53 protein-coding genes and 1 tRNA gene (1 of these 54 only partly in view) are annotated in these 56205 nt (G+C 71.2%); 33 read left to right on the top strand and 21 right to left on the bottom strand.

Annotated features, from left to right (window positions below):
* Both ACVKXF_RS14040 and ACVKXF_RS14035 read right to left on the bottom strand, forming a co-directional pair.
* Positions 1–378, bottom strand: the 5' portion of a protein-coding gene (locus ACVKXF_RS14040) for a VOC family protein (RefSeq protein WP_456796083.1). 9 nt of this gene lie to the left of the window's left edge; only the first 378 of its 387 coding nucleotides appear in the window; it begins with the start codon at positions 376–378; its stop codon lies off the left edge, out of view.
* Positions 379–448: 70 nt separating this feature from the next.
* Positions 449–1456: a LacI family DNA-binding transcriptional regulator gene (locus ACVKXF_RS14035; RefSeq protein ID WP_456796082.1), complete on the bottom strand. Its 1008-nt coding sequence runs from the start codon at positions 1454–1456 to the stop codon at positions 449–451.
* A gap of 164 nt (positions 1457–1620) precedes the next feature.
* Between ACVKXF_RS14035 and ACVKXF_RS14030 the strand changes: the two genes are divergently transcribed.
* From ACVKXF_RS14030 to ACVKXF_RS14020, 3 genes are read left to right on the top strand one after another with little or no spacing between them, the layout of a single operon-like run.
* Positions 1621–2610, top strand: a complete 990-nt coding sequence (locus tag ACVKXF_RS14030; protein WP_260233158.1) for an ABC transporter permease — start codon at positions 1621–1623, stop codon at positions 2608–2610.
* Entirely contained in the window at positions 2607–3533 is a 927-nt protein-coding gene (locus ACVKXF_RS14025; RefSeq protein WP_123314250.1) for a carbohydrate ABC transporter permease, read from the top strand. Before ACVKXF_RS14030 ends, ACVKXF_RS14025 begins: the two co-directional genes overlap by 4 nt.
* 4 nt (positions 3534–3537) lie before the next feature.
* Positions 3538–5172, top strand: a complete 1635-nt coding sequence (locus ACVKXF_RS14020) for a hypothetical protein (protein WP_456796081.1) — start codon at positions 3538–3540, stop codon at positions 5170–5172.
* 108 nt (positions 5173–5280) lie between these two features.
* Here ACVKXF_RS14020 and ACVKXF_RS14015 read toward each other — a convergent pair whose 3' ends face one another.
* From ACVKXF_RS14015 to ACVKXF_RS13980, 8 genes are all read right to left on the bottom strand, one after another.
* Positions 5281–5934, bottom strand: coding sequence for a CatA-like O-acetyltransferase (locus ACVKXF_RS14015; RefSeq protein WP_456796080.1), 654 nt, complete (start codon positions 5932–5934; stop codon positions 5281–5283).
* A gap of 61 nt (positions 5935–5995) precedes the next feature.
* Positions 5996–6364: a VOC family protein gene (locus tag ACVKXF_RS14010; RefSeq protein WP_456796079.1), complete on the bottom strand. Its 369-nt coding sequence runs from the start codon at positions 6362–6364 to the stop codon at positions 5996–5998.
* A gap of 19 nt (positions 6365–6383) precedes the next feature.
* Positions 6384–10241 (bottom strand): ATP-dependent RNA helicase HrpA, encoded by a 3858-nt coding sequence (gene hrpA, locus ACVKXF_RS14005; protein WP_456796078.1) that lies wholly within the window; start codon positions 10239–10241, stop codon positions 6384–6386.
* Between the two features lie 18 nt (positions 10242–10259).
* A complete protein-coding gene (locus tag ACVKXF_RS14000; protein WP_456796077.1) occupies positions 10260–12104 on the bottom strand; it encodes a thioredoxin domain-containing protein in 1845 nt (614 codons plus the stop codon).
* 91 nt (positions 12105–12195) lie between these two features.
* Positions 12196–12735 (bottom strand): ATPase, encoded by a 540-nt coding sequence (locus tag ACVKXF_RS13995; RefSeq protein WP_456796076.1) that lies wholly within the window; start codon positions 12733–12735, stop codon positions 12196–12198.
* A gap of 2 nt (positions 12736–12737) precedes the next feature.
* The gene (locus ACVKXF_RS13990; RefSeq protein ID WP_456796075.1) at positions 12738–13805 is read right to left on the bottom strand and encodes an NAD-dependent epimerase/dehydratase family protein; all 1068 of its coding nucleotides are present in this window, start codon (positions 13803–13805) and stop codon (positions 12738–12740) included.
* 58 nt (positions 13806–13863) lie between these two features.
* A complete protein-coding gene (locus tag ACVKXF_RS13985; protein ID WP_456796074.1) occupies positions 13864–14736 on the bottom strand; it encodes a sulfurtransferase in 873 nt (290 codons plus the stop codon).
* A gap of 159 nt (positions 14737–14895) precedes the next feature.
* On the bottom strand, positions 14896–16437 hold the full coding sequence (locus tag ACVKXF_RS13980; RefSeq protein WP_340197042.1) for an MFS transporter: 1542 nt from the start codon (positions 16435–16437) through the stop codon (positions 14896–14898).
* Positions 16438–16606: 169 nt separating this feature from the next.
* Between ACVKXF_RS13980 and ACVKXF_RS13975 the strand changes: the two genes are divergently transcribed.
* Entirely contained in the window at positions 16607–17275 is a 669-nt protein-coding gene (locus tag ACVKXF_RS13975) for a TetR/AcrR family transcriptional regulator (RefSeq protein WP_456796073.1), read from the top strand.
* Between the two features lie 132 nt (positions 17276–17407).
* On the opposite strand, the gene ACVKXF_RS13970 is transcribed toward ACVKXF_RS13975, so the two are convergent.
* Positions 17408–19039: a dolichyl-phosphate-mannose--protein mannosyltransferase gene (locus ACVKXF_RS13970; protein ID WP_456796072.1), complete on the bottom strand. Its 1632-nt coding sequence runs from the start codon at positions 19037–19039 to the stop codon at positions 17408–17410.
* Between the two features lie 65 nt (positions 19040–19104).
* On the opposite strand from ACVKXF_RS13970, the gene rsmI reads away from it, so the two are divergent.
* The 5 genes from rsmI (at position 19105) to ACVKXF_RS13945 (ending at position 23908) form a co-directional block, all read left to right on the top strand.
* Positions 19105–19926, top strand: a complete 822-nt coding sequence (rsmI, locus tag ACVKXF_RS13965; protein ID WP_123292295.1) for a 16S rRNA (cytidine(1402)-2'-O)-methyltransferase — start codon at positions 19105–19107, stop codon at positions 19924–19926.
* A 122-nt stretch (positions 19927–20048) separates the two neighbouring features.
* Entirely contained in the window at positions 20049–21626 is a 1578-nt protein-coding gene (gene metG, locus ACVKXF_RS13960) for a methionine--tRNA ligase (protein WP_456796071.1), read from the top strand.
* Positions 21623–22531: a TatD family hydrolase gene (locus tag ACVKXF_RS13955; RefSeq protein WP_396289190.1), complete on the top strand. Its 909-nt coding sequence runs from the start codon at positions 21623–21625 to the stop codon at positions 22529–22531. The genes metG and ACVKXF_RS13955 overlap by 4 nt, the downstream gene beginning before the upstream one ends.
* Positions 22531–23382, top strand: a complete 852-nt coding sequence (gene rsmA, locus ACVKXF_RS13950) for a 16S rRNA (adenine(1518)-N(6)/adenine(1519)-N(6))-dimethyltransferase RsmA (RefSeq protein ID WP_123314240.1) — start codon at positions 22531–22533, stop codon at positions 23380–23382. Before ACVKXF_RS13955 ends, rsmA begins: the two co-directional genes overlap by 1 nt.
* A 91-nt stretch (positions 23383–23473) precedes the next feature.
* Positions 23474–23908: a hypothetical protein gene (locus ACVKXF_RS13945; RefSeq protein ID WP_456796070.1), complete on the top strand. Its 435-nt coding sequence runs from the start codon at positions 23474–23476 to the stop codon at positions 23906–23908.
* Positions 23909–23941: 33 nt separating this feature from the next.
* Here ACVKXF_RS13945 and ACVKXF_RS13940 read toward each other — a convergent pair whose 3' ends face one another.
* Positions 23942–24682 carry an SDR family oxidoreductase gene (locus tag ACVKXF_RS13940; RefSeq protein ID WP_456796069.1) on the bottom strand — a complete coding sequence of 247 codons (741 nt, stop codon included), beginning with the start codon at positions 24680–24682 and terminating at the stop codon, positions 23942–23944.
* 101 nt (positions 24683–24783) lie between these two features.
* On the opposite strand from ACVKXF_RS13940, the gene ACVKXF_RS13935 reads away from it, so the two are divergent.
* The 5 genes from ACVKXF_RS13935 (at position 24784) to ACVKXF_RS13915 (ending at position 30295) form a co-directional block, all read left to right on the top strand.
* Entirely contained in the window at positions 24784–25626 is an 843-nt protein-coding gene (locus tag ACVKXF_RS13935; protein ID WP_456796068.1) for a helix-turn-helix transcriptional regulator, read from the top strand.
* A gap of 257 nt (positions 25627–25883) precedes the next feature.
* Positions 25884–26873 carry an ATP-grasp domain-containing protein gene (locus tag ACVKXF_RS13930; protein WP_456796067.1) on the top strand — a complete coding sequence of 330 codons (990 nt, stop codon included), beginning with the start codon at positions 25884–25886 and terminating at the stop codon, positions 26871–26873.
* Between the two features lie 108 nt (positions 26874–26981).
* Positions 26982–28034, top strand: a complete 1053-nt coding sequence (locus ACVKXF_RS13925; RefSeq protein ID WP_456796066.1) for an LLM class flavin-dependent oxidoreductase — start codon at positions 26982–26984, stop codon at positions 28032–28034.
* A complete protein-coding gene (locus tag ACVKXF_RS13920; RefSeq protein WP_456796065.1) occupies positions 28034–29353 on the top strand; it encodes an O-acetylhomoserine aminocarboxypropyltransferase/cysteine synthase family protein in 1320 nt (439 codons plus the stop codon). The genes ACVKXF_RS13925 and ACVKXF_RS13920 overlap by 1 nt, the downstream gene beginning before the upstream one ends.
* A gap of 9 nt (positions 29354–29362) precedes the next feature.
* Positions 29363–30295 carry a 4-(cytidine 5'-diphospho)-2-C-methyl-D-erythritol kinase gene (locus tag ACVKXF_RS13915; RefSeq protein WP_123314233.1) on the top strand — a complete coding sequence of 311 codons (933 nt, stop codon included), beginning with the start codon at positions 29363–29365 and terminating at the stop codon, positions 30293–30295.
* A 12-nt stretch (positions 30296–30307) separates the two neighbouring features.
* On the opposite strand, the gene ACVKXF_RS13910 is transcribed toward ACVKXF_RS13915, so the two are convergent.
* On the bottom strand, positions 30308–31966 hold the full coding sequence (locus ACVKXF_RS13910; RefSeq protein ID WP_456796064.1) for a glycosyltransferase family 39 protein: 1659 nt from the start codon (positions 31964–31966) through the stop codon (positions 30308–30310).
* A 95-nt stretch (positions 31967–32061) separates the two neighbouring features.
* On the opposite strand from ACVKXF_RS13910, the gene ACVKXF_RS13905 reads away from it, so the two are divergent.
* The 6 genes from ACVKXF_RS13905 to ACVKXF_RS13880 are packed head-to-tail and all read left to right on the top strand — an operon-like array spanning position 32062 to position 37347.
* Positions 32062–33132: a ThiF family adenylyltransferase gene (locus ACVKXF_RS13905; protein ID WP_456796063.1), complete on the top strand. Its 1071-nt coding sequence runs from the start codon at positions 32062–32064 to the stop codon at positions 33130–33132.
* A 53-nt stretch (positions 33133–33185) separates the two neighbouring features.
* Positions 33186–33602: a TOBE domain-containing protein gene (locus ACVKXF_RS13900; RefSeq protein ID WP_340196726.1), complete on the top strand. Its 417-nt coding sequence runs from the start codon at positions 33186–33188 to the stop codon at positions 33600–33602.
* Positions 33599–34408: a molybdate ABC transporter substrate-binding protein gene (modA, locus tag ACVKXF_RS13895; RefSeq protein WP_456796062.1), complete on the top strand. Its 810-nt coding sequence runs from the start codon at positions 33599–33601 to the stop codon at positions 34406–34408. Before ACVKXF_RS13900 ends, modA begins: the two co-directional genes overlap by 4 nt.
* Before the next feature lie 3 nt (positions 34409–34411).
* A complete protein-coding gene (locus tag ACVKXF_RS13890) occupies positions 34412–35212 on the top strand; it encodes an ABC transporter permease (RefSeq protein ID WP_456796061.1) in 801 nt (266 codons plus the stop codon).
* Positions 35209–36234, top strand: coding sequence for a sulfate/molybdate ABC transporter ATP-binding protein (locus tag ACVKXF_RS13885; protein WP_456796060.1), 1026 nt, complete (start codon positions 35209–35211; stop codon positions 36232–36234). The genes ACVKXF_RS13890 and ACVKXF_RS13885 overlap by 4 nt, the downstream gene beginning before the upstream one ends.
* A gap of 12 nt (positions 36235–36246) precedes the next feature.
* Complete coding sequence (locus tag ACVKXF_RS13880; RefSeq protein WP_456796059.1) at positions 36247–37347, top strand: calcium:proton antiporter; 1101 nt, start codon at positions 36247–36249, stop codon at positions 37345–37347.
* A 122-nt stretch (positions 37348–37469) separates the two neighbouring features.
* On the opposite strand, the gene ACVKXF_RS13875 is transcribed toward ACVKXF_RS13880, so the two are convergent.
* Genes ACVKXF_RS13875 through ACVKXF_RS13865 form a run of 3 tightly spaced genes read right to left on the bottom strand, consistent with a single transcriptional unit; the run spans position 37470 to position 40204 of the window.
* Complete coding sequence (locus ACVKXF_RS13875) at positions 37470–37709, bottom strand: MoaD/ThiS family protein (RefSeq protein WP_396289174.1); 240 nt, start codon at positions 37707–37709, stop codon at positions 37470–37472.
* A gap of 3 nt (positions 37710–37712) precedes the next feature.
* Positions 37713–38759 carry a GTP 3',8-cyclase MoaA gene (gene moaA / locus ACVKXF_RS13870; protein WP_456796058.1) on the bottom strand — a complete coding sequence of 349 codons (1047 nt, stop codon included), beginning with the start codon at positions 38757–38759 and terminating at the stop codon, positions 37713–37715.
* A 5-nt stretch (positions 38760–38764) separates the two neighbouring features.
* Positions 38765–40204, bottom strand: a complete 1440-nt coding sequence (locus ACVKXF_RS13865; RefSeq protein ID WP_456796057.1) for a glycosyltransferase 87 family protein — start codon at positions 40202–40204, stop codon at positions 38765–38767.
* Between the two features lie 87 nt (positions 40205–40291).
* Between ACVKXF_RS13865 and ACVKXF_RS13860 the strand changes: the two genes are divergently transcribed.
* The 4 genes from ACVKXF_RS13860 (at position 40292) to pheA (ending at position 43650) form a co-directional block, all read left to right on the top strand.
* Positions 40292–41599: a molybdopterin-dependent oxidoreductase gene (locus ACVKXF_RS13860; protein ID WP_456796056.1), complete on the top strand. Its 1308-nt coding sequence runs from the start codon at positions 40292–40294 to the stop codon at positions 41597–41599.
* A complete protein-coding gene (locus ACVKXF_RS13855; protein ID WP_456796055.1) occupies positions 41596–42045 on the top strand; it encodes a hypothetical protein in 450 nt (149 codons plus the stop codon). Before ACVKXF_RS13860 ends, ACVKXF_RS13855 begins: the two co-directional genes overlap by 4 nt.
* Before the next feature lie 28 nt (positions 42046–42073).
* Complete coding sequence (locus tag ACVKXF_RS13850) at positions 42074–42619, top strand: MarR family winged helix-turn-helix transcriptional regulator (protein WP_396289169.1); 546 nt, start codon at positions 42074–42076, stop codon at positions 42617–42619.
* A gap of 74 nt (positions 42620–42693) precedes the next feature.
* Complete coding sequence (gene pheA, locus ACVKXF_RS13845; protein WP_456796054.1) at positions 42694–43650, top strand: prephenate dehydratase; 957 nt, start codon at positions 42694–42696, stop codon at positions 43648–43650.
* Positions 43651–43919: 269 nt separating this feature from the next.
* Here pheA and ACVKXF_RS13840 read toward each other — a convergent pair whose 3' ends face one another.
* Positions 43920–44996 carry a diacylglycerol/lipid kinase family protein gene (locus ACVKXF_RS13840; RefSeq protein WP_123314218.1) on the bottom strand — a complete coding sequence of 359 codons (1077 nt, stop codon included), beginning with the start codon at positions 44994–44996 and terminating at the stop codon, positions 43920–43922.
* Between the two features lie 86 nt (positions 44997–45082).
* Between ACVKXF_RS13840 and serS the strand changes: the two genes are divergently transcribed.
* The 5 genes from serS (at position 45083) to ACVKXF_RS13815 (ending at position 48477) form a co-directional block, all read left to right on the top strand.
* Positions 45083–46345: a serine--tRNA ligase gene (gene serS, locus ACVKXF_RS13835; RefSeq protein ID WP_123314217.1), complete on the top strand. Its 1263-nt coding sequence runs from the start codon at positions 45083–45085 to the stop codon at positions 46343–46345.
* The gene (locus tag ACVKXF_RS13830) at positions 46342–47205 is read left to right on the top strand and encodes an HAD-IIB family hydrolase (RefSeq protein ID WP_456796053.1); all 864 of its coding nucleotides are present in this window, start codon (positions 46342–46344) and stop codon (positions 47203–47205) included. Before serS ends, ACVKXF_RS13830 begins: the two co-directional genes overlap by 4 nt.
* Positions 47206–47287: 82 nt before the next feature.
* Positions 47288–47375: transfer RNA gene (locus ACVKXF_RS13825), tRNA-Ser, on the top strand.
* A complete protein-coding gene (locus ACVKXF_RS13820) occupies positions 47375–47917 on the top strand; it encodes a GNAT family N-acetyltransferase (protein ID WP_456796052.1) in 543 nt (180 codons plus the stop codon). Before ACVKXF_RS13825 ends, ACVKXF_RS13820 begins: the two co-directional genes overlap by 1 nt.
* Complete coding sequence (locus ACVKXF_RS13815; RefSeq protein WP_456796051.1) at positions 47914–48477, top strand: GrpB family protein; 564 nt, start codon at positions 47914–47916, stop codon at positions 48475–48477. The genes ACVKXF_RS13820 and ACVKXF_RS13815 overlap by 4 nt, the downstream gene beginning before the upstream one ends.
* A 10-nt stretch (positions 48478–48487) precedes the next feature.
* Here ACVKXF_RS13815 and ACVKXF_RS13810 read toward each other — a convergent pair whose 3' ends face one another.
* Positions 48488–48889 (bottom strand): hypothetical protein, encoded by a 402-nt coding sequence (locus ACVKXF_RS13810; RefSeq protein WP_456796050.1) that lies wholly within the window; start codon positions 48887–48889, stop codon positions 48488–48490.
* Between the two features lie 43 nt (positions 48890–48932).
* A complete protein-coding gene (locus tag ACVKXF_RS13805) occupies positions 48933–49628 on the bottom strand; it encodes an SDR family oxidoreductase (protein WP_340196748.1) in 696 nt (231 codons plus the stop codon).
* Positions 49629–49712: 84 nt separating this feature from the next.
* On the opposite strand from ACVKXF_RS13805, the gene ACVKXF_RS13800 reads away from it, so the two are divergent.
* Positions 49713–50168 (top strand): winged helix-turn-helix transcriptional regulator, encoded by a 456-nt coding sequence (locus tag ACVKXF_RS13800; RefSeq protein WP_456796049.1) that lies wholly within the window; start codon positions 49713–49715, stop codon positions 50166–50168.
* A 56-nt stretch (positions 50169–50224) separates the two neighbouring features.
* Here ACVKXF_RS13800 and ACVKXF_RS13795 read toward each other — a convergent pair whose 3' ends face one another.
* Positions 50225–51238: a LacI family DNA-binding transcriptional regulator gene (locus ACVKXF_RS13795; protein ID WP_260233157.1), complete on the bottom strand. Its 1014-nt coding sequence runs from the start codon at positions 51236–51238 to the stop codon at positions 50225–50227.
* 74 nt (positions 51239–51312) lie between these two features.
* On the bottom strand, positions 51313–52545 hold the full coding sequence (locus ACVKXF_RS13790) for a Gfo/Idh/MocA family protein (protein WP_425340811.1): 1233 nt from the start codon (positions 52543–52545) through the stop codon (positions 51313–51315).
* A 231-nt stretch (positions 52546–52776) separates the two neighbouring features.
* Here ACVKXF_RS13790 and ACVKXF_RS13785 point away from each other — a divergent pair, with 231 nt between their 5' ends.
* From ACVKXF_RS13785 to ACVKXF_RS13775, 3 genes are read left to right on the top strand one after another with little or no spacing between them, the layout of a single operon-like run.
* The gene (locus ACVKXF_RS13785; RefSeq protein WP_123314369.1) at positions 52777–53724 is read left to right on the top strand and encodes a carbohydrate ABC transporter permease; all 948 of its coding nucleotides are present in this window, start codon (positions 52777–52779) and stop codon (positions 53722–53724) included.
* A gap of 15 nt (positions 53725–53739) precedes the next feature.
* Positions 53740–54681 carry a carbohydrate ABC transporter permease gene (locus ACVKXF_RS13780; RefSeq protein ID WP_340196749.1) on the top strand — a complete coding sequence of 314 codons (942 nt, stop codon included), beginning with the start codon at positions 53740–53742 and terminating at the stop codon, positions 54679–54681.
* Between the two features lie 24 nt (positions 54682–54705).
* The gene (locus tag ACVKXF_RS13775) at positions 54706–56079 is read left to right on the top strand and encodes an ABC transporter substrate-binding protein (protein WP_456796048.1); all 1374 of its coding nucleotides are present in this window, start codon (positions 54706–54708) and stop codon (positions 56077–56079) included.
* The last annotated feature ends 126 nt before the right edge of the window (positions 56080–56205 follow it).

The raw sequence follows: 56205 nt of genomic DNA, 5'->3' as shown, positions 1-56205 counted from the left end.
GGGCAGGAACAGGCAGAACGGGTGCCCGTCGGGGTCGAGCAGCACCCGGACGTCGTCCTGCGGTTGGAACGCGGCCTGCGTGGCACCGAGTTCCTCGGCACGGACGACGGCAGCCGGCAGGTCCTCCACCTGGAAGTCGAGGTGCAGCTGCATGCCGGGGGCGTCCGCGGTGCCGGGCCAGGTCGGGGCGACGTACTCGGGCTCGAACTGCACGGACAGGCCGGGGCCGTCGGCGGGACGGATCCGGGCCCAGGTCGGGCCGTCCTCGTACACGGTCCACCCGGTCAGGGCGCCGTAGAACCGGGCGAGCGCGATCGGCTCCGGGGACTGCAGGACGGTGGCGGCGAGCGTCGGCATCGAGGCGTCTTCGCTGGTCATGCCGCGCAGCGTACGCCGAGCAGCGGTCGGAGCCGTTCAGCGGCCGGAGCTCTTCAGCGGTCGGAGCTGTTCAGCGGTCGGCGACGCTCGCGCGCTCGACGATGCGGTGCGGCACCACGACCGTCTCCGGCGGCAGGTCCCGGTCCTCGATCCGCCGCGTGAGCAGGTCGAGCGCCGCCGTCGCGAACGCCCGCCGGTCGAACGAGACCGTGCTGAGCGCGGGGATCGCGTACGCCGCTCCGTCGATGTCGTCGAACCCCATGACGCTGACGTCCTCGGGAACGCGGACACCCCGGGCCGCCAGGACGTGCAGCACGCCGAAGGCGATCGAGTCCGTGAACGCGAACACGGCGTCGGGCAGCGGGTGCTCGTCGAGCCAGGTCGCGAAGGCCGTCGCCGCCGAACTCGTCGTCCAGGACGGCAGTGGTACCCGCAGCGCGGGGTCCGGTTCGATCCCGGCGCTCGCGAGCGCGGCGAGGTACCCGCGCTCCCGCAGCTCGCTCGTGGCGGTGGCCTCGGACGCGCGGGCGGCACCGACGATCGCGATCCTGCGGTGGCCGCGGGACACCAGGTGGGCGGTGACCTGCTCGGCGGCGGCCCGGCTGTCGATGTGCACCTGGTCGACGTGCTCGGGTTCCACCTCGCCGATCACGACGGTCGGCGGCAGCCCCTCGGTCGACGCCAGGACGCTCGCGCTGAGCGACACCGGGTTGAGCACGAGCCCGTCGACGAGGTGGGCGCGTGCCCGTGAGACCAGCTCGCGCTCGCGGGCCGGGTCGCTGCCGGTCTGGTCGAGCTGGACGACCCACCCCCGCTCGCGCGCGAGTTCGACGAACCACTGCGCGAGCTCGGCGGAGTAGGCGCTGCCCATCTCCGGCAGCGTGAGGGCGATCGCTCCGGACCGGCCGTTCCGCAGCCCGCGGGCGGACAGGTTCGGCACGTAGTCGAGCTGGGCGACGGCACGCTCGACCCGCTCGCGGGTCTCCGGGCGCACCACCACGCCGCCGTTGATGACGTTGGAGACGGTCTTCGGCGACACCCCGGCGAGGGTGGCCACGTCCCGCACGGTTGCGCGCATCGGGATGAGCGTAGCGCGGGCGGTCGCCAGTGGCGTCGCGTCGTCGAGCTGCGGGTGTGCGCTCACTGGAGCGTTACAACGATGGAAACGTTTGGCAACGGATTGCCACCGTGTTGCCCCGCACGCCAGGGTCGCTGCAGGAATCCAACGGAGGAGGCCACCGAGTGACGAAGCTCGACGACCGCGCGACGACCACCGCGCACACCGCACCGCCGCCGCACCCCGGGCTCCGGCGGCGCACGACCTGGCAGCGGATCCGGCGCGATCGAGTGCTGTTGCTGATGGGCCTGCCGGGCGTCGCCCTGTTGCTCGGGTTCCACTACCTGCCCCTCCTCGGCAACCTCATCGCCTTCCAGGAGTACCTGCCCTTCGTCCCGCTCGGGCGCAGCCCGTGGGTCGGGGTCGAGAACTTCGCGGTGATCTTCGACGGCGATCCGGAGTTCCTCGGGGCGCTCCGGAACACCCTCGTGATCACGCTCGTGCAGGTCGTGTTCGTGTTCCCGGCGCCGATCATCCTGGCGCTCATGCTCAACTCGCTGCTGTCCGAGCGGATCAAGCAGGTCGTGCAGTCGATCCTGTACCTGCCGCACTTCCTGTCGTGGGTGATCGTCGTCGCGGTGTTCCAGCAGATCCTCGGCGGCTCCGGGCTCGTGAACAACGCGATCCGGGCGGCGGGTGGCGACGCGATCGACTTCCTCGGCAACCCGAACGGCTTCATCGCGCTGCTCACCAGCCAGGTGATCTGGAAGGACACCGGCTGGGCGACGATCCTGTTCCTCGCCGTGCTCTCCCAGATCGACTCGAGCCTGTACGAGGCGGCGAAGATGGACGGGGCCTCGCGCTGGCGGCAGCTCTGGCACGTCACCCTGCCCGGCATGCGCGGCATCATCATCCTGCTGCTCATCCTCCGGCTCGGCGACTCGCTCACCGTCGGGTTCGAGCAGATCCTCCTGCAGCAGGCCGCGGTCGGTCGAGCGGCCAGTGAGGTCCTCGACACCTACGTCTACAACAACGGCGTGCTCGGCGGACAGTGGGGCGTCGCCGCGGCCGTCGGACTCGTCAAGGGCGTCGTCGGAGTCCTGCTCGTCCTCGGCGCCAACAAGCTCGCGCACGTCTTTGGCGAAGCGGGCGTCTACCAGAAGGAGTCGCGATGAGCGCCACCCGGAGCGTGACCGTGCCCGCGGGGGCCGCCCGGAAGCACCGCCCGCTGGACGCCCCGCCGCTGCCCGGACGGCTGCTGACCGGGTTCGTCCTGCTCGTGATCTGCCTCGTCGTCCTGCTGCCGTTCCTCGGCATCGTCTCGACGAGCGTCGCGCCGTCCAGCCAGGTCAACGGTGCCGGGGGCTTCGTGATGTGGCCGACCGGGCTCGACTTCAGCGCCTACGAGAGCATCTTCGCCGGCGGCGTCGTCACCCGGGCACTGCTCGTGAGCGTCGGCATCACCACGGTCGGCACCCTGATCAGCCTGTTCGTCACCGCGATGCTCGCGTACGCGCTGAGCCGGCCGGGGTCCTACGGACACGGGGTGGTCCTGAGCCTCGTGCTCGTCAGCTTGCTGTTCGCGCCGGGGCTCATCCCGAACTACCTCGTCGTGAAGCAGTTCGGGTTGCTCGACTCGTACTGGGCGCTCATCCTGCCCACGGCGCTCAGCGCGTTCAACGTCATCGTGATGCGCTCGTTCTTCATGGCGATCCCGCGAGAGCTCATCGAGAGCGCCCGCATCGACGGCGCCGGCGACTTCGGCGTCTTCCTGCGGATCGTGCTCCCGCTGTCGAAGGCCGTCCTGGCGGTCATCGGCCTGTTCTACGCGGTCGGGTACTGGAACGCCTTCTTCAACGCCCTGCTCTACATCAACGACACCGCGAAGTGGCCCCTGCAACTCGTGCTGCGCACCTACGTCATCAACAACGCGCAGCTCGGTGGCGCCGACCTCGGCACGAGCTCCGACGCGCTGCCCCCGCAGGCGTCGATCCAGATGGCGATCCTCGTCGTCTCGATCGTCCCCATCCTCATCCTCTACCCGTTCCTGCAGCGGCACTTCGCCAAGGGTGTCCTGACCGGCGCCGTGAAGGGCTGACACCATGACGACCAACGCACCACGGGGCATCACCCGCCGCGGCCTGATCGCTGGCGGTCTCGGGATCGCGGCCACGGGCCTCCTGGCCGGTTGTGACACCGTCACCCGCTCCACCGACGTCAAGGCGATCAACCGGGCCGTGACGCTGCCGGACTACGTGCCGTGGGCCGGCGGACCGGACCCGGTGCTCCCAAAGACCAGCGCGCTCATGCCGTCCGCGTTCCGACGCATCCCGTCGGACCTGGTGCCGACCGACCGGGTGCCCGGCGACGGGTCGACGCTGCACGGCAGCGTCCCGACGAACTCGCCCGTCCCACCGTCGAAGGGCAGCAACCCGTACTGGCAGGGCCTCGACGAACGGATGGGCGTCGACCTCGACCTGACCATCACCCCGAACGCCGACTGGGGCAACAAGTTCGCCACGCAGGTCGCGGGCGACACCCTCGGCGACGTGTTCACCGTGTTCGGCACGTTCTCGTACCTGCCGCAGTTCCTCGAGGCCAAGGCGGCGAACCTCACCGAGATCCTCTCCGGCAGCGGCGTCCGGGACTACCCGTACCTCGCCAACCTGCCCACCGCCTCCTGGCGCGGCACCGTGTTCTCGGGTGGCATCTACGGTGTCCCCGTGCCCCGCGGGCCCCTGACCACCGGTGTGCTGCACCGACGGCAGGACCTGTTCGAGCAGCTCGGCGTCGACCCGTCCTTCCGTGACCTCGACGAGTTCGAGGCGCTCTGCCGCGAGGTCTCCGACCCGCAGCGCAACCGCTGGGCGCTGGGCTCCGTGCCGACCAACATCCTCGCGTCGATGTTCGGTGTGCCCAACCAGTGGGACGAGCAGGGCGGCCGCCTGACCCACATGTACGAGGTCGACGCGTACCAGGACATGCTCGAGGCCTCGCGGAAGCTCCTCGCCGACGGCCTCGTCCACCCGGACAGCGTCACCGCCTACAACGGCAAGGTGTGGTTCGTGCAGGGCTCGGCGCTGATGCTCCAGGACAGCTACAGCGCGATCCCCGGCCTGCTGCAGCAGGCCGAGCCCGGCAGCGGGTTCCGCATGACCATGGCGCCGTTCGTCGGACCGGGCGGCGCGAAGCCGAAACCGTGGCTCGGGGACCCGAACAACGCGATCACCGCCCTCGCGGCCGGGCCCGAGGAGCGCATCCGCATGCTGCTCGGCGTCCTGAACTGGTGTGCGTCACCATTCGGGACCGAGGCCTGGATGTACCGAAAGTTCGGCATCGAGGGCCGGGACTTCGACTTCCGCGACGGCGCCCCCGTCCTCACCAAGACGGGCAACAGCGAGACCGCGCTCGGTGAGTTCCCGCTGCAGTACTTCACGGAGTGCCCGCTGCCGCTCTTCTACTCGGGAGCCCCGGAGATGACGGACGTCGTCTACGAGTCGCTGTCCTCGTGGTTGGACGACGGGATCACGAACCCCACCTACGGGCTCTACTCGCCGACGAACTCCACCAAGGGACCGGCCATCGGGACCTACGCCACGAGTGCGATCAACGACGTGCTGCTCGGCCGAGCGCCGGTGTCGGGGTGGAAGGCCGTCGTGCGCGACTGGCGCCGCCGGGGCGGCGACGCGATGCGGCGCGAGTTCGAGCAGGCGTTGGAGGCGCGCGCGGGCGCGTGACGCCGTCGTCTCGGCGACATGACGGCGTCTTGCGTGGCCCTGGACTCGGGGCGATCGGACGGGAGGCCCGTGGCGGGGTCCGCCACGGGCCGCCCGTCCGCTCCGCGGTCACGCCAGCCACGACGGGGCGGCGAACAGGTCCTCGAGCTCCTGGACCAACCGCGAGGTGTGGAAACCATCAGCCGCCGCGTGGTTGATCTGCAGCGCCATCGGCATCAGCGTGCGGTCGCCCTCGGTCCGGTAGCGCCCGAGCGTGACGATCGGCAACAGGTGGTCGTACCCGTCGCGGACGAGCAGCGCGAACCCCGTGAACGACGTGCGGGGGAAGGTGGAGACGTCGAACACGTTCCGGGGTCGGTCGTCCTGCGGGAACATCCGGACGTCGTCCCGGTACCGATCCATCGTGTCGACTGCGGCGGCGTGGAACCGCCCGAAGTCCTCGTCGTAGGGCACGACCAACGCCGAGAAGGTCTCCGTGTCCGGGTGGAACACCGTGAACATCGGGTGCACGACGTCCCAGACGCCGGGGGAGCCGTCGTCGAGCAGCTGCATCCGGAACTCGGCATGACGGTTGACCACGGTCGCGATCGCCCAGATCTGCGACGCGTAGGTCTTCGCCGCGCTCGTGCGGACCGCCGCGACGAACGCCGTGACGTCGACGTCGACGGTCACCTCGTAGGAGCACTGCACACGCTGGCGGTAGTGCTCGAAGTGCTCGCGGCGGGGCCAGGTGTCCAGGTCGATCGGTCGGAGTTCCGTCATGGGGCCAGCATGGACGTGGTGCGGGCCCTGCGACGGTCGGCATGCCGACGCTCGAACGGGTTCAGTCGTTCGGGCGGATGAGGCAGAACGGGTGGCCCGCCGGGTCGAGGTACACGCGGAACGTCTCGGTCGCCGATCCCGTCGCGGTCGCACCGATGGCCAGGACCGCGGCCTCGCCGTCGTCGAGGTCCTCGACCTTCACGTCGAGGTGGCTCTGCTGCGGGACGAGCTGCCCGGGCCACTCCGGGGCGCGGTAGTCCTCGACCTGCTGGAACGCCAGGAGCGGCCGCTGGTCGGTGAAGGGGAGCGCGACCTCGGCCCAGTCCTCGTCGAAGCCGACGATCTCGCCACCGAGCAGCTCCGCGTAGAAGCGGGCCAGGCCGCGAGGGTCTGGGCAGTCCAGGACGACCATGTCGAGTGTGCCGATCATGGCCGTCAGGGTAGACCGATCAGCGCGCTGCGGTCAGGGCCTTCGTGATCCGCTGCAACGACACCGTCTCGGCGGTGCCGAGTTCCTGCGCGAACAGGCTGAGGCGGAACTCCTCGAGCATCCACCGCGCGTGCACGAGCTCGGGGTGTGCGCCGACCGGCGGCGGGAACGCACCGCCCGCGTCGACGTACCGATCGGTGGCGACGGTGACCTCGCGCATCCACGTGGCATCGCGCCCCGGGTTCTGCAGCAGCTTCTGCACGCGTGCCTCGATGCCCTGCAGGTACACCCGGATGCGTCGGAGCCGGTCGAGCCCGGCCACTGAGACGAACCCCGGGTAGACGAGCCGCTCCATCTGCTGGCGCATGTCCGTCAACGCACCGAGCAGGGACATCGAGTTCGCCTGCTTGAGTGCTCGCTCGGCGGAGCGCTGGGCGGCGAGCACCGCAGCGAGCTCGGAGACCGCCGTGAACATCGTGTCGACGACGGTCGCCGACACGGCGTCACGGACCGCCTCGAACTCGGCCTTGGTGAACACGAGACCGTCCGGGTGGGCGCGACGGATCACCGCGTCGACGACGGCCGCGAGCACGTCGTCGAACAACGCGTTCGTGGAGGCGTACGGACTCGCCGCGAGTGCGAGCTTCTCCTGCGCCGTCAGGTGCGACTGGATGTACGACACCGGGGACGGCACCGCGAGCATCACCAGGCGACGGACCCCGGCGGACATGCGGACCTGCCGGTCGGACGGCGTCGCGAGCAGCTGCACCCCGACGGTCGCCTTCGGGCCGGAACCTTCTTCCACCAGTGACGGGTACGCGCGGATGACACCACCGGCCTGCTCGGTGTCGAGGGTCTGCGGCAGGTCCTGGGCCGGCCACGTGGCGAGGCCGGACTGCTCCGCCCCGGCACCGCCACCGGCGGCGGCGACGCGAGCCCCGCCTCCTGGTCGTCCCGCAGCCCGCACCGTGGCGGAGGCGACGCTCTGCTGCGTGCGGTCCTTGAGCTTCGTCTGCAGGACCGACAGGTCCTTGCCGGCCTCGACCCGCCGACCGCGTTCGTCGACGACTGCCCACGTCGGCAGCAGGTGCGACGGCACGCGGGACAGGTCGAAGTCGGACTCCGACACCGGCACGTACGTCATGCGCTGGATCGCCTTGGCCAGGGTCGCGCGGAACGACTCGGTGGGCTCGGTCGGGGCGTCGTCCGGCAGTTCGGCGACGATCTTCTCGGCCCAGTCGGCGGCAGGCACGACGTTCTTGCGGATCTGCTTCGGCAGCGACTTGATGAGGGAGGTCACGAGCTCCTTGCGCAGGCCGCGGACCTGCCAGTCGAAGCCCTCTTCGCGCATACGGGGGAGCAGCGCGAGCGGCACCTGCACGCTCACGCCGTCGTCCTGCGCGCCCGGCTCGAAGCGGTACTGGATCGCGAGGCGCTGGTCGCCGCTGCGCCACTGGGTCGGGTACTCGGCGTCGTCCTCCGCCGCCTCGGCAGCGGATTCGTCCAGCAGGTCCGCCCGGCGCATCGTGAGCAGGTCCGGTTGGTCGCGGCGCGTCGTCCGCCACCACCCCTCGAAGTCTCGGGTCGTCGCGATGTCCGCGGGGATGCGCGCGTCGTAGAACTCGTAGACGTTCTCGTCGTCGAGCAGGATGTCGCGCCGGCGGGTGCGCTCCTCGAGCTGCTCGAGTTCCTTGCGGAGCTTCCGGTTGGCGCGGTCGAACGCCTGCTGCGACTCCCACTCGCCCTCGACCAGGGCGTGGCGGATGAAGAGCTCACGCGAGTGCTCCGGGTCGATCCGGGCGTACTGCACCCGGCGGCGCTGCACGATCGGGACGCCGAACAGGGTCACCCGCTCGTACGCGACGACGGCGCCCTGCTTCTTCTCCCAGTGCGGTTCGCCGTAGGTGCGCTTCAGCAGGTCACCGGCGAGGGGCTCGACCCACGCGGGGTCGATCCGGCCGACGGTCCGTGCGAACAGCCGGCTGGTCTCGACGAGTTCGGCCGCCATCACCGCGTCGGGCTGCTTCTTCGCGAGCACACTGCCCGGGAACACGACGAACCGGGTGTTCCGCGAGCCGAGGTAGTCACGCTTCTCGCGGTCGCGCAGCCCGATCTGGCTGAGCAGACCGGCGAGCAGGGACCGGTGCACGGCATCGCCGTCGTCGGAGCGGGACTGGCCGACCCGGACGTCGACCTGCTTCGCGGCGCGGGAGAGCTGGCGGTACAGGTCCTGCCACTCGCGGATGCGCAGGTAGTTGAGGAACTCGGCCTTGCAGAGCCGGCGGAAGGCGCTCGAGGACAGCTCTTCCTGCTTGTCCTCGATGTAGTTCCACAGCGCGAGCAGGGTGAGGAAGTCGCTCGTCGGGTCGGCGAAGCGGGCGTGCATCTGGTCGGCGTGGGCGCGCTTCTCGAGCGGGCGTTCACGGGGGTCCTGGATGCTCAGGGCGCTGACGACGGCGACGACCTCGCGCCCGACGCCCTGGCGACCGGCCTCGAGCACCATCCGGCCGAGCCGCGGGTCGATCGGCAGTCGGGTGAGCTGTCTGCCGGACTTCGTGATCCGGCCGTCCTTGTCGACGGCGCGGAGCTCGCGCAGCAGGTCGAGGCCGTCCTTCACGCCGCGGGAGTCCGGCGGCTGCAGGAAGGGGAACGACTCGATGTCGCCGAACCCGAGCGAGATCATCTGCAGGATCACCGCCGCGAGGTTCGTCCGCAGGATCTCCGGGTCGGTGAACTCGTCCCGACGCTCGAAGTCGTCCTCCGAGTAGAGCCGGATCGCGATGCCGGCGCTGGTGCGGCCCGCTCGACCCGAACGCTGGTTCGCGCTGGCCTGCGAGATCGCCTCGATCGGCAGCCGCTGCACCTTGGCACGCGGGGAGTACCGCGAGATGCGGGCGGTCCCGGTGTCGATGACGTACTTGATGCCCGGCACGGTCAGCGAGGTCTCGGCGACGTTCGTGGCGAGCACCACGCGCCGGCGCACCCCCGGGGTGGTGCGTCGGTCGAAGACACGGTGTTGATCGGCGGCGGAGAGCCGGCCGTACAGGGGCAGGACCTCGGTGCCCTGGTACCGCTTGCCCTCGATGGCGTCCTGCGCGTCACGGATCTCGTTCTCGCCGGACAGGAACACGAGCACGTCGCCGGGTTCTTCGCGCGCGAGTTCGTCGAGCGCGTCGGTGATCCCCTGCAGGGTGTCGCGGTCGTCGGCGCCGTTCGACCCGCCACGGTCGGCCGTGCGCGAGTCGGTCTCGTCGTCCTCGTCGGTGTCTTCGGGGTCCTCGGACACGAGCGGGCGGTACCGGATCTCGACGGGGTAGGTCCGGCCGGAGACCTCGATGATCGGGGCGTCGCCGAAGTGCTTCGAGAAGGACTCGGGGTCGATCGTCGCGCTCGTGATGATGAGCTTGAGGTCGGGGCGCCGGACCAGGAGCCGCTTGAGGTACCCGAGCAGGAAGTCGATGGTGAGCGAGCGCTCGTGCGCCTCGTCGATGATGATCGTGTCGTACCGCTTCAGGTCGCGGTCGAAGTGGATCTCGTTCAGCAGGATGCCGTCGGTCATCAGCTTGATGCGGGTGTTCGACGACACCTTGTCGGTGAAGCGCACCTGGTAGCCGACCAGGTCGCCGAGGTCGCTGCCGAGTTCTTCGGAAACGCGTTCCGCGATCGTGCGGGCGGCGATCCGGCGGGGCTGGGTGTGCCCGATGTGCTCGCGTCCCAGCTCGAGGCAGATCTTCGGCAGCTGTGTGGTCTTGCCCGAGCCGGTGGCACCCGCCACGATGACGACCTGGTTGTCACGGATGGCGGCCGCGATGTCGTCCCGCCGCTGCGAGACCGGCAGTTCGGGCGGGTACGTGATGACTGGCGGCGTGGGAGACATGAGCATTCCAGGATACCGTCACGCCGCCGGTGCTGCGAGCCCGGCGGCGAGGTCGGCCGCGGACCGAGCGGGCAGGGCGCACACGCGGTCGTGACAGACGTACGCGGCCGGTTCGAGCGCATCCCGCGCCTCGAACAGCTCGAACCCCGCGGCTGCCCACTCCGTGGCCTGCGTCGGGGTCACGCGAGCGATGACCGTGCCGGGTCGGCGCGCGGCGCGGACGGCGTCCCGCAGCGGGTCGTGCGGGTCCGACGTCACGACCACGATCTCGCGCGAGGGCCGTTGCAGCCCGAGTGCGAGACCGAGGGCGTCCGCGTGCCCGAGCGGCCGCTCGGTCCCCGTCGTCGCCCGGTCCGCCACCAACCGCTCGGCGGCTGTCCGGTACGCGGAGTCGCCGGTCAGCGCCGCGAGCTCGGCTGCCGCTGCGGCCAGGGCCACCGTCCCGGAGCGCATCGCGGTCTGTGGTTGTTCCCCGGTCGCCGTGCCCGCCCCGGCGAGCACCGGGTCGACGTCGAACCGGCCGGCCAGGCCGTCGTCGACCAGGGAACGGGCGGTCACGGCGTAGGCGGCCTCGCCCGTCACCAGGGCGAGCTCGAGCAGCCCCTCGGCCAGCAGCCCGACGTCCTCGATGGTCGCCGGGGCCGCCGACGGCCCGCGCGGCGTGCTCGAGCGGACCACGACGTGCCCGTCGTGCACGTGCGACCGCAGCAGCGCGTCGGCTGCGGACCGGGCGAGGTCGATCATCTCGGGGTCGTCGTGGCGTTCGCCGGCGATCGCGAGCCCGCGGATCGCCAGGCCGTTCCACCCGGTCAGGACCTGGTCGTCGAGTGGTGGCGGGTCCAGGAGGGCGCGTTCCGACAGCGGCCGTCGGTACCACTCGCCCTCCACCCGCCGGCCGTCGATCGTGGACTCGCTGTCCTGCGCGGCGACGAACGCGCCGTCCTCCTGCCGCAGGGTGTCCCGCAGGAAGTCCGCGATGCCGCGTGCCTGTTCGGCCCCGGCGACCGCGAGCAGGCCGGCGTTGTCGTAGAGCATCCGTTCGTAGTGCGGCACGCTCCAGTCGCGCTTGGTGGCGTACCGGAACACGCCGCCGTCGGCATCGGTCAGCTCGGAGGCCCGGATCGCGTGCAGCGACCGGTCGAGCAGACCGTCGGCCTCGGCATCGCCGTCGCGTGCTGCGTCGGCGAGGAACTCCAGCAACGGTGTGCTCGGGAACTTCGGCGCGCCGCCGAAACCCCCGTAGGTGGTGTCTTCTGCCTGCGACAGCTGACCGGTGACGGCCCGGATGCTGTCGACGGACGGGAGGCGCGGGTCGGCTCCGCCAGGACCGTCGCCGGCGCGGGCGGTCGCGTCCGCCTCGGCCCCCTGCCGGATCGCCGTCGCGATGGCCGCGGCGTTCGCGTCGACCTCGTGCCGCCGCTCGGTCCACGCATCGAGCACCGCCGCCAGGATCTGCCGGAACGCGGGCACCTGACCCACGGGGGTCGGCGGGAAGTACGTGTCGGCGAAGAACACGTGGCCCTCGGGCGTCAGGAACGTCGTCAGGGGCCACCCGAGTTGCTGCGTGAACGCGCTCGCCGAGGCCATCAGGCTGGCGTCGACGTCGGGACGCTCTTCGCGGTCGACCTTGACGGCGACGAAGTCCTGGCGGAGCAGTGAACCGATCTCGGGGTCGGCGAAGCTCTCTCGCGCCATGACGTGGCACCAGTGGCACGTGGCGTAGCCGACCGACACCAGGACCGGCACGCCGCGCTCACGTGCCTCGGCGAAGGCCTCGGGGCCCCACTCGCGCCAGTCCACGGGGTTGTCGGCGTGCAGCCGGAGGTACGGGCTGACCGAGGTGCCGAGTCGGTTGTCGTTCATGCCTCCAGCGTGCCCCGTGGCGACTGGGCGGACCAACGATCGCCGCGATCTGTGGACGGATCGTCGATCTCCACAGCCCTCGTCCGAGCGGTCAGCGGGGGAGCCACCCCGTCAACGCGGCGAGACGCTGCGCGACCTGGGCGGGGGTGAGATCGTCCGTGTCCAGCCGGGCGACCGTGTCCCCGGAAGCCGCGTCGAGCCTCCCGGCCGTCCGCGTGCTGTGCGCGAACTGCGCCTCGGGGACCTCGCCACCTGCCCGCCGAGCGAGGCGCTCGGCGGTGGGACCGTCTGCCGCGCGCAGCAGGACCGTCGTGACCACGGGGTCGTCGCCCATGGCGGCGGCCAGACGCTCGTGCTCGAGCACGGACACCGTGTTCGTGTAGACCAGCCGGTGGTGGCCGAGCTCGCGGTAGGCCTGCCACATCGCGGCGAGGTTCCGTTCGGCCAGGTGCGCCTCGGGGTGCTCGACGTGCGGTGCCGGGTGCGCGAGGTCCAGCAGGTCGCCCTCGATCACCGCGTGCCGGACGTCCGCTGCGACGAGCAGGTCGTGCAGCGCCTCGGCGGCCGTGGACTTGCCCACGCCGGACCGCCCGCCGACGAACAGGACCTCGGAGCGGGGCGCGCTCGGCACCGTCACCCGAGGCCGAGCGACAGGAGCGCGAGGGCGGCGTCCTCAGGGCCGTAGTCGAACATGCGCTCCCAGAACGGGTCGTCGGCCCACGGCACGTCGCCGTCGGCCGGTGTGCTCTGCGCGGTCTCCACCAACCAGTCGAGTTCGGGCAGGACAGCCGTGGCGAAGGTCGGCGGCTGCCACCCGAGCGCCCGCGCCGCCGTCGTGTCGAGGACGAACGGTGACGGCGACGACCACGGGGTGGTCCCGACGAAGGCGGGGGCGTCCGCGTCGAGCAGGACCTCGTCGAACCGGTGGTCGAGGTGCCCGGCGATGGTCCGCACGATCTCGAGCGCCGTCGGAGCAGTGTCGTCGGCGACGTTGAGGATGCGCCGGTCAGGAGCATCGGCGACCAGGCGGACGAGCGAGCCGATCCCGCTCGCGGCCGTCGTGTGGTCGACGCCGCGGCCGTGGTCGGCGAGCAGGATCCGTTCGCGCCCGTCGAGCACCCGTCGCACCACGAACCACTCGCGCGGACGGCCGATGCCGACGCCGTACACCTTCGACGGTCGCAGGACCGTGACCGGGGCGCCGTGGTCGAGGAGGACCTGCTCCGACGCCACCTTCGCGGCGCCGTAGCCGTCGCGGCTGGTCGGGTCGCCGTCGCCCGCGGTGACGGTCGGCTGGATCTCGGTGACCGCGCCGCCGAAGACCGGCTTGTCGGTCGAGTTCGCGTGCCGCCCCTGCTCGTCGGCGTAGACCGCGCGCGAGGAGACGAAGACGGTGGAACCGACGTCGTCGAGGAACGGCACGAGCTGCGTCGCGTCGTCGCGGGTCAGCCCCACGGTGTCGACGAGCAGGTCCGCGCCGGGGCGGAGGAGGTCACGCAGGGTGCTCGTGTCGCGGCGGTCACCGGCCGTGAAGCTCGCGCCCGATGCGCTCAGGGCGTCGGCCGCCGGGCCCCCACGACGGGCGAGGACCTCGACCTGCCAGTCGTCGCCGCCTCGGCCGGAGGCGTCGAGCAGCTCACGGGCGACGGCCGAACCGATCCCGCCCGTGCCGCCGAGGATGACCGCGCGTCTGGAGCTCATGCGCCAACGCTAGCCGTGCCATGGGCGGTCGTCGGGACGGGACCGGCGGGCGTCAGTGTCAGGACGCCAGCGCCTCGGGCTCGTGTCGCCACCAGTCCAGCAGCGAGCCGTCGTAGACGGTGACCTTGTCGTGGCCGAGCACGGTCAGTGCCAGGGCGTCCACGCACGCGGCGCTGCCGACCCCGCAGTACGTCACGATCTCGTCCTCGCCGACGACGGCGGCGAACGCCTCGGCGAGCTTCGGCCCCCGCAGGTACGCGTTCGTCTCCGGGTCGACCAGGGTGTCCGTCGTGATCGGGGTGCTGCCCGGGATGATCGGCGGGTGGTCATCGCCGAGGGCCGCGTCGGGTGCCGCGAACACCAGTGCCGCGGGCTGCTCACCCGTCACGGCTCGGCGCACACGGGCGTGGTCGGCCCAGAGCGGGCGCTCTTCACCGGCGAGGAAGGCGCGGTCGTCGTCGGATGCCTTCGCCGCACCGGACGCTTGGCGCAGGGCTCCGACGCGAACCGGACGGCCCTCGTCGCGCCACTTCGTGAAGCCGCCGTCGAGGACCGCGACCGAGTCGAAGCCGAACGACCGGAAGATCCACCACAGTCGTGCCGACCACTCGCCGACGCTGTCGTCGTAGACCACGACCGTCGAGGTGTTCGTGACACCCAGGTCGCCGGCCGCGGCCTCGAACCGTTCGGCGCTCGGGCGGGTGAAGGGGACCTCGGCGCCCGGCGTCGAGAACGCGTCGACGAGGTCGGCGAAGCGGGCGCCGGGGACGTGCCCGCGCTGCTCGTAGGAGTCGACGGCGGAGCGCCACGTCGTCGCGAGACCGGTCCCCACCGTGTGCACCGAGGCGTCGAGGACGACGAGCTCGTCACCACCGAGGTGGTCGGCGAGCCACTGCGTCGACACGAGCGGCGAGGTCAGGACGGGGGCCATGCCGCACACGATAATGCGGACCTCTGACGGGCGACAGGGAAACCGACACACTGCGCAACCGGGCGCGCGTGGTGGTTGGTGCGTCGACTCGGAACGACAAGGCGGTTGTCGTACGACATCGCGATCGTCGTTCCGAGTCGGCCCCGCCCCGCTGCGACGTCAGTGCGCGGCGGCGGGGATGCTGCCGGTCGTCGTCGAGGCTGCGTGGGCGAGTCGGTCGAGCCGCACCGACTGCCGGTTGATGAGCAGACCACCCGCGAGCGCGACGAGCACGAGCACGCCGGCCGAGATGCCGAACGCCACGTGGTAGCCGTCGAGCGTGGCCTGCGCCTGCTGCAGCTTCGTCGGGGCGGCGGACAGTCCGGACAGGCTGTTCGACACCACGTCGGCGAAGATCGTCGACAGCAGCGCCGTGCCGATCGAGCCACCGATCTGCTGCATCGTGTTGACCGTCGCCGAGGCCACACCGGCGTCGGCGCGGGCGACGCCGGTCGTCGCGGTGTTCATCGCGGACGAGAAGATCGTGCCCATGCCGAGGCCGATGACGACCAGCGCCGGCAGGACGGTGCCCGCGTAGGAGCTGTCCAGGTCGGTGCGCAGCAGCAGGAGCAGGCCGGTCGCGGCGACGAGGCCACCGGCGAAGATCAGGATCTTCGGGCCGACGCGGGGCAGGAGGCGCCCACCGATCTGCGTCGCCGAGATCATGATCGACAGCGGCATCGGCAGGAAGGCCAGACCGGTCTGCAGCGAGCTGAACCCGAGGGTCTGCTCGAGGTAGTAGGTCAGGAACAGGAAGATGCCGAACATGCCGATCGCCACCAGGCCGATCGCGATGAACGACCCACCGCGGTCGCGGTCGAGCACCACGCGCAGGGGCAGCAGCGGGTGTGCCACACGGGTCTCGATGAACACGAACGCGGCGATGAGCACCACGCCCGCGGCGAGCATCGCGATGGTGACGGGGGAGTCCCAGCCGTTGGTCTCGGCGTTCGAGAAGCCGTAGACGACGCCGACCAGGCCGGCGGTGATGGTGATGACCCCGAGGACGTCGATGCGCGGGCGGTCGACCTTCGGCGGCTTCTCCATGAAGACGAGCGCGCCGATCACGCCGAGCACGGCGAAGACCACGTTGACGTAGAGGCACCAGCGCCACGACGCGTACTCGGTCAGGACGCCACCGAGGAGCAGACCGATGGCCGCACCGGAACCGGCGATGGACCCGAAGATGCCGAACGCACGACCGCGCTCCTTCGGGTCGCGGAAGGTCGTGGTCAGCATGCCGAGGGCGGACGGGGCGAGCAGCGCGCCGAACACACCCTGCAGGGCGCGGGCGGCGACCAGCAGGCCGAACGAGTCGGCGAGGCCACCGAGGACCGATGCGACCGCGAAGCCGACCAGGCCGATGATGAAGGTGTTCTTGCGGCCGAACAGGTCGCCGAGGCGGCCGCCGAGCAGCAGGAGCGAACCGAACGCCAGCGAGTACGCGGTGACGATCCACTGGCGCTGGTCGGTGCCGAAGCCCAGGTCGGCCTGGGCCGAGGGCAGCGCGATGTTCACGATGGTGGCGTCGAGCACGACCATCAGCTGGGCGAGGGCGATGACCGCCAGGGCGATCCAGCGGTGGTTGCTCTTGGCGGGGGTGGAGCCAGAGGTCGTGGGTGCTGCCCCGGTGGGGGTCGGCACGGTGTGTTCTGCCGTCACGGCAGCCTCCTTCGAGAAGGTTGGAGGGGGAGCACGAAGCGCGCACCGTCGGGCGTTTCGAAGAGGGGAGGTGTCAAACGGATGCGCGGCATCCGTTTGTCGACAGTGTAGACCGAAACGGAAGGTCCGCATCCACTTATTCCCAGAAAGTTCAACTAGGTTCGGCACCGTGAGCACCACCGAGTCCGCGCCCGACCTCGAGCGCCCGCTGCGCGCCGATGCGGCACGCAACCGCGAGTTGATCCTGCAGACCGCTCGCAAGTGCTTCGCGGAGCGTGGTCTGTCGGTCACCCTGAACGACATCGCGCACGAAGCGGGCGTCGGCGTCGGCACCGTGTACCGACGCTTCTCCGACAAGGACTCCCTGATCGAGGCGCTGCTCGCCACCAAGTTCGAGGCGATGAACGACGCAGCGGCCCGCGCGGCCGACGTCGTCGACCCGCGCGAGGCCCTCCGGGTCTACCTGACGGGCGTGTTCGAGTTCCGCGCCCGCGACCGTGCGCTCGCCGACGCCATCGTGCGGGCCGGCAAGGCGCGTCCGTCGATCGTGCAGGAGCGTGACCGGCTGGAACGCCAGGTCTCCGCGATCATCGGTCGGGCCGAGACCGCCGGGGTCGTCCGTGCCGGGTTCGACTACCGCGACCTGCCGATGCTCACCGCGATGGTGGGCGCGGTGGCCGACGCGACCCGAGAGCACGACCCGAACGCGTGGCGCCGGTACGCCGAGCTCCTCATCGAGGGCGTCCTGCCGCAGACCGCGAGCGAGACCGCCACGAAGATGGTCGGCGACCCGCTCGACCGCGAGTCGATCGAGCGAGCGCTGCACGCGCAGTCCTGACGCGTCCCCGCGGACGGCGCGCGGCTCCGGTGCCAGCCGACTCCGGACGGGAGGCCCGTGGCGGAGTCGACCCGTGCCTCCCGTCCGGCGGTCTGGTCGCGACCAGTGCGCCGGGCCGACACCCGACGCGCGCTACAGCCAGCTCGGCAGCCAGTAGTGCGACCGGATGAAGTCCCACGGCACCTGGATCGCGGTCCACATCGGGTACCAGTACGCCGACGCGAGCACGACCACGACCAGGTACACGCCGACCCAGACGATCGCCCGGGTCCGTCGGGGCCGCGGATCGGTCCGTGACCCGAGCACCAACCCGATCGCCGCAGCCAGCGCCATCACCATGAAGGGCTCGAAGGCGATCGTGTAGAACTGGAAGACCGTCCGGTTGACGTACATGAGCCACGGCAGGTACCCCGCGGCGACGCCGAGCAGGACGAACCCGTACTGCCACCGTCGGCGCAGGATCCAGAGCACGAGCAGGGCCACGGTCGCGATGACCGCCGCGTACCAGATGAAGGGGTTCGCGACGCCGGTGATGGCCTCGCCGCAGCGGCTGGCCGAGCAGCCGTCCTGGCCGGCGTCGGTGCCGACGTAGAACATCGAGGTGGGGCGCTGCATGACGAGCCAGAGCAGCGGGTTCGCCTGGTACGAGTGCGGCGTGTGCAGCCCGATGTTGAAGTTGTAGATCTCCGACTGGTAGTGCCACCAGTTCTGCAAGCTGTCCGGCACCCACCGGAGCACTCCGGTCCAGCGTTCCCCGCCGGAGGCCAGCCAGTTGCGGTCCCAGCCGTCCTTCGACACGAACCAGCCCGTCCACGACGCGACGTAGGTGACGGCGGCGATCGGCACGGTGAGCAGGAACGACACGGGTGCCTGCTGGAGCAGCGCGCTCGACGACCAGAACTCGACCCCGGCTCGGCGACGCATCATCATGTCGCTCAGCACGGAGTAGACGGCGAAGAACGCCAGGAAGTACATCCCCGACCACTTCGTCGCGGTGGCCAGCCCCATCGTCAGCCCCATCGCGAACAGCCACGGACGCCACCAGAACACGGGCCCCCACAGGGTGTCCCGGCCGGCGGCGACGCGCTCGGCGACCCAGTCGTCGAGCCGCCGCTGACTCCGGCGCCGGTCGAGCAGGAGTGCTCCGAACCCGAGCACGACGAAGAACGTCAGGATCCCGTCGAGCAGCGTCACGCGGGACATCACGATGGCCTGGCCGTCGATCGCGAGCAGGCCGCCGGCGAGCGTGCCGACCAGGGTGGAGCGGAACAGCGACCGGGCGATCACGGCGGTGAGGAACACCGTCGCGATGCCGAGCACGGCCACCGCGAACCGCCAGCCGAACGAGTTGTCCGCCCCGAACAGGAGCATGCCGAGCCCGATCAGGTACTTGCCGAGCGGCGGGTGCGCGATGAACTCCGCGGCGCTGGTGAAGACGTCCGTCTCACCGCTCGAGAACCGGTCGTCGGTCGTCGGGGCGGAGTCGCTGCTCGGGTTCGCCGGCCAGGTGCCCTCGTACCCGAGGTGGACGATCGACCAGCCGTCCTTGACGTAGTAGGTCTCGTCGAAGACCAGGGAGTGCGGGTTCCCGAGGTTGGCCAGGCGCAGCACGGCGGCGAGCAGCGTCACCGCGATCGGTCCCGCCCAGCGCCACACCGCCACACGCTGGGCGGTGGAGAGCATCCGCCCCCACCAGTCGTCGAGGCGCGAGCCGACCGGCCCGTCGGGCACGGCCGTGCGGTCGTCGGTCAGCTCGCTGGTCATCGCTGAGCATCCTACGGATCGACCGCATGTCCGCGCTGCGTCGGTGCTGCGACGACAATGGGTGCGTGATCGTCCTCGCAGCAACGCCCATCGGCAACCTCGGGGACGCCTCGCGCCGTCTCGTCGAGACCCTCTCCAACGCCACGGTGGTCGCGGCGGAGGACACCAGGACCGCCATCCACCTCATGCGCGCCCTCGGCATCGAGAACCGTCCGCGGCTCATCGCCCTGCACGAGCACAACGAGCGGGCGAAGGCGTCCGAGGTCGTCGAGCTCGCCCGTGACGAGGACGTCGTGGTCCTCACCGACGCCGGCATGCCCGCCATCAGCGACCCCGGCTTCCCGCTCGTCGAGGCGGCGGCAGCGGCCGGCGTCACCGTCACGGCGCTGCCCGGCCCGTCCGCCGTGCTCATGGCGCTCGCCGTCTCGGGCCTGCCGACGGACCGCTTCACGTTCGAGGGGTTCCCGACGCGCAAGGGCGGGGAGCGCCGTCGTGCGTTCCAGGCGCTCGCGGGGGAGCAGCGCACGATGGTCTTCTTCGAGTCGCCGCACCGGTTGGCCGAGACGCTCGCCGACATGGCCGTCGGGTTCGGCGGCGATCGTCGTGCCGCGGTCTGCCGCGAGCTCACGAAGCTCTACGAAGAGGTCCGGCGCGGGCCGCTCGACGAGCTCGTCACGTGGGCGTCCGAGGGGGTCAGGGGCGAGATCTGCATCGTCGTCGCAGGAGCCGCCGAGGCCACCGAGGAAGCGACGCTCGACGACGGGGTCCGACTGGTGCTCGAGCGGGTGGCCGCCGGGATGCGCATGAAGGAGGCCGCAGCGGCGGTCGCGGACGCGACCGGGCTGTCCAAGCGGGACCTCTACGAAGGCGCGCTCGCGGCGCGGTAGACGGCTGGGTCCTGCGGTCTGGAGGCGCGGGGCGGGCCCGCCACGGGCCTCCCGGATCCGGTTTTCCACAGACCACCGCCGCGCGCGTCATGCGGGTTCCGCGCGCCCGTAGGATGGTCCGCATGTCCGACGGGTCCTCGTTCAGCATCACCACGCCGATCTTCTACGTGAACGACGTGCCCCACATCGGGCACGCCTACACCGAGGTCGCCGCGGACGTCCTCGCGCGCTGGCACCGGCAGCGGGGTGACGACACCTGGCTGCTCACCGGTACCGACGAGCACGGGCAGAAGATCCTGCGCACCGCCTCGGCGAACGAGGTCACGCCCAAGGAATGGGCCGACCGCCTCGTCACCGAGGCCTGGAAGCCGCTGCTCGACACCGTCGACGTGGCGAACGACGACTTCATCCGCACCACCGACGAGCGCCACGAGCGCGGGGTGACGGCATTCCTGCAGAAGCTCTACGACGACGGCTACATCTACGCCGGCGAGTTCGAGGGCTTCTACTGCGTGGGCTGCGAGGAGTACAAGCAGCCGAGCGACCTGGTTCCCGGAACCGGTGCGTACGAGGGCCAGCAGGTCTGCGCCATCCACTCGATCCCGGTCGAGGTGCTGGCCGAGCGCAACTACTTCTTCCGCATGTCGGACTTCGAGCAGCGCCTGCTCGACCTCTACGAGTCGAACCCGCTGTTCATCCAGCCGGAGAGCGTGCGCAACGAGATCATCTCGTTCGTGAAGCAGGGTCTGCGTGACCTGTCGATCTCGCGGTCCAGCTTCGACTGGGGCATCACGATCCCGTGGGACAGCGACCACGTCCTGTACGTGTGGTTCGACGCCCTGCTCAACTACGTCACGGCGCTGGGCTACGGCACCGAGGACGACGAGGCCTTCAAGCGCCTCTGGCCGAGCGTGCACATCGTCGGCAAGGACATCGCCCGCTTCCACGCCGTCATCTGGCCGGCGATGCTCATGGCTGCCGGCCTGCCGGTGCCGGAACGCGTGTTCGGCCACGGCTGGCTGCTCGTCGGCGGCGAGAAGATGTCCAAGTCGAAGCTGACCGGCATCGCACCGTCGGAGATCACCGACACGTTCGGGTCCGACGCCTTCCGCTACTACTTCCTCCGCGCGATCACCTTCGGGCAGGACGGCAACTTCAGCTGGGAGGACATCTCGGCGCGGTACCAGGCCGAACTCGCGAACGGCTTCGGCAACCTCGCCTCGCGCCTGGTCGCGATGCTGCAGAAGTACTTCGACGGCGCGGTGCCGTCACGCGGGTCCCTGACCGAGTCGGACGAAGCCGTCGACGCCCTGGCCGTGTCGGTCACCGAGCGTGCCGACGCAGCCATCGCCGCATTCGCCCCGCACGAGGCGATCGCCGCCGTCTGGGAGCTCGTCGACGCCCTGAACGGGTACATCACCGAGCAGCAGCCGTGGGCACTGGCGAAGGACGACGCGAACCGCGAGCGGCTCGGCACCGTCCTGACCACCGCACTGCGCGGTCTCGGCACGGTCGCGGTGCTGCTCTCCCCGGTGATGCCGAAGGCCACCGAGAAGCTGTGGGCGTCGATCGGTGCCGGCGGCTCGATCGCCGAGCAGCGGGTCGACCGTGCCTTCGAGTGGCAGCGCGCCGACCAGGTGGTCCCGCTCGAGAGCGGACTCTTCCCGCGGATCGAGCAGGCGGAGCAGGGCGCCGCGTGACCGACGCCCACCTCCGCTCCCGCGGCGACGGGGACGGCTCCAAGCGCGACCTGACCTACCCGCCCCTGCCCGAGGCGCTCGTGGTCCCGGTCTACGACAACCACACGCACATGGAGATCGCCGACGGTGGCGACGGGGCGCTCGACTACCGCGAGCACCTCGGCCGTGCCTCCAGCGTCGGTGTCCGCGGTGTCGTGCAGGTCGGTACCGACCTCGCCACTTCGCAGTGGTCCGCGTCGATCGCTGCCCGTGAACCCCGCGTGCTCGCGGCGGTCGCACTGCACCCGAACGAGGCGCCTTCGCTGCAGGAGCAGGGGCTGCTCGACGAGCACCTCGCCGGGATCGAGCGGCTGGCGGCGTTGCCCCGGGTCCGGGCGATCGGTGAGACCGGACTCGACTTCTTCCGCACCGGCGAGGACGGGCGCGACGCCCAGGTCCGCTCGTTCGAGGAGCACATCCGCATCGCGAAGGAGCACGGCCTCGCGCTGACCATCCACGACCGCGACGCGCACGACGCCGTGGTCGAGGTGCTCGACCGCGTCGGCGCTCCGGAGCGCACGGTGTTCCACTGCTTCTCCGGCGGCCCCGACCTGGCTCGGCTCTGCGCCGAGCGCGGCTGGTACATGTCGTTCGCCGGCACCGTGACGTTCAAGAACGCGGCCCCGCTCCGCGAAGCCCTGCTCGTCGCGCCGCGGCACCTGATCATGGTCGAGACGGACGCGCCGTTCCTGACCCCGACGCCGTACCGCGGCCGGCCGAACGCCCCGTACCTCATCCCGATCACCCTGCGGTCGATGGCGGAGACCCTCGGCACCGACGCCTCGATGCTCGCCGCGCAGATCGCGTCGAACACCGAGCTCGTCTACGGCGCGTGGGACGCCGAACCCGTGACGGTGGACGAGTAGTGGGCGCGCTGCTCGGTCCCGCCGAGATCCGGGAGCTCGCTGCTGAACTCGACGTGACCCCGACGAAGAAGCTCGGACAGAACTTCGTGCACGACGCCAACACCGTCCGGCGCATCGTGTCGGTCGCCGGCGTGACGCCCTCGTCCCAGGTGCTCGAGATCGGGCCCGGTCTCGGCTCCCTGACGCTCGGGCTCACCGAGACCGGGGCGCCCGTCACCGCGGTCGAGATCGACAAGCGGCTCGCGGCGAAGTTGCCGTCGACGGTCAGTGCGCTGCAGCCGGCGGCGTCGCTGACGGTCGTGCAGCAGGACGCGATGACCGTCGCCGCATCGGACCTCGACACCGAGCCGACCCACCTCGTCGCGAACCTGCCCTACAACATCTCGGTGCCCGTGCTGCTGCACCTGCTCGCGACGTTCCCCTCGATCGAGCGGTCGCTCGTGATGGTGCAGGCCGAGGTCGGGTACCGGCTCGCGGCCGGCCCGGGCAGCAAGGTCTACGGTTCGCCGAGCGTGAAGGCCGCCTGGTACGGCTCGTGGAGCACGGCCGGGCTCGTCAGTCGCCAGGTCTTCTGGCCCGTGCCGAACGTCGACAGCGTGCTGGTGGCGTTCGACCGGCACGAGCCCCCGGGGGACGATCGGCTGCGGTCGCGGGTGTTCACCCTGGTGGACGCGGCGTTCCAGCAGCGGCGGAAGATGCTGCGGCAGAGCCTGTCCGGTGTGCTCGGCGGCAGCGCCCGCGCCTCCGAGGTCCTGACGGCGGCGGGCATCGACCCGACCGCCCGCGGCGAGGCGATCGGTGTGGACGACTTCGTGCGGCTCGGGCGGACGGTCCTCGCAGCTGCGGAGTAGCGAGATCCTCAGCGCATCCACCTGCTCGCCGGCCGCTGACGCCGCGAACGGGGGACCGCGCGCACGGTCGTCTCACCCCTACGATCAACGGGTGCGTCGCATCACCCTCTCCCAGTGGCTCGCGATCGTCGCCGTGCTCGGCGGGCTCGTCATCGAGTTCTTCGCTGTGCCCGCTGTCGTGCGAGACCTGCAGAACGACGCGGCATGGGCGGGAGTGCTGCTCGGGGTCGCGTTCCCCGTGTTCGGGGTCGCGGTCTCGGCCTTCCGGGACGATCCGGGCGATCGCGATGATGATGACGACGATTTCCGCCCGCCGCCCCGCCTCGACCGTTCGGGTCGGGTGGCCGAAGGCGCACTGGCCGTGACCGCGTTCACCGCAGCCTGGGCGGTGACACGCCTGCACCACAAGCCCCTCGACTCGGCGTTGTACAGCGCGGTGATCGCCTCGGCGCTGCCGCTCGCGAGGCGTGCCCTCGATCGGCTCGTCCGTCGCCGTGGTGAGCAGCCCGACGGCGCTGACGACTGACGCGCCCCTCGCACCGTTCTAGGCGTCGCCCGGTCAGTGCTCGCGGGACGCCATCATCTCGAGGATCTGCTGGTGGTTGCCGTTGCGTTCGGCGAAGCGTAGCGGGTGCACGTTCTGCACCAGGATCTCGGGGGCAGCGCCGGACTCGATGAGGGCAATGACCTCGTCGGCGAAGGCGTCGAGCGGCATCCCACCGAAGTCGGCGCCGCCCATCAGGTCGGTCATCACGGCCGGCGGGGCGAGTTCGAGCACCTCGAGCGACGAACCGACCAGCTGCTGGCGGAGGGCCTGCGTGTAGGCGTGCACGGCCGCCTTCGTCGCGCTGTAGGTCGGCGACGCGGTGAGCGGGACGAACGCGAGCCCGGACGTGACCGTCATCAGGGTTGCCGAGGGCTGCGCGAGCAGGTGCGGCAGGAACGCGTCGATGAGACGGATCGTGCCGACCAGGTTCGTCTGGACGAGCTCGAGGGCGTCGTGGATGTGCTCGGGGTCGCGGAGGTCCTCGTCGCGCATGATCCCGGACATGGTGATGAGGGCATCGAGCGACGGGTACGCCTCGAGCACCGAGGCGGCGGCGGCCTCGATCGACGACGCGTCGGCGACGTCGATCTGCACGGTGCCGAAGCCGTGCTCGGCGGCGAGGGAGTCGAGGAGTGCCTGGCGACGGCCGCCGATGACGACGGTGCTGCCGGCGGCCTGCAGGCGCTGGGCGAGGGCGAGCCCGATGCCCGAGGTCGCGCCGGGGATGAAGACGGTGGAGTTCGTGATGTCCATGACCACCACGATGCTCCGCGGGCAGGGTGGCAGCCAGAGCGCGGTCATCGGGGGATCGGCGATCCCTGGCACGGCGGCGGGAACCGGACGATGATCGATCCATGGACCGCGCTGCACTCGCCGACTTCCTCCGCCGTCGCCGCGAACTGCTGCGCCCCGAGGACGTCGGCCTCGGGCAGGGGCCGCGACGCCGGACCCCGGGGCTCCGCCGTGAAGAGGTCGCTGCCCTCGCCGGCATGTCCGTCGACTACTACACGCGTCTGGAACAGCAGCGCGGCCCGCAGCCGTCGGAGCAGATGATCGCCGCGATCGCCCGGGCGCTGCGCTGCAGTCTCGACGAGCGCGACCACCTGTTCCACCTCGCCGGGCAGAACGCCCCGACCCGGATGCACCGCGCCGACCACGTCGACCCCGCGATCCTGCGGGTGCTCGACCGGCTCGAGGACACCCCCGCGATCGTGGTCAGTCACCTGGGCGAGACGCTGGTCGAGAACCGGCTCGCCGCGGCACTGCTCGGGTCGTCCGTCAGTCTGCCCGGCAACGAGCGGTACCAGGCGTGGCGGTGGTTCGTGACCGGGAACGAGCTCGCGAAGTACGCGCCGGAGCAACACGAGCGACTGGCCCGGGTCGTGGTGGCGTCGCTGCGGGCGGCGGTGGGGCTCGCTGGACCGGGGGACCGTCGAGCCACCGAACTGATCGCCGAGCTGCAGACCCGCAGCCCCGAGTTCCGTGAGCTCTGGGCGAAGCACGAGGTGGCCACTCGTTGGTCCGACAACAAGACGATCGTGCAGCCCGAGCTCGGCCGGATCACCGTCGACTGCCAGGTGCTGCACACCGACGACCAGGCGCAGGCACTGCTGTTGTTCACCGCGCCTGCAGGTTCCGAGGACGCGCAGAAGCTCGAGCTCCTCGGCGTCGTCGGGCAGCAGACCTTCGCCGGCTGACGACCTCGCACGGTGCGAGCTCGCTCGGCTCGTGCGAGGTTGGTCGACCCCGCACGGTGCGAGGTTGGTGAGCCCGTGCATCGTTGACCGCTCGGTGCCGCACTTCATCCCGCCACCGAGCGATCAACCTCGCACCGGCCGGACAAGCGCGCACCGTGCGACCCGGACCCCCGGCTCTCTCCCCCAGACCCACCACACGATGCAACCCCGCGTCACACACTTGGCCGCGTGCGGTATACCGTGCCTAGGGTGGGCCTGTGAGCACTCCCCGCGTGTACGTCATCCACGAGAACCCCGAGTGGTTCCCCCCGCTCGCCGCCGCCTTCGAGGCCGAGGGCGTCCCGGTGCAGGAGATCCTGCTGACCGAGGGACAGATCGACCTCGCTGCCGAGCCGGAGCCCGGCGTCTACTGGAGCCGCATGTCCGCGAGCTCCCACACCCGTGGCCACGAGCACAGCAAGGAGTACACCCGCGCGGTCCTCGGTTGGCTCGAGCGTGCCGGTCGCCAGGTGGTCGGCGGCAGCCACGTGCTCGAGCTCGAGGTCTCCAAGGTGGCCCAGCACGGGCTCCTGCAGCAGGCCGGGTTCGACGTGCCGCGGACGACCGCCGTGTTCGGCACGACGACGCTCAAGCAGGCCGCCCGCACCTTCACGAACGGCCAGGACGTCCCGTTCATCACGAAGCACAACCAGGGCGGCAAGGGCCTGGGCGTCCGTCGTTTCGACTCGCTCGCCGAGTTCGACGCCTACGTCGACAGCCCCGAGTTCGAGGCCCCGGTCGACGGCATCACGCTGCTGCAGGAGTTCCTGACCGCCCGTGAGCCCTTCATCACCCGCGTCGAGTTCGTCGGCGGCGAGTTCGTCTACGCCGTCCGCGTCGACACCAGCGCCGGCAGCTTCGAGCTCTGCCCCGCCGACGCGTGCGAGGTCCCGCAGGTCATCGCCGGAGCGGTCTGCGACGTACCGGGAGCCGACCAGCCGAGCGCGTTCAGCGTCCGGACCGAGATCACCGCCGAGCACCCGCTGGTCCAGCAGCTCCGCACGTTCCTCGCCGACCAGCGCGTCACCATCGCGGGCGTCGAGTTCATGGAGACCACGGACGGTCGCACGGTCGTCTACGACATCAACACGAACACGAACTACAACCCCGCGGTCGAGGAGTCCGCGCCGGCCTCCGGTCCGCGCTCCATCGCGCGGTACCTCGGCGGCCTGCTGGAGACGCAGTACGCAGCGCAACTGACCGCCTGAGAACGCAAGAACCACCGGACTGGAGGCCCGTGGCGGGCCCGCCACGGGCCTCCAGTTCGCTCCGCGCCCCTTGCAGGGCACTCCCCACCTCCCCAAGGAACTCACCCCGTGCGATTCGGATACTGGACCCCGCTCTTCGGCGGCTGGCTGCGCAACGTCGACAACGAGAACATGCCGGTCACCTTCGACTACGTGAAGCGCTTGGCGCAGCGCGCCGAGCGGATCGGCTTCGACCTGACGCTCGTGCCGGAGCTCAACCTCAACGACATCAAGGGCACGGCGGCGCCGTCGCTCGAGGCCTGGTCGCTCGCGGCGGCCATCGCGGCGACGACCGAGCGCCTCGAGATCATGGCGGCGATGCGTCCCGGCTACCACCTGCCCGCGGTGACGGCGAAGCAGGCGGCGACGATCGACGACATCTCGTGCGGCCGCTTCACGTTCAACGTGGTGAGCGCGTGGTGGGCGGAAGAGGCCAAGCAGTACGGCGGCATCTTCTCGGAGCACGACGACCGGTACAAGCGCACCGCGGAGTTCGTCGAGGTCATGAAGGGGATGTGGCGGGAGACCCCGTACTCGTTCTCGGGCGAGTACTACGACGTCCAGAACGCCCACCTCGAGCCGAAGCCCCGCGTGACGCCGCGCATCTACGCCGGTGGCGAGAGCGAGGCGGGCAAGGCCGCGATCACGGGGTACGCCGACGCCTACGTCACCCACGGCGGCACGGTCGAGGAGCTCCGGACGAAGATCGCCGAGATGAAGCAGCGCCGGGTCGACGCCGGACTGCCGCCGTTCGAGGCGTTCGGCATGGCCGCGTACGTCATCGTCCGCGAGACCGAGGAGGAAGCGCAGGCCGAGCTCGCGCGGATCACCGACGTGCAGCACGGCACCGCGTACGAGTCGTACCAGGACTTCATCTCGAAGTCGCAGCTCGAGCACGTCCCCTCGCTCGAGGACTACTCGGTGTCGAACCGCGGTCTGCGCCCCGGGTTCGTGGGGACGCCGTCGCAGGTGGCCGACCGCATCCGGGAGTTCGAGGACGCCGGGGTCGACACGCTGCTGCTGCAGTTCTCGCCGCAGCTCGAGGAGATGGACCGCTTCGGCGAACAGGTCATCCCGCTCGTCCGGCCGTCGGTGGCCGCGCCGTCCGAGGCGGTCGTCTGATGGGCAGCGGCACGAGCAGCACCGAGGACGGCTGGGCGTTCGAGACCCGGCAGATCCGCGCCGGCTTCAAGGCCGACCCGGGGTTCGGTGGCAACGTCCCGCCGATCGCCCAGACCGCGGCCTTCGTCTACCCGTCCGGTGAGGACGCGGCGGACCGGTTCATGCTCAACGCCCCGGGGCACACGTACTCGCGGGTGAACAACCCGTCGGCGGCCGCGCTCGAGCGTCGGATCGCCGACCTCGAGGGTGGCATCGGTGCGTTGGCGCTGGCGTCCGGACAGGCGGCGACGTCGCTCGCCGTGCTCGGCGTCGCCCGCGCGGGCGACCACGTCGTGTCGAGCGCCTCGCTGTACGGCGCGACGTACACGCTGTTCGCGTCGACGCTGCGTGACCTCGGCATCGCGTTCACCTTCGTGCAGGACCCCACCGACCTGGACGAGTGGGCGGCGGCGGTGCGTCCGGAGACGAAGGCGTTCTTCGGCGAGTCCATCCCGAACCCGCGCGGCGACGTCCTGGACTTCGCCGGGGTCGCCGGGGTCGCGCACGAGGCCGGTGTGCCACTCATCGTCGACAACACCATCGCGACGCCGTACCTGGTCCGACCGATCGAGCACGGTGCGGACATCGTCGTGCACTCGGCGACGAAGTACCTGGCCGGTCACGGCAGCGCCATCGCCGGGCTCGTCGTCGACAGCGGCAACTTCGACTGGGCGGCGCATGCCGACCGGTTCCCGCAGCTGGCGACGACCGAGCAGTCCGGGTTCGCGAACACGAACTTCGCCGAGAAGTTCGGCCGCCGGGCGTTCATCCAGCGCACCCGGTCGAAGCTGTCCGCCGACCTCGGTCCGGCGATCGCACCCTTCAACGCCTTCCTCGTGCTGCAGGGCATCCAGACCCTGTCCCTGCGCATGGAGCGGCACGTGTCGAACGCGGCCGCCGTCGCGACGTGGTTGGACGCGCACGACCAGGTGCTCGGCGTGCACTACGCGGGACTGCCCTCGTCGCCGTGGCACCACCTGCAGCAGCGGTACGTGCCGAAGGGCCCCTCGGCGGTCCTGGCGTTCGACCTGGACGGTGGGGTCGACGCCGGACGGCGGTTCGTGGCCGCCCTCGAGCTGTTCGACCACGTGTCGAACATCGGTGACGTCCGGTCGCTCGTCGTGCACCCGGCGTCGACGACGCACGTGCAGATGACGTCGTCGGAGCGGGCCGCTGCGGGTGTCGGCGACGGGCTCATCCGCCTGTCGATCGGCCTCGAGCACATCGACGACGTCCTCGCCGACCTGGCGCGGGGCTTCGCGGCAGCCGCAGCGGGATAGGTTGGGGGCATGACCACGTTGGCCGCCCCGACCCGCGTGCGGACGCGCGCCCCCGGCAAGATCAACGTGTTCCTGTCCGTCGGTGCACTGCAGGACGACGGCTACCACGACGTGGCCACGGCGTACCAGGCGGTGTCGCTGTACGAAGACGTCACGGCCGAGCCCGCCGACGACTTCTCGGTGACGTTCACGGGGCCGATCGACACGTCGAACGTGCCGGTCGACGAGTCGAACCTGGCGATCCGTGCAGCCCGGCTCGTGGCCGACGCCGCGGGACACCAGGGCGGGGTCCGGCTGACGATCGACAAGCAGGTGCCGGTGGCCGGCGGCATGGGCGGGGGCTCGGCGGACGCCGCGGCCACGCTGCTCGCCGTCGACACGCTCTGGGGCACCGCCCTCGGTCGCGAGGAACTGCTCCGCCTGGCCGCGCAGCTCGGCGCGGACGTGCCGTTCGCCTTCGCGGGCGGGACGGCCGTGGGCACCGGGCGCGGCGACGAACTCAGCCCGGCGCTGGCGAAGGGCGAGTTCCACTGGGTCCTCGCGCTGAGCGACGACGGGTTGTCGACCCCGGCCGTCTACCGTGCGCTCGACGAGCACCGCGAGCGCTACCGCGCCGACATCGCACCGGCGCCGTCCCACCCCGTGGTGGAGTCGAACGTGCTGCAGGCGCTCCGCGCCGGCGACCCCGACCTGCTCGCCGACTGCGTCCACAACGACCTGCAGGCCCCGGCGATGCGGCTGCAGCCCGGACTCGCGTCGACGCTCGAACTCGGCGAGAAGGCCGGGGCGCTCGCGGGACTGGTGTCGGGCAGTGGACCGACGGTGGCGTTCCTGGTCGGGGACCGTGACGCCGCGCTCGAACTGCAGGTCGAGCTCAGCGCAGCCGGTCTCGTCGCACTCCGAGCGACCGGACCGGTGCACGGCGCCCGCGTCGTGCACTGACGGCGACGACCGTCAGCGGCTGTACTTCCACAGGATGACCGTGTCCGTGTGCCAGTACCGCACCACGTGGAAGCCCTGGTCCTTCAGCGTCTCGGAGACCTGGGGTCGGATGTTGCGCGACGTGGCGCCGACGAACCACACGGTGTCGATGTCGGTCAGGCGTGCCGGCACGGTCGTGGCGATGTCGCCGTTCACGTTCCACAGCTGACCGCGCTCCGCGCCCGTGCTCGCCACCGCCAGGTCCCGCATGCCGCTGAAGGCCTCCGGGTAGGCGTCGGCGATGACCTGCGCGGTCGCGGTCGGGTGTCCCCAGACGCTGCCGTAGACCACCCCTTCGTCGGCGTCGGTGGTCACGTCCCGCTCGCGTTCGATGATCGCCGCCGCGTTCGCCCAGTGCGAGGACTGCTTGGCGTGCGGCAGGCGCACGATCGTGCTCGTCGGCACGGACAGCAGGACCATCGCCGCGACCGCGACCGCGACGGCGACCCAGCGCCGCGGACGGAGCGCCGTGATCGCGAGTCCGATCAGGAGCGCGACGAACGGCAGGCTCAGGCTGGCGTACTTGGGGGAGTACAGGTGTTCGCCGGCGGCGGTCGCGGCGACGAGCAGTGCGGTGGGCACGACCGTCAGGGGTACGGCGACACGGACGGCCTGCATGCGGAGCACGTCGCGGGCTCCGGATGACGGGCGTCGGGCCGCGCGGACCGTCAGCACGACCGCGACGATCATGAGCAGCCACGCGACGGCGGCGTACGGGTAGACGACCCCGAACCACGCGGTCGCGAACACCTGGCGCAGCGTGGCCCACCCGATGCCGGTGATCCAGCCGACCTGCTTGGCCTGCCCCGCAGCGAGGCCGATGAACGGCAGCACCACCACGGCTGCGGCCACGGCGGCGACGGCCCAGCGGACGGCGACGGCACGGTCCACCATCGCCGAGGGCACCGCACCGCTGCGGTCGGTGACCGACGCCTGCCGGCGGGCCGCCCGGTCGGCGACGCCGGTCCACGCGAGCACGACGCCGTGCGCCACGACGGCGAGGGCCAGGTAGACGTTGAAGAGGACGGCCACCGCTGCGAGCGCCCCGTAGACGACCCACCACCGCGTCGCGTGGTGCCGAGCCCGGGTGCGACGGACCGCGGTCAGCCCGACGAGGGTGAGCAGCGCGGCGAGTGTGGTGACGGTCGCGTAGGGGCGGCCCTCGGTCCCGGCCCAGGCGACGCGGGGCAGCAGCAGGAAGACCACGCCGGAGACGACCCCGAGCCGGACGCCGCCGAGCCGCCGGCCGAGCGCCACCACGAGCGCGGCGGCGATCCCGATCGCCAGGGCGCTGGGGAAGCGGAGCGTGAACGGGGAGTACCCGACCAGCGCGAGCCAGACGTGCATGAGCGCGTAGTACAGGCCGTGCACGGCGTCGACGTTCTGCAGCTCCGCCCAGAGCGCCGGCCAACTGCGCTGCGCGCTCGTCAGGGTGGCGGCTTCGTCGTACCAGACCGACGGCACCCAGGTGAATGCCGCAGCGACGACGACGCCGACCGCCCCGATGGTGATCTCGGGCGCACGCGCCAGGGTCCGCACGGTCGACAGGGCGAGTGCCCGGAGCCGTGCTCGCGTCGACGCGTCCGACGTCGTGCGTCGGACCGTGACGGTGCCGGTGCGGGGGGAACTCACGCCCGCGACCGTACCGAGCGGCTCTGAGCATCCGCCGCGTCCACCCGCTGAGCATTCACATGCAGGGATTCGGTGCGACCGGCCAGAATGACGGGATGGACCCCCTCGTCGCCCCCGTCGCAGCGCTCTCCCCGTGGCGGACACGGCTCGGCTCGCGGACCGCTGCCCTGTCCGACGTCGGCGACGACGGGCTCCGCCGTCTGGCCGCTTCACGCGTCCTCGTGGTCGGCGCCGGCGGCCTCGGCGCGCCCGTCGTCGCGTACCTCGCCGGGGTCGGACGGCTCACGGTCGTCGACCCGGACGTGGTCGACGCGACGAACCTGGCGCGCCAGACGCTCTTCACGGCGGCGGACGTCGGCTCGTCGAAGGCCGAGGTCGCCGTGGCCCGCGCCCGCGCCGTCGACCCGGAACTCGACGCGGTCGCCGTGGTCGGGTCCTTCATCCCGGAACTCGTCGCCGGGCACGACGTGGTCGTCGACGCGGCGGACTCCGTGCTGGTCACCCGGGCGGTCTCGGACGCCTGCGCCGACGCCGGTGTGCCGTTCGTGTGGGGCACGGTCCTCGGCCAGGACGGGCAGGTCAGCGTGTTCCGCGACGCCGGGCCGGACGGCGTCGACTTCCACGACCTGCACCCGGAGGCGCTGCCCGACGAGGGATCCTGCGCCCTGGACGGCGTCGTTCCCGCACTGTGCGGCGCCGTCGGAGCGGTGATGGCCGGACAGGTGCTCGCCCTGGCCACCGGCACCGGGGAACCGTTGCTCGGACGGGTCCTGACCGTCGACGCCCGCCGGTGGCGGTGGAGCGAGAGCGTCGTCCGGCGTGGCCCGGCTTCACGACGACCCGTCGTGGTCGCTCCCGCCGGCGCCGACCGGATCGCCCCGTCGGCGCTCGCCGCACGTCTGGCCGACCCGACGGACCGGGTGGTCCTCGTCGACGTGCGCACCGACGCCGAACGCGCGGACGGCGTGGTCGCCGGTGCCGTCACGGGTGGCGTGGTCGCCGGTGACGCCGACGCGGCGGACGTGGTCGTCTACTGCGCCCGTGGCCCGCGTGCGGACGCATGGGCTGCCGCACAGCCGGCCTGGAGGCACGTGGCGGTCCTCGACGGCGGGTTCGAGGCCTGGCGTCGCGAGGGGTTGCCCGTGGCGATCGAGCGCACCGCCTGATCCGACACGGATCGGGTCCAGGGCGCCGCTTCCGCGGCTAGGATCGTCACATCATGACGCAACTGCGGATCCGCGATGCTGCTGCCTTCCTCGGTGTCAGCGACGACACCGTGCGCCGACTCGTCGACGGCGGCACCTTCCACCGGACCACGGACGAGGCCGGTCGGGCGGTCGTCGACGGTCGGCAGGTGGCCGAGTACGCCCGGACGCGGAGCACCGAGCTCGCCGACCCGGCGTCGGGCGTGAAGAGCTCGGCGCGGAACCGGTTCGTCGGCATCGTCACCGACCTGGTCGTCGACACCGTCATGGCGCAGGTCGAACTGCAGTGCGGCCCGCACCGCGTCGTCTCGCTCATGAGCGCCGAGGCGGTGCGCGACCTCGGGCTCGAGGTCGGGTCCGTCGCCGTCGCGTCGGTCAAGGCCACGATGGTCGCCGTCGAGGCGCCCGCACTCCAGGAGGACCTCCGATGAGCCGTCGTTCCCGCTCGCTGCTCGTGCCCCTCGCCGTCGTCGCGGCGCTCGGCCTGTCGGCATGCTCGACCACCGACGCCCCGGCGGGGTCGTCCTCGTCGGGGTCGACGACCGCGACGGACCGCGGTGCGACCGGCTCGATCACGGTCTTCGCGGCGGCCTCGCTCCAGCAGACGTTCACCACGCTCGGCAAGGACTTCGAACTCGCGAACCCCGGGGCCTCGATCCGGTTCTCGTTCGCGGGGTCGAGCGACCTGGTCACGCAGATCCAGAACGGCGCGCCCGCCGACGTGTTCGCGTCCGCCGACGAGGCGAACATGGCGAAGCTGTCCTCGACCGACCTGGCGAGCGGGTCCCCGCGCGACTTCGCGACGAACGTCCTCGAGATCGCCGTCGCGCCGGGCAACCCGAAGGGCATCACGAGCCTCGACGACCTGACCGGCTCCGACGTCCAGCTCGTCACGTGCGCCGCCCCGGTGCCGTGCGGTGCCGTGACGGCGAAGGTCGAGTCCGCCTCGGGCGTCGACCTGCGGCCCGTCAGCGAGGAGCAGTCCGTCACCGACGTGCTCGGCAAGGTCGAGTCCGGTCAGGCCGACGCCGGACTCGTCTACGTGACCGACGTGCAGGGCGCCGACGGCAAGGTCGACGGCGTCCCGTTCGACGAGTCGAGCGAGGCCGTCAACACCTACCCGATCGGCGTGCTCGAGGAGTCCGAGGACCCGGAACTCGCGCAGGCGTTCGCCGAGTACGTCCGCTCCGCCACCGGCCAGAAGGTGCTCGCCGCCGCGGGCTTCGGGAAGCCGTGACCCGTGACCTCGCGGGCTGACGGACGGCCGCCGGTCGCCTGGTGGCTCCCGCTGCCCGCGGTGCTGGGCGGTCTGTTCGTCGTCGTGCCCGTGCTCGCGATGCTCGGTCGGGTCGACTGGTCGTCGTTCGTCGCCCTCGTCACCTCCACGGCATCGCTCACCGCACTCGGACTCAGCCTCGGCACGGCACTGACCGCCACGGCCGTCGCGTTCGTGCTCGGCTACCCGCTCGCCGTGCTGTTCGCCCGGTCCCGTTCACGGTGGGTCGGGGTCGCCCGCGCCGTGGTGCTCCTGCCGCTCGTGCTGCCGCCCGTCGTCGGCGGACTCGCACTGCTCGCGGCGTTCGGCCGCCTCGGGGTGGTCGGGGCGTTCCTCGACGACCACGGGCTGCACATCGCGTTCACCACCACGGCGGTCGTCATCGCGCAGACGTTCGTGGCCATGCCGTTCCTGGTGTCCGCGATCGAGGGGGCGCTCCGCGTGGAGGGGGACCGGTACGAGCGGGTCGCCGCGACCCTCGGCGCCGGTCCCACCCGCACGTTCCTGACCGTCACCACCCCGCGGGTCCTGCCCGGCATGGTCTCCGGACTGGTGCTCTGCTTCGCGCGTGCGCTCGGCGAGTTCGGCGCGACCCTGACCTTCGCGGGCAGCCTGCAGGGGGTCACCCGGACCCTGCCCCTGGAGATCTACCTGCAGCGCGAGGTCGACCCCGACACCGCCGTGGCCCTGGCGGTCGTGCTCGTCGTGGTCGCCGTCGTGGTCATCGGTGCCTCGTCGCTCCGCACCCGGGGCGTGGCCGCGTGACCGGGGTCGCGGCGCGGATCGTCGTCGAGCGGCGGGACGTCGACGTCGCCCTCGAGGTCGGCGCGGAGGAGTGCGTTGCGGTCATCGGGCCGAACGGCGCGGGCAAGTCCACCGTGGTCGAGGCCCTGGCCGGTCTGCTGCCGATCGACGCCGGGCAGGTGGTCCTCGGCAGCACCGTCGTGGCGGACCACAGCCGGACGGTGCCCGCCCACCGCCGCCGCATCGGGCTCGTCGCCCAGCGGCCCGACCTGTTCCCGTTCCTCGACGTGGTCGGCAACGTGGCGTTCGGCCCGCGGGCAGCCGGGGTCCGACGGGCCGCCGCCCGGACCCGCGCGCTCCGTGCGCTGACGGCCGTCGGCGCCGACGGCCTGGCGGACCGGGCCCCGGACACGCTGTCCGGCGGGCAGGCCCAACGCGTCGCGATCGCGCGGGCGCTGGCCACCGACCCGGCGGTGCTGCTGCTCGACGAACCGACGTCGGCGCTCGACGTCGCCGCACGTGACGAGGTCCGTGCAGCGCTCCGGACTGCGGTCGCCGGGCGCCCGAGCCTCCTGGTCACGCACGACCCGGTCGAGGTCGTCGCCCTGGCCGACCGGGTCGTCGTCGTCGAGCACGGCCGGATCGTCGAGGAGGGCACCCCCGCCGCCGTGCTCGGACGGCCCACGAGTGCGTTCGCGGCGGCGTTCTCCGGGCTCGCGCTGGTGCGCGGGACCGCCACCGTGGGTGGGATCGCGACCGACGGCGGCGGCGAGCTGGTGTCGGGGACGCACGCCGTGCCTCCCGGTCGGCCCGCCCTGGGCGCCTTCCACCCGACGGCCGCCCGGCTGACGCGGGACGGCGCCGGGCCGGTGCGCACCGTCACGTCGCTCGAACCGCGGGACGGACTGGTGCGGGTGCGCGCCGGGGACCTCGTCGCGGACCTGACCCTGGCGCGGGTCACCGCACTCGGGATCGGACCCGGCGACGCGGTCCGCGTGGACGTTCCCGCCTCCGAACTGGCGGTCTACGCGCCGCGCGGTTGAGACAATGGTCGGATGACCTCCTGGTTCCCCAAGGCGTGGCCCGTGGCCATCCCGATCCTGGCGGCCGTCGTGCTCGCGTTCTCGTACGGCCGCTACGGACTCGGCACCGTGGTCGTGGCGATCGTCGCGATCGTGCTCGCTGCCACCGTGCTCGCGGCGGTGCACCACGCCGAGGTCGTCGCCCACCGCGTCGGTGAACCCTTCGGGTCACTCGTGCTCGCCGTCGCGGTCACGATCATCGAGGTCGCGCTGATCATCTCGCTGTCGAGCTCCGGCGGTGCCCAGGCCGAGACCCTGGCGCGCGACACGGTGTTCTCGGCCGTGATGATCACGATGAACGGGCTGGTCGGCCTCGCGATCCTGATCGGGACGCTCCGGCACAACACCGTGCGGTTCAACCAGGAGGGGGCCAGCGCCGCGACGATGACGGTCGCCGCACTCGCCGTGCTGACCCTGGTGCTGCCGACGTTCACCACCGGCACCGACGACGCGTCCTTCACCGGGACGCAGCTGGTCTTCGTGGCCGTGGCGTCGCTCGTGCTCTACGGACTGTTCGTCGTGACGCAGACCGTCGCCCACCGTGACTTCTTCCTGCCGGTCAACCGTGCCGGCGGGGTGCTCGTCGAGTCCGAGGACGCCCACGCCGCACGCCCGTCCGGTCGCACCACGATGGTGTCGCTCGGGCTGCTGGTCGTCGCCCTGGTCGCCGTGGTCGGGCTCGCCAAGGTGGAGTCGCCCGCGATCGAGGCCGGCGTCGCCGCGGTCGGCTTCCCGCCGTCGTTCGTCGGCGTCGTGATCGCCCTGCTCATCCTGCTGCCCGAGGGCATCGCCGCGTCGAAGGCCGCCGCCCGGAACCGGATCCAGACGAGCCTGAACCTGGCGATGGGGTCGGCCATGGCGTCGATCGGTCTGACGATCCCGTCGATCGCGGTCGCGTCGCTGTTCATGCCGGGCACGCTGCTGCTGGGGCTCGGGCCGTCGCAGATCGTGCTGCTCGCCCTGACGATCGTCGCCGCGGTGCTCACGGTGCTGCCGGGCCGTGCGACGCGACTGCAGGGCGGGGTGCACCTGGTGATCTTCGCCGCGTTCATCGTGCTGTCCGTCTCGCCGTAGGGCGCGGGGGCGGGCGGGGGCGGCGAACCTGGTCGATTCGGGCGTACCTGGTCGAAAGTTCTGACCCGGTACGCCCGGAAGCACCAGGCATCGCGGGCGTTCTGGGAAGGAACGAGCGCCGCTCAGCCGCCAGCGAAGGGGGGCATGACGTCGACGACCGCGACGCCTTCGAGCACGGTGCTGCGATCGCGGGTGGTCACGCCGTCGACCAGGTACGAGCACCGCTCCTGCAACGCACCCCAGCGCGGAGGATCGGCGGCGGCGATCTCCCGCAACGCCTCGTCGATCGTGCCCGCCTCGGTGGTCGAGGAGTCGGCGCCGACCGCCGCCCGGGCAGCGGCGAAGAACCGGATCGTGGTCATCGTTCAGCCGCCGATCGCGCTCATGCCGCGCGTGGGGTGCACGAGCTCGTCGCTGTCGTCGCCGTGGTCGCGCGGCTTCGCCCACATCGCCCGGCGCCACAGCTCGGCCACCTCGTCGTCGGAGGCCCCTGCCCGCATCGGTCCGAGCACGTCGGTCTCCGCGTCCGAGAACAGGCAGCTCCGGACGTTGCCGTCGGCCGTCAACCGGGTGCGGGTGCAGTCGGCGCAGAACGACTCGGTGATGCTCGCGATGATCCCGACCGTGCCGAGTGGCGCACCGGAGCGCGCGTCCTGCACCCGGTACCGCTCGGCCGGGGCGCCGTCGCGCGGGGCATCGTCCGGTGTCAGCAGGAACGACGACGCCAGCAGCGCACGGGTCTCGGTCGCGGTCACCATCTCGGTGCGGTCCCACGCGTGGTCGGGGTCGAGCGGCATCTGCTCGATGAACCGCAGTTCGTAGCCGCGGTCGAGGCACCAGCGCAGCAACTCCGGCGCGGCCTCGTCGTTGATCCCGCGCAGCAGCACCGCGTTCACCTTGATGTCGAGGCCGGCGTCGTGTGCGGCCGACAGTCCGGCGATGACCTTGTCGAGGAACGGGCGGCGGGTCACGGTGGTGAACACGTCGGGATCGACGGTGTCGAGCGACACGTTCACGCGCCGCAGTCCGGCGTCGTACAGGGCCTGGGCGCGGTGGGCGAGGCCGATGGCGTTGGTGGTGAGCGACAGTACCGGGGCGTCGGGCAGTGCGGCACACCGGGCGATCACGTCGACCAGGTCGTGCCGGAGCATCGGCTCGCCGCCGGTGAACCGCACCTTGCGCACGCCGAACCGCGACGACCCGATGCGGACCAGTCGCTCGATCTCCGCAGCGGTCATCAGGGCGTTGTCGGGGGCGAACGGCAGCCCGGCGGCCGGCATGCAGTACGTGCAGCGCAGGTTGCAGCGTTCGGTCAGGGACACCCGCAGGTCGATCGCGCGACGCCCGAAGCGGTCGACGAGTCCGGCGGACGCCGGGTCCACGGTCGTGCCGAGCAGGGTCGCGGGTGCCATGTGGCTCAGCGTACGTGCTCGACGCGCCGGAACGACAGCCGTTCCCACCAGCGCCGCCAGTCGGACCGGCTCGTACGCAGGAGCGTGACCACCACGATGACGGCCACCGCGGCGAGCAGCCACCACCGGTAGGCGTCCGTCGACGGCCACACCCCGCGCAGCGCGATCGCGAGTCCGATCGACAGCCACTCCCACCGCCCGGACAGCACCACGAACGGGATGAGCAGCAGCGCGTACCAGGGGTAGCGCGGGGTCACGGCGAGGAACGTCACGCCGATCATCAGGACCTCGCCGGACCACGGCCTGGACGGGTCGGACAGGCGCCACGCGACGAACGCGGCGAGCAGCACGGCGAGCCCGACCACCACGGTCGCCGCGTCGCCCCGGAAGACCATCGACACCAGCGCGAAGCGGGAGCCGTCCTCGTAGCCCTCCTCGCTCAGGTAGCCGGGCAGGTACCCGAGCACGTCGAGCCCCGTCGTCAGCACGTACGGCACGTAGAGCAGCCCGAACACGGCGATGCCGACCGGGATCGCCCACCAGGACCGCCACCGGCCGAGCAACGGCGGGTACACGATGGCCGGGATGAGCTTGGTGGCCGTGGCCGCTCCGAGTGCGATCCCGCCCCAGATCGGTCGGCCGAACGCGACGAGCACGGCACCCGCGGTCGCGAGCGCCGCGCCCAGGGCGTCGACGTGCGAGTTCGTCACGGCCTCGGACGCCACCAGTGGCGACCAGGCCCAGAGTGCGGCCCACCACGTCGGGCGACCGGTCTTCCGCAGCACCACCACGAGGGCGACGGTCACCACGAGGGACAGCAGCAGGCCCGCCACCTGGAACGGCATGTACTGCGCGGTGGCCGGCACGAAGGCGCGGACGGCGGCGAACCAGAGCTGCGCCATGGGCGGGTAGATCGTCGTCACGTCCGGCCGGTTGATCGCGGTGCAGTGGCCGTCCGCGCCGTCGCCGAGGCCGCGGAATCGGGGCTTGAGGTCGTCGCACGTGCCGTCCACCTTGTCCGGGAACAGCCAGTCGGGCCGCAGACCGGACAGTGCCGTGGACTGGGGGGTGTGCGCGTACGGTGAGACACCGGCATGCTGGACGATGCCGTCCCACGCGTACCGTGCCGAGTCGGTGCTCGTGCTCGGGGGACCGGCCAACGCCGCGAGCCCGACCACCACCGCCCCCACCACGACCACGGCGGTCATCCACCGGGCGGGCACGAAGCGCAGTGCGAGCACGGCGATCACGAACACCGTCCAAGCGATCAGCGTCCACGCAACGAATGACGAACGAGTGTCGGAACGGAGGAACCCCAGATGCGTGACGCCGAAGGCGATGACGCCCGCGAGGGCCAGGACTCCGACGACCGCTCCCACGACGGCGAGACGGGCACCCGGACCGACGGCGGAGGACGGTCGGACGGCACGCAGTCGGTCGCTCATGGTCCGTCGAGGCTAGCGGGCGTACGACACCTGCTGTTTGAGGCGCGGGCCGCACTGGCCTCGCCGAACCGGAACGCGCGCTCCGCGGTGGTGCTCGGACGACTGCTCGGCCTGGCGTTCGTGGTCTGCTTCGGCACCGGCATCTACAGCCACCTGCTGCAGGAGCCCCTCGGCTGGATGCGGTTCCCGACCCGGCCGACGCAGCTCTACCAGTTCACGCAGGGCCTGCACATCACCACCGGCATCGCGATCATCCCGCTGCTGCTGGCGAAGCTCAACACCGTCATGCCCGCGCTGGTGCAGGTGCCGCCGGTGCGCGGCGTGCTGCACCTGTTCGAGCGGCTGTCGATCGCCGTGCTCGTGTCGGCGTCGATCATCCAGGTCACGACCGGTCTGCTCAACACGTACCAGTGGTACCCGTGGCCGTTCCCGTTCCGCCAGGTGCACAACGCGATGGCGTACGTGATCATCGGGTCGCTCGTCATCCACATCGCGGCCAAGCTGCCGGTCATCGCCCGCTACTGGCGGAAGCGCGACTCGTACGACGAGCAGGGCCGGTTCATCGCAGACCCCGCGTCCGGCAGCGAGCTCCTTCCGCCGACCCGGGAGGCCCGGCCCGCGTCCGCCCCGCACGCTGCGGTCTCCGAGACCGCCGGGTCCACGGCACCCGGCCTGCTGGGCCGCGTGTTCCGCTGGATCGACGGGGTGGACGAGGTCGCCGCGCAACCGAAGGCCGACACGGCGGAGCCGACCCGGGCCTCCCGGTCGGTCGACGAGCGTGCACAGGGCCGACGTCAGCGGATCGCGCGACGCGGGTTCTTCGGCGGCGTGACGGCCGCGGTCGTGGGCGTCGTCGCCCTGACGGCGGGGCAGTCCTCGAAGCTCGCCGAACCGTTCAACGTGTTCGGAGCGCGCCAGCGCGGTCTCGGTGCGAACGGCCTGCCGGTCAACCGCACCGCCCGCGCGGCGGGCGTGCTCGCCAGTGCGACCGCCGCGGACTGGACCCTGACGGTCGTCGGACCCGACGTGACCCGCACCTTCGTGCGTGCGGAACTCGTCGCCCTCGGGACCACCGAGGTCGACCTGCCGATCTCGTGCGTCGAGGGGTGGAGCCAGATGGCGACGTGGAAGGGCATCCGGATGCGCGACCTGCTCGGTGCCGTGCAGGCCGAACCCGGCTCGCACGTGCGGGTCACGAGCCTGGAGCGGCACGGCGGCTACCGGATCATGGACATGGGGCCGGAGTACGCCGAGGACCCGACGACCCTGGTGGCGCTCGAACTGAACGGTTCGACGCTCGACCTGGACCACGGGTTCCCGGCGCGGGTCATCGCTCCGGGGCGGCCGGGCGTGCTGCAGACCAAGTGGATCGAGAAGATCGAGGTGCTGCGGTGAAGGCCGCGCGGATCGTGCTCGTCGTGGTCGGCGTGCTGGTGATCGCGTTCGGGGCGTCCGTCCTCGTGACCTCCGTGTCGCCGAAGCGCATCGGTGGGCTGGCCACCTGGCTGCTCGGTGCGGTCATCCTGCACGACGCGATCCTGTCGCCGTTCGTCGTCGGTGCCGGGCTGCTGCTCCGGCGGGCCGGTCGGTCCCTGCGGGCCTGGGTGCTCGTGGTCGTGCAGGCGGCGATCGTGCTCGGCAGCGTGCTCGCGCTCGTGGTGCTGCCCGAGGTCGCTGCGAAGCGGCACGGGCAGAAGAACCCCACGATCCTGCCGTTCGACTACGGCACGCGGTTGCTGATCGTCGAGGGCGTGCTGCTGCTCGTGGTCGTGGCGGTGCTCGTCGTCGGGGTGGTGCGGGCGCGGCGGTCTGTCGTGCGCGGCTCGCGGACCACTGGTTAAAGCGACAACCTTTCGGTAGGATGACGACATGACCGACGAGACCCCGTGGCTCACCCGCGAGCAGCTGCGCGCGTGGATGAAGCTCGTGGCCGTCATGGAACTCCTGCCGGCGGCGCTCGACCAACAGCTGCAGCGCGACGCCGACCTGACGCACTTCGACTACATGGTCATCGCGATGCTCTCCGAGACCGACAGTCGCACGCTGCGGATGTCGGCGCTCGCCTCGGCCACGAACGCCTCGCTGCCGCGGCTGTCGCACGTGGTGTCCCGCCTCGAGAAGCGCGGACTCGTGACCCGCTGCCCGTCGACCTCGGACCGCCGGGCCACCGACGTCCGGCTCACCGACGCCGGCTACGCCACCATCGTCGATGCAGCGCCCGACCACGTCCGCACCGCACGCCACGTCGTGATCGACGCGCTGAGCGAGGAGCAGGTCGTCCAGCTCGACGGCATCGCGGCCGCACTGCTGACGCGGCTCGACCCCGAGGGGCGGTTCGCGGCGCTGACGTACCCGCGGGACGACGACGACACCGCGATCTGCGAGCAGCGGCTGACGGGCGCCAGCACCGACTGAGCGGTCTCGGTCGGCGCGCTGCCGGCGTCGGCCGACTCGGCTGGTGCGCTCGGTCGTTGCAATAGGCTCGGCCCATGACCGACCCCGCCGCGCCGTCCGACACGTACTCCTACCTCGGACCGGCCGGCACCTTCACCGAGGCGGCCCTCAAGCTCGTCGAGGCCGCGGCCGGCAAGCCGTGGCGGAGCGTCAACAACGTCGGCGAGGCCCTCGACGACGTCATGTCCGGCCGTTCGGTCGGCGCGGTCATCGCGATCGAGAACAGTGTCGACGGCGGTGTCAGCGCCACGCAGGACGCGCTCGCCCGGATCCCCGGTGTGCGGATCGTGGGGGAGTACCTGGTGCCGGTCGACTTCGTGCTCGTCGCACGCCCCGGCGCCACGCTCGCCGACGTCCGCACCGTGAACGCCCACCCGGTGGCGTACGCGCAGACCCACAACTGGCTCGAGGCGAACCTGCCCGGCCACGGCCACATCCCGGCGTCGTCGAACGTCGCGGCCGCGCTGGCCCTGCTCGAGGCGAACCCCACCGCCGACGCCGCCGTCGCCCCGCCGGGCATCACCGACCACCACGACGTCGTCGTGCTCGCGTCGTCGATCGGCGACAACGCCTCGGCCGTCACCCGCTTCGTGCTCGTGTCGAAGACGCTCGCGCTGCCCGAGCCGACCGGCGCCGACAAGACGAGCGTCATCGTCGAGCTGCCCGCCGACCACCCCGGCGCCCTGGTCGACATGCTCGAGCAGTTCGCGACCCGCGGCATCAACATGGGGCTGCTGTCGTCGCGCCCGATCGGCGACGAGCTCGGTCGCTACCGGTTCGTCATCGACCTGGACGGCCACGTGCAGGACGAGCGGGTGGCCGACGCCCTGCTCGGGCTGCGCCGGTTCAGCCCGCGCGTGACGTTCCTCGGGTCGTACCCGCGTGCCGACGGCGTGCAGCCCGAGGTACCGACGCGCTACTCCGACGCGGCGTTCGTCGAGGCGCGGGACTGGCTGCGCGCGATCGTGTCCGGCGAGCCCGACGCGGGCTGACGCGCGGCGCTGGCTCGTCGGTCGGCGCGTCTGGCGCACGGTGCGGCTTCTGTCGGCCGGTGCGAGGTTGCCCGCTCCGTGCGCCGTTACAACCTCGCACCGAGCGCGCAACCGCGCACCAGTCGAACGACCCCGCACGGTGCGTGATCACCCCGGTCCGCACAACCGCGCACGTGCTGAACAACCCCGCACGGTGCGTGATCGCCCGACCCGCGCAACCGCGCACAGGCCGAACAACCCCGCACGGTGCAGCGCGGGCACCTCCCGGCTCAGCGCTTGCGGCCGCGCACCCAGCTCGGCCGCGGCTCGACCGTCGGCACCTTGACCGTCAGCGAACCGGGGTCGATCCGGGCGCGGAACGCCGTGATCTCGCCCACCGGGTCGCCGTCGATCTCGAACTCGTCGGGCTTCTCGAGCCGCAGCGTGAACTCCTCGCCGCGCATGTAGCGCAGCGGACGTTCCTGCTTCGCCGCCGTGGTGATGCGGCGGCCGATCAGGGTGTCGGACAGCGCCGAGCGTCGGAACCAGCGCAGGATGCCGTTCTCCCAGAACACCCGCGCGCCGATCCGGACCCAGCCGAAGAACCCGCGGGGCCGCATCACGACGATGTCGAACACCCCGTCGTCGATCTCGGCGTCGGGTAGGAGCATCGCGTTGGCCTGCAGCATGCCGCAGTTGCCGACGATCACCGAGTGTGCCCGCACCGACCCGTTGCGGGCCGAGTCGTCGAGCCGGTACTTGAACTCGAAGCCGTCGGTGTCCCGCACGGAGCGCAGGAGCGAGTCGAGGTAGGCGAGCCAGCCGACGCGCTTCTTCAGCTCGGGGCGGGTGTTCGCGATCATCCGGGCGTCGAGCCCGAGGCCCGCCATCACGACGAAGCCGAACTGCTCGCGGGCGCCGTCGGGCCGCTCGACGCCGAGCAGTCCGAAGTCGATGGAGCGGTCGTGTCCGGAGAAGATCGTGTGGGCGCTGCTCGCCAGGTCGTCGAGGGGGAGCTTCATGTTGCGGGCGAGCAGGTTGCCCGTCCCGCTCGGCAGCAGTGCGAGCGCGGCACCGGAGCCGTGCACGACCTCGGCGACCGCACGGACGGTGCCGTCACCACCCGCGGCGGCGACGACGTCGGCCCCGGCGTCGAGCGCTGCGCGGGCCATGCCGCCGCCTGGGTCTTCCTCGGTGGTCTCGAACCACAGGGTCTCGGCCCAGCCGGCCTCCTGCTGGTGCTGCTCCACGGTGGCCTTGAGGGTGGGCAGGTGGACCTTGACCGGGTTGTAGACCACGGCTGCCGTCCGGTGCTCGGTGGGGAGGGCGTCCTGGTCCGCGGGCGCGGTCTCCGAAGGGGTCGACATGCGACCAACGGTACCGATCGGATGCTGCGCGTGGACAGCCCCGCGCGGACGGTCGACGTGGATGTGGCCGCCTCTAGGATGGAGCGGTGATCGATCCCCAGCTGCTTCGTGACAACCCGGACGTCATCAAGGCCTCGCAGGAGGCCCGCCGCGCATCCGTCGCCGTCGTCGACGAGGCCGTCGCCGCCGATGCCGCCCGCCGCAGCGCGATCACCGCGTTCGAGTCGCTCCGCGCCGAGCAGAACGCCTTCGGCAAGACCGTCGCCAAGGCCCCGAAGGACGAGAAGGCCGCGCTCGTGCAGCAGGCCCAGGCGCTCTCGGCGCAGGTGAAGGAGGCCCAGGCCACCGTCACCGCGGCCGAGGACACCTTCAACTCCGTCGTCCGCGCCATCCCGAACGTCGTCCTGCCCGGCGTCCCGGCCGGTGGCGAAGAGGACTTCGTCACCCTCCGCACCGTCGGCACGAAGCCCGAGTTCGACTTCGAGCCGAAGGACCACGCCGACCTCGGCGAGCACCTCGGCATCATCGACATCCCCCGCGGTGTGAAGGTCTCCGGCTCGCGCTTCTACTTCCTGCGCGGCCTCGGTGCCCGGCTCGAGATCGCGCTCATGTCGCTCGGCCTCGACCGAGCCATCGCCGCCGGCTTCGAGCCGCTCATCACCCCGACGCTCGTCCGCCCAGAGACCATGGCGGGTACCGGCTTCCTCGGTGAGCACGCGGCCGAGGTCTACCGGCTCGAGGCCGACGACCTGTACCTGACCGGCACGAGCGAGGTCGCCCTCGCCGGCTTCCACGCCGACGAGATCCTCGACATCGAGAACACCGCGCACCGCTACGCCGGCTGGTCGACCTGCTACCGGCGCGAGGCCGGGTCGGCGGGCAAGGACAACCGCGGCATCCTGCGCGTGCACCAGTTCAACAAGCTCGAGATGTTCGCCTACGTCCACCCGGACCAGGCCGAGGCCGAGCACGAGAAGCTGGTGTCGTACCAGGAGCAGATGCTGCAGGACCTCGGACTGCACTACCGCGTGATCGACGTCGCCGCCGGTGACCTCGGCACGAGCGCGGCGAAGAAGTACGACATCGAGGCCTGGGTCCCGACGCAGGGCACGTTCCGCGAACTCACCTCGACGTCGAACTGCACGACGTTCCAGGCCCGTCGCCTCGACATCCGCTACCGCACCGAGAGCGGCAAGACGGCTCCGGTCGCCACCCTGAACGGCACCCTCGCGACGACCCGCTGGATCGTCGCGATCCTCGAGACGCACCAGCAGGCCGACGGCTCCGTCGTCGTGCCCGAGGTGCTGCGCCCCTACCTCGGTGGCGTCGAGGTGATCGAGCCCCGATGAGCGCGCAGGGGCGGTTCGTGGACGGTGCGGCGCAGGGCGCGGGCACCGGTGCTCCCGCCCGCACGAAGCGCTGGCTGGTGGCCCTCGACATCGACGGCACGACCATGCGCGAGGACGGCGACATCACCGAGGCCGTGGTCGCCGCCGTGCGCGATGCCGAGGCCGCGGGACACGAGGTCATGCTGTCGACCGGTCGCAGCGAGGGCATGACGGTGCCGTTGCTCGAGACCCTCGGCATCGAGCCGAAGTACCTCGTCTGCGCCAACGGAGCGCTGACCCTGGCCCGACGTCCGGACGGCTCCTACGAGCGCGTCCACGTCGAGCACTTCGACCCGAGCGACGTCCTGCAGACCATCCGCGGGGCCCTGGAGAACGCGGCCTTCGGCGTCGAGGACGAGACCGGCCACTTCCGGCTCTCCGAGAACTTCCCCGCCGACACGATGACGAACGCCGGCGAGCTGGTGCCGTTCGACGAGCTGCTCACGGTCGAGGCCACCCGCGTCGTCGTGATCTCGCCGGAGCACGGGCTCGAGGAGTTCCTGCAGATCGTCGAGGACATGGGCCTGCACAAGGTCTCGTACACGGTCGGCTGGACCGCGTGGCTCGACATCGCGCCAGAGGGCGTGACGAAGGCCACCGCGATGGAACGCGTGCGCGAGTGGCTCGACATCCCGCGCTCCCGCGTCTTCGCCGCGGGTGACGGCCGCAACGACATCGACATGCTCCGCTGGGCCTCGACCTCCGGTCGCGGCGTCGTCATGGGCCAGGCTCCGGACGACGTCGTCGACGCCGGCAACGAGCTCACCGGTGGCGTGTCCGACGACGGCCTGGCAGCGGCGCTCGACTCCCTGCCGCGCTGATCTGCGCTGACGCGCACGGCGGACGGGAGGCCCGTTAGACTTCCCGGGACGCGATCACGTCTCGCCACGTGGTCGCGTCACTGGAGGGTTGTCCGAGCGGCCGATGGAGCCTGTCTTGAAAACAGGTGGGCAGAGATGTCTCGTGGGTTCGAATCCCACACCCTCCGCCATGGACACCCGGTTGCGCCTGCTCCGCGTCGACGACGCGGCGATGCTCGCCGCCGTCATCACCGCGAGCGCCGAGCACCTGCGACCGTGGGAGCCGACCCGGGCGCCGGCGTACTTCACCGAGCAAGGTCAGCACGACGTCATCGTGCAGTCGCTCGCCGCGGAGCGCGCGGGCACCGCGGTCCCGTTCGTGATCGAGTCGACGGACGGTGAGCTCCTCGGGCGCATCACGCTGAGCGGCATCACCCGCGGCGCCGTGCAGTCGTGCGCGATGGGGTACTGGATCCGTGCAGACCGACTCCGCCAGGGCCACGCCTCCCGCGCCGTCGCCGCTGCCGCCGGCCACGCGTTCGACGTGCTCCGACTCCACCGGGTGCAGGCCGAGACCCTTCCGGAGAACGTCGGGTCGCAGCGTGCGCTCGAGTCCGCCGGGTTCAGCCGCTACGGGTTCGCGCCGGAGTACATCAAGATCGACGGGGCCTGGCGCGACCACGTCATGTTCCAGCTCCTCGCACCACCGCCGGCCACGCGGCGCACTCGATGATCGAGGTCGTCGACCACCAGCCGTCGTGGCCCGAGCGGTTCGCGGTGTTGCGGGACGCGTACGCCGCCGCGCTCGACGCCGCCGGCGCTCGGTACCGGAGCATCGAGCACGTCGGCAGCACCTCGGTGCCGGGCCTCGCCGCGAAGCCCGTGATCGACGTCGACATCGTGGTCGATCCCGGCGACGTCGCGGCGGCGGTCGCGGCGCTGACCACGATCGGGTTCGGGCCACGAGGAGACCTCGGTGTCCCCGACCGGCAGGCCTTCCGGACACCGGAGCACTTCGCCCCGACCAACACCTACGTCGTCGTGGCCGGGTCGCTCGCGCTCCGCAACCACCTGGCCGTCCGCGACGTCCTGCGCGCAGACCCGGAGCTCCGGGACGAGTACGCCGCGGTGAAGCGCCGAGCCGCTGCCGAGGCCGAGGACATCGACGACTACATCGAGCGCAAGAGCGAGGTGCTGGCCCGGATCCTGCTCGCCGGCGGCTTGTCGGACCGGGAACGCGCCGCCATCACGGCCACGAACCGCCGGATCACCGGCCGCGGCGCCGGCGGTTGACCCGTCCCGCTCACGGCACGAACGGCAGCGGGTACGGCATCAGGAGTTGGCCGTCGGTGAGCGGCATCAGCGCCGCCATCCCGACCAGGGAGCTCGTGACCAGCGCGACCGCGGCGAACCACCACGCCGATCGGCGGCCGAGGCGTGCCCTCCGGGCGGTCAGCAGCAGCAACCCGAAACCGATGACGTGCGCGACCACCACCACCGGGAGGCCGAGGGACAGCGCGCCCTCGTTCGGGTGCGAGAAGTCGTCAGCTGAACGTCGGTTGTCGACGTCGGACGCCAGGTACAGCCAGAACCACGTGGCGAAGCCCGCGACCGTCCCGAGCGCTGCCGTCACCCAGAACAGGGCCGCCCACCCCGCGGACGTCCACCCCGTGCGCAGCTCCGACACTGCCCCCGCCGTCCCCATGCGGTCATGGTAGCGGCGGGGGCTGCCGGGTCGTCCACGAGTGTCAGGCGGTGGCGAGCGCCGGGTAGAGCGCCGTCAGCGGCGCGCTGAGTCCAGCGCGGACGTCACGGCTGACCTGGTCGGCCAGCACCTCGTGCTCACCGGCCTCGACGGCGTCCCAGATGAGCCGGACGATGTCGGCCGGGTCGGACTTCTCGACGTCGAGCCCCGCGGTCATGCCGGTGTCCGTGTAGCCGAGGTGCGCGCCGACGACCTGGGTGCCCTGGGGCGCCAGCTCGAGGCGGAGCGAGTTCGTGATGGACCAGAACGCCGCCTTCGATGCCGAGTACGCACCGGCGAGGGCGACCCAGCTCAGGGCCGAGTGCACGTCGATCAGTGCGCCGCCGCCGATCGAGGGGGCGAAGGCCTTGGCGACGCGCAGCGCGCCGAAGACGTTCGTCGCGAAGATGCGCTCGACCTCCTCGACCGAGGTGTCCACGAGCGGGTCGGCGCCAGCGATCCCGGCGTTGTTCACCACGACGGTCACGTCGGCTGCGGCACGAGCGGCGGCGTCGACGCTTTCCTGGCTGGTGACGTCGAGGGCGAGCGGCACGATGCGCTCGTCGTCCCAGGTGCGCGGGGTGCGGGCGGTCGCGTAGACCTTGGCGGCACCGCGGTCCAGGGCCTGCTGGACGAACTCGGCGCCGAGGCCGCCGTTCGCTCCGGTGACGAGGACGATCGCGTTGGTGAGGTCGGTCATGAGGGGCTCCAAACGAAGAAGTTGAGTACGGAAACCGAACCTAGCACGTTGTGTCCGGAAATCGAACCCAGCTAGGATGAACGCATGCTCGGCATCCTCGGCGGCGACGAGCGCTGCCCCATCGCACGGTCCCTCGACGTCCTCGGCGAGAAGTGGACGCTCATGATCGTGCGCGACGCCCTCGCCGGCTCGACGCGCTTCAGCCAGTTCCAGCAGAGCCTCGGCGTCCCGCGCGAGGTGCTCACGGCGCGTCTGGCCTCACTCGTCGACGGGGGAGTGCTCGAGCGCACGACCTACAAGCCGGAGGGTGCCCGGGCGCGCGAGGAGTACGTCCTCACCAACGCCGGCCGCGATCTCTCGCTGGTACTCCTGGCGCTCGGTGGCTGGGCGGACCGGTACCGCCCCACGGAGCTGACCTCGGACCTGCGCTTCGTCGACACCGATTCCGGCGAGCCGGTCGAAGCGGTCGCGGTGACGCAGGAGTCCCAGCAGCGTGTGCCGCTCCAGCGGCTCACCGCCGTCATGGACCCGGCGATCTGACGGACGGGAGGGACGGGGCGGCCCCGCCACGGGCCTCCCGACCGTCGGTGGGTGCGTCAGCGACGCACGTCGCACCCGCAGCTCGCGCCCAGGACCAACTCGGCGGGCACCAGGTCGCGGTGCCACTGGTTGTCCGCGTCGAGTCCGAGCACGCGGTCGACCGCGGCGATCGCCATCGTCTCGATCGGCTGCCGGACCGTCGTGAGCTGCGGGTTCGTGTAGTCCGCCTCCGCACCGCCGTCGAACGACACGATCGCGACGTCCTCCGGTGCGCGCAGGCCGAGCTCCCACAGTGCCCGCAGGACGCCGACCGCCTGCATGTCCGAGCTGACGAAGACGGCGCGGGGTCCGGTCTCGTCGCCGAACATGCGGAGCCCGGCTTCGTAGCCGCCCCGTCGGGTGAAGTCGCACCGGACGATCGGTCCGTCGGGCAGCCCGGCGTCGCGCAGGGCCCGCATCCACCCCTGTTCACGGAGTTCCATCGACCCGGCGTGCCCCATCACCAGGCCGATCGACTCGTACCCGTGCTCGACCAGGTGCCGGGTGCCGTCGTACGCGCCGCGCAGGGCGTCGACGCCGATGCTGGCGTAGTCGGGGACCTCGAAGAAGGTGTTGAGCAGGACCAGCGGGATGCCCGGGTCGGAGACGTTGGACAGGTCCGGGTGCGTCATGATGCTCGTCAGGATGATGCCGTCGACCTGCCGGGCGGACAGGCTGCGGAGCCGCTCGCGCTCCTGGGTGGCGTCACCGTCGCTGTTCGCGAGCAGGACGTCGTAGCCGCGGGCGGCTGCGGCGTGGGTGACCTCGACGGCGAGCTCCGACCAGAACGGGTTGTCGAGCTCGGGGACGATGAGGCCGAGCATCTTCGACGACCCGGTGCGCAGGGCCTGGGCGCTGGCGTTCGGGCGGTAGCCGAGGACCCGGATGGCGTCGCGGACCCGGGCGGCGGTGGCGGCCGCGACGGGCCGGGGGCCGTCGTGCACGACGTAGCTGACGACGGAGGTGCTCACGCCGGCGTACCGGGCGACGTCGGCGCGGGTGACCGCCCTCGGGGTCGTCGGGACGGTCACGGGTGCCACCTTCGTCGGCTCGGGAACGGCGTTCGGGTGCCGGCCCGTGCGGACCGGCACCCGAACACCACGTGCTACTCGCTGGCGATCCTAGACGAGGGCACCGCCTCGACGGTGTCCGGGGCGTCGCCGAAGTCCGGCACCTCGAGGCGGACGCCGCCCTGCAGGGCCGACTGGTGGGCGATGATGCCGGGCAGCGTGAAGCGTGCGGCGGTCCAGGCGTTCACGGGCGGCAGGGTCCGGTCGACGACGGCGCGGACGAAGTCGTCGGCCAGGAACTGGTGCGAGCCTTCGTGGCCGGTCGGCACGCCGGCGTACTCGGCGGGCAGGCGGTCGGTGTCGTGCACCTCGGCGTACCCGGAGACGAACGCGTCGCGCAGCGAGGGGTCGACGCCGGCGAGACGCGGGTCGTCGAGGTCCATCGTCGCCTGCGTGTTGATCTTGTCGCTGATGTCGTGCGAGTCCTCCTTGTCCTGCCAGACGCTGACCTTCGCGAGCTGCTCGAAGCTCGCCTCGGTGCCGAAGTAGCGGAAGCGCGACTCTCGGATGTGCGACGGGTAGCCGACGCGGCGCATCTCGTTGATGCGCATGACGCCGCCGTTGTCGAGTTCGAACAGGGCGGTGGCGTTCGAGAAGTCGTTGTCGAACTGGCTGACGTCCTTGTCGAAGACGCCGTCGCCGCGGTCGTCCTTGACGCCGATGCAGCTGACGCTGACCGCGTGTCCGGGGATGGCGCCGAGGACGCCGCCGACCGAGTGGGTCGGGTAGAGCATGGGCGGGTAGCTGGCGGTGCGCTTCCAGTCCTCGCCACCGCTGAACTGGTACGCGGCGTAGAACCCGAGGTCCATGTCGTGCACGTAGTCGCCCTCGGAGTAGAAGACCCGGCCGAAGGCGCCGTCGGCGACCTGCTTGCGGGCGAACACCGTCGCGGGGTTGTAGTAGCTCGTCTCGCCCATCATGTAGGTGAGCCCGGTCTCGCGGACGGCCTCGATGATGTCGCGGATCTCGTCGACCGAGATCGCCATCGGCACCGCCGAGTACACGTGCTTGCCGGCCCGGAGCGCCTTGACGACGAGCGGCCCGTGCGTCCAGCGCTGCGTGAAGATCGCGACCGCGTCGACGTCCGAGGCGAGCACGGCGTCGAAGTCGGCGAACGTGCCGTCGAGGTGCTGCGACTCGACGAGTTCCGACGCGCGGTCGTCGACGAGGTCGGTCACGAAGACGCGGTCGACGTCCGGGTGGAGCTTGAACAGCTTGGCGAACTGGGGGGCGAACTGGCCCGCGCCGACCATTCCGACAGAGATCATCAGTGACCTTTCCAGGGGTGAGGGATGCGTCGCCGGGCAGGTCGCGCCGATGCGATCGACCGCCATCCTGACACGATCGTCTACACGTGACAACCCCCGATGCGAACCGGGAAGAAGCCCCTTGCCACCCCGTGTCCCCACGTGTAGATTCCCGGCTCACGGACTGCTGCACGTCAGTCCACCGCAGACGAAGGAGTCGCGATGGCCACCGAGAGCCCTGTGTCGTCACCCTTGACGACCGCCAGCACGAGACGGAGGAGTCGGGCAGCCGACCTCCCGCTCGCCAGCACCACCGTCCCCCGCCGCCGCCGTCCCCGCAACGACCTGTGGCTCGCGCTCGTGTTCATCGCGCCGGCCGCGATCGGCTTCGTGGTGTTCCTCGCCTGGCCGACCGTGCGGGGCATCTACCTGAGCTTCACGTCGTACAACCTGCTCACCGAACCGGAGTTCACCGGGCTGCAGAACTACGCGCGGCTCGTGCAGGACTCGATCTTCTGGCACTCGATGGTGGTCACCGTCGAGTACGTGCTCATCAACATCGTCATCCAGACGGTCGTCGCGCTGTTCATCGCGGTGATGATGCACCGCCTGACGAAGTCGACCTTCGTGCGCGGCATCGTCCTGGCGCCGTACCTGGTGTCGAACGTGGTCGCGGCGCTCGTCTGGCTGTGGATCCTCGACACCCAGCTCGGCATCGGCAACGAGATGCTCGCGGCCCTCGGACTCGACCGCATCCCGTTCCTGCAGAGCGACGTCTGGGGCATCCCGTCGATCGCGCTCATCAACGTGTGGCGGCACGTCGGCTACACGGCGCTCCTGATCTTCGCGGGCCTGCAGTCGCTGCCCGAGACCGTCTACGAGGCCGGCCGCATCGACGGGGCGAGCGAGTGGAAGATGTTCTGGCGCATCACAGTGCCGCTGCTCCGCCCGATCCTGTCCCTGGTGCTCATCATCACCGTGATCGGCTCGTTCCAGGTGTTCGACACCGTCGCCGTCACCACGCAGGGCGGCCCCGCGAACGCCACGAACGTCGTGCAGAACTACATCTACAACCTGGCGTTCGGCCGGTTCCAGTTCGGCTACGCGTCCGCGGTCTCGGTCGCGCTCCTCATCGTCCTCAGCATCATCACGATCATCCAGTACCGCCTCACCCGCTCGGGTGAGTCGGACCTGGACTGAACGGAGCGCCGCACCATGACCACGACCCTCACCCGTTCCGTCACCACGAAGCGTCCGCCCCGTCCCGGAGCCGGCCACCGTCGCCGTCCGTCGGTCGGCCGCGTCCTCGCCTGGGTCGCGATGATCCTCGTCATCGTCGTCACCCTGTTCCCGTTCTACTGGATCCTGCGCACCGCCCTGTCGTCGAACGGCGCGATCAACTCCGACCCGACGTCCCTGCTGCCGGTCGGCTTCAGCCTGGGCGGCTTCGAGCGGGTCCTCGGCCTGCAGTCCACCGAGGAGGCGCTGGCCCAGGGCGGCTCCGGCGCTGCCCTGAACTTCTGGCGGTACCTGCTCAACTCCGTGATCGTGTCGACGCTCGTCACGGTCGGCCAGGTGTTCTTCTCGGCCGCCGCAGCGTACGCCTTCGCCCGACTGCGCTGGCCCGGACGCGACAAGGTCTTCGGGGTGTTCCTCGCCGGCCTGATGGTGCCCGCGATCTTCACGCTGCTGCCGAACTTCACGCTCATCAAGCAGCTCGGGCTCGTCGACAACCTGCTCGGCATCGCGCTGCCGACGATGTTCATGACCCCGTTCGCGGTGTTCTTCCTGCGGCAGTTCTTCCTCGGCATCTCGAAGGAGGTCGAGGAGGCCGCACTCATCGACGGTGCGGGCAAGGTCCGGGTGTTCTTCCGACTCGTCATCCCGATGGCCGCCGCACCGATCGCCACCCTCGCCGTGCTGACGTACATCACGAGCTGGAACGACTACTTCTGGCCGCTCATGGTGTCGTACACCGACAGCTCGCGGGTGCTCACCGTCGCGCTCGGCGTCTTCAAGTCGCAGTCCCCGCAGTCCGGCACCGACTGGGCCGGGCTCATGTCCGCGACCCTCGTCGCGGCCCTCCCGATGATCGTGCTGTTCGGCGTCTTCGCCAAGCGGATCGTCAACTCCATCGGCTTCTCCGGGATCAAGTAGCCCCGGCTCGGACAGGACCACACCATGACGAACACCCTCTCCCGCCGCACACTCTTCGCCGGAGGCGCCTCAGCCCTCGCCCTCGGTACACTCGCCGCCTGCTCGTCACCGAGCCGGGGGACCGCGTCGAAGCGCGGCCCCCGCACCGTGAGCTACTGGCTCTGGGACTCCAACCAGCTGCCCGCGTACCAGCAGGTCGCGAAGGCGTTCCACCGCGAGAACCCCGACATCACGGTGCAGATCACCCAGCTCGGGTGGGCCGACTACTGGACCAAGTTGACGGCCGGGTTCATCGCCGGCACCGCCCCGGACGTCTTCACCGACCACCTGACGAAGTTCCCGCAGTACTCGGACCTCGACGTGCTGTACAAGCTCGACGAGCTCGAGGCGACGAAGTCGATCCGCGACGACGACTACCAGTCCGGCCTCGCCGAGCTGTGGAAGGGCCAGGACGGACACCGCTACGGCTCGCCGAAGGACTGGGACACCGTGGGGATGTTCTACGACCGTCAGGCGATGCAGAAGGCCGGCGTCTCCGACGACGAGCTCGCCACGCTCGAGTGGAACCCCGACGACGGCGGCTCGTTCGAACGGATGCTCGCGCACCTGACCATCGACGCCAAGGGACGGCGGGGTGACGAGCCCGGCTTCGACAAGGAGAACGTCGAGGTCTACGGCATCTCGTCGAACGGCTCCGGCGGCGACGGCTTCGGCCAGACGCAGTGGTCGCCCTTCACCGGATCGACCGACTGGTTCTACACGAACGAGAACCCGTGGGGCGACACGTTCCGCTACGACGAACAGACGGTGCAGGACACCCTCGCCTGGTACTACCGCCTCGCCGACAAGGGCTACATGGCGAAGTACGGCGTCTTCTCGACCACGACCGGCCCGGACGTGCAGCTCGGCGCGGGCAAGTGCGCGCTGTCGTTCAACGGCTCGTGGATGATCGGCACGTACCTGAACATGAAGGACCTCGACATCGCCGTCGCCCCGACGCCGATCGGGCCGACGGGCAAGCGGGCGTCGATGTTCAACGGGCTCGGCGACTCGATCACGAAGCAGGCGAAGGACCCGGAGGCGGCGGCGAAGTGGGTCGCGTTCCTCGGCAGCGACACCGCGCAGGAGATCGTCGGCCGCGCGGGCGTCGTGTTCCCGGCCCGTCCCGCCGGTACCGAGGCGGCGGTCGCGTCGTTCCGGAAGCGCGGGCTGGACGTGTCGGCCTTCACCCGGCAGGTGGAGGAGAAGACCACCTTCCTGTTCCCCGTCACCCGCAACCCGGCGGACGTGCAGGCGCTGCTGCAGCCGGCCTTCGACAACGTCTACGCGAACGGCAAGCCGATCTCGACGTTGACCGGCACCAACGAGCAGGTCAACAACCTGCTGGCGCTCACCTGAGCGCGCGGGTCGCCTGACGCGGTCTGACGCGACCAGGATCGGACGGGAGGCGCGGGGGGGGGGCGCCCCCCCCCCCCCCGCCGGGGGGCGGGGCGCCGGGGACCAAGGGTGCCAAGGCGGGGGGGC

The sequence above is a fragment of the Curtobacterium sp. PvP017 genome, from assembly GCF_054060195.1.
This window is presented reverse-complemented; position numbering and strand designations above follow the sequence as displayed.

Excerpts from the sequence above, each read along its gene's own strand:
- ACVKXF_RS13990 (WP_456796075.1), bottom strand. The coding sequence starts at position 13,805 with ATGAGCTCCAGACGCGCGGTCATCCTCGGCGGCACGGGCGGGATCGGT.
- ACVKXF_RS13830 (WP_456796053.1), top strand. The coding sequence starts at position 46,342 with ATGAGCGCGCAGGGGCGGTTCGTGGACGGTGCGGCGCAGGGCGCGGGC.
- ACVKXF_RS14000 (WP_456796077.1), bottom strand. The coding sequence starts at position 12,104 with ATGAACGACAACCGACTCGGCACCTCGGTCAGCCCGTACCTCCGGCTG.
- ACVKXF_RS13940 (WP_456796069.1), bottom strand. The coding sequence starts at position 24,682 with ATGGACATCACGAACTCCACCGTCTTCATCCCCGGCGCGACCTCGGGC.
- ACVKXF_RS13850 (WP_396289169.1), top strand. The coding sequence starts at position 42,074 with ATGACCGACGAGACCCCGTGGCTCACCCGCGAGCAGCTGCGCGCGTGG.
- ACVKXF_RS13810 (WP_456796050.1), bottom strand. The coding sequence starts at position 48,889 with ATGGGGACGGCGGGGGCAGTGTCGGAGCTGCGCACGGGGTGGACGTCC.
- ACVKXF_RS13820 (WP_456796052.1), top strand. The coding sequence starts at position 47,375 with ATGGACACCCGGTTGCGCCTGCTCCGCGTCGACGACGCGGCGATGCTC.
- ACVKXF_RS14025 (WP_123314250.1), top strand. The coding sequence starts at position 2,607 with ATGAGCGCCACCCGGAGCGTGACCGTGCCCGCGGGGGCCGCCCGGAAG.
- pheA (WP_456796054.1), top strand. The coding sequence starts at position 42,694 with ATGACCGACCCCGCCGCGCCGTCCGACACGTACTCCTACCTCGGACCG.
- ACVKXF_RS13840 (WP_123314218.1), bottom strand. The coding sequence starts at position 44,996 with ATGTCGACCCCTTCGGAGACCGCGCCCGCGGACCAGGACGCCCTCCCC.
- ACVKXF_RS14015 (WP_456796080.1), bottom strand. The coding sequence starts at position 5,934 with ATGACGGAACTCCGACCGATCGACCTGGACACCTGGCCCCGCCGCGAG.
- ACVKXF_RS13800 (WP_456796049.1), top strand. The coding sequence starts at position 49,713 with ATGCTCGGCATCCTCGGCGGCGACGAGCGCTGCCCCATCGCACGGTCC.
- ACVKXF_RS13865 (WP_456796057.1), bottom strand. The coding sequence starts at position 40,204 with ATGAGCGACCGACTGCGTGCCGTCCGACCGTCCTCCGCCGTCGGTCCG.
- ACVKXF_RS13900 (WP_340196726.1), top strand. The coding sequence starts at position 33,186 with ATGACGCAACTGCGGATCCGCGATGCTGCTGCCTTCCTCGGTGTCAGC.
- metG (WP_456796071.1), top strand. The coding sequence starts at position 20,049 with ATGTCCGACGGGTCCTCGTTCAGCATCACCACGCCGATCTTCTACGTG.
- ACVKXF_RS13805 (WP_340196748.1), bottom strand. The coding sequence starts at position 49,628 with ATGACCGACCTCACCAACGCGATCGTCCTCGTCACCGGAGCGAACGGC.
- ACVKXF_RS13775 (WP_456796048.1), top strand. The coding sequence starts at position 54,706 with ATGACGAACACCCTCTCCCGCCGCACACTCTTCGCCGGAGGCGCCTCA.
- modA (WP_456796062.1), top strand. The coding sequence starts at position 33,599 with ATGAGCCGTCGTTCCCGCTCGCTGCTCGTGCCCCTCGCCGTCGTCGCG.
- ACVKXF_RS13875 (WP_396289174.1), bottom strand. The coding sequence starts at position 37,709 with ATGACCACGATCCGGTTCTTCGCCGCTGCCCGGGCGGCGGTCGGCGCC.
- ACVKXF_RS13915 (WP_123314233.1), top strand. The coding sequence starts at position 29,363 with ATGACCACGTTGGCCGCCCCGACCCGCGTGCGGACGCGCGCCCCCGGC.
- ACVKXF_RS14035 (WP_456796082.1), bottom strand. The coding sequence starts at position 1,456 with ATGCGCGCAACCGTGCGGGACGTGGCCACCCTCGCCGGGGTGTCGCCG.
- ACVKXF_RS14010 (WP_456796079.1), bottom strand. The coding sequence starts at position 6,364 with ATGATCGGCACACTCGACATGGTCGTCCTGGACTGCCCAGACCCTCGC.
- ACVKXF_RS13790 (WP_425340811.1), bottom strand. The coding sequence starts at position 52,545 with ATGATCTCTGTCGGAATGGTCGGCGCGGGCCAGTTCGCCCCCCAGTTC.
- ACVKXF_RS13920 (WP_456796065.1), top strand. The coding sequence starts at position 28,034 with ATGGGCAGCGGCACGAGCAGCACCGAGGACGGCTGGGCGTTCGAGACC.
- ACVKXF_RS14020 (WP_456796081.1), top strand. The coding sequence starts at position 3,538 with ATGACGACCAACGCACCACGGGGCATCACCCGCCGCGGCCTGATCGCT.
- ACVKXF_RS13780 (WP_340196749.1), top strand. The coding sequence starts at position 53,740 with ATGACCACGACCCTCACCCGTTCCGTCACCACGAAGCGTCCGCCCCGT.
- ACVKXF_RS13935 (WP_456796068.1), top strand. The coding sequence starts at position 24,784 with ATGGACCGCGCTGCACTCGCCGACTTCCTCCGCCGTCGCCGCGAACTG.
- ACVKXF_RS13970 (WP_456796072.1), bottom strand. The coding sequence starts at position 19,039 with ATGACCAGCGAGCTGACCGACGACCGCACGGCCGTGCCCGACGGGCCG.
- ACVKXF_RS13815 (WP_456796051.1), top strand. The coding sequence starts at position 47,914 with ATGATCGAGGTCGTCGACCACCAGCCGTCGTGGCCCGAGCGGTTCGCG.
- moaA (WP_456796058.1), bottom strand. The coding sequence starts at position 38,759 with ATGGCACCCGCGACCCTGCTCGGCACGACCGTGGACCCGGCGTCCGCC.
- ACVKXF_RS13985 (WP_456796074.1), bottom strand. The coding sequence starts at position 14,736 with ATGGCCCCCGTCCTGACCTCGCCGCTCGTGTCGACGCAGTGGCTCGCC.
- ACVKXF_RS13905 (WP_456796063.1), top strand. The coding sequence starts at position 32,062 with ATGGACCCCCTCGTCGCCCCCGTCGCAGCGCTCTCCCCGTGGCGGACA.
- hrpA (WP_456796078.1), bottom strand. The coding sequence starts at position 10,241 with ATGTCTCCCACGCCGCCAGTCATCACGTACCCGCCCGAACTGCCGGTC.
- ACVKXF_RS13880 (WP_456796059.1), top strand. The coding sequence starts at position 36,247 with ATGACCTCCTGGTTCCCCAAGGCGTGGCCCGTGGCCATCCCGATCCTG.